Source organism: Streptomyces sp. NPDC048297 (genome assembly GCF_043201585.1).
In the GTDB taxonomy this organism is placed as follows: Bacteria; Actinomycetota; Actinomycetes; order Streptomycetales; family Streptomycetaceae; genus Streptomyces.
The window spans coordinates 161,722-217,885 of record NZ_JBICZA010000001.1 but is presented as its reverse complement, the minus strand read 5'-3'; the positions used below and the strand labels follow the sequence as shown (position 1 = coordinate 217,885).

The 56,164-nt window shown below is 72.9% G+C and carries 51 protein-coding genes and 2 pseudogenes (1 of these 53 cut by a window edge); 19 read left to right on the top strand and 34 right to left on the bottom strand.

What is annotated here, in order from left to right:
- Positions 1-67: 67 nt before the first annotated feature.
- The 8 genes and pseudogenes from ACGFYV_RS00960 (at position 68) to ACGFYV_RS00925 (ending at position 8,363) form a co-directional block, all read left to right on the top strand.
- The gene (locus ACGFYV_RS00960; protein ID WP_393876193.1) at positions 68-1,432 is read left to right on the top strand and encodes a ferric reductase-like transmembrane domain-containing protein; all 1,365 of its coding nucleotides are present in this window, start codon (positions 68-70) and stop codon (positions 1,430-1,432) included.
- An 8-nt stretch (positions 1,433-1,440) separates the two neighbouring features.
- Positions 1,441-2,073 carry an FMN-binding protein gene (locus tag ACGFYV_RS00955; protein ID WP_393876192.1) on the top strand — a complete coding sequence of 211 codons (633 nt, stop codon included), beginning with the start codon at positions 1,441-1,443 and terminating at the stop codon, positions 2,071-2,073.
- A gap of 67 nt (positions 2,074-2,140) precedes the next feature.
- Positions 2,141-3,523: a ferric reductase-like transmembrane domain-containing protein gene (locus ACGFYV_RS00950; protein WP_393876191.1), complete on the top strand. Its 1,383-nt coding sequence runs from the start codon at positions 2,141-2,143 to the stop codon at positions 3,521-3,523.
- Between the two features lie 35 nt (positions 3,524-3,558).
- Positions 3,559-4,023 (top strand): annotated as a pseudogene (locus ACGFYV_RS00945) (FMN-binding protein); the annotation flags it as partial.
- Between the two features lie 109 nt (positions 4,024-4,132).
- Positions 4,133-4,873 (top strand): FAD:protein FMN transferase, encoded by a 741-nt coding sequence (locus ACGFYV_RS00940; RefSeq protein WP_393876379.1) that lies wholly within the window; start codon positions 4,133-4,135, stop codon positions 4,871-4,873.
- A 170-nt stretch (positions 4,874-5,043) separates the two neighbouring features.
- Positions 5,044-5,253, top strand: coding sequence for a hypothetical protein (locus ACGFYV_RS00935; protein WP_393876190.1), 210 nt, complete (start codon positions 5,044-5,046; stop codon positions 5,251-5,253).
- A 159-nt stretch (positions 5,254-5,412) separates the two neighbouring features.
- Complete coding sequence (locus ACGFYV_RS00930) at positions 5,413-7,467, top strand: ABC transporter ATP-binding protein (RefSeq protein WP_393876189.1); 2,055 nt, start codon at positions 5,413-5,415, stop codon at positions 7,465-7,467.
- The gene (locus ACGFYV_RS00925) at positions 7,464-8,363 is read left to right on the top strand and encodes a serine/threonine-protein kinase (RefSeq protein ID WP_393876188.1); all 900 of its coding nucleotides are present in this window, start codon (positions 7,464-7,466) and stop codon (positions 8,361-8,363) included. The genes ACGFYV_RS00930 and ACGFYV_RS00925 overlap by 4 nt, the downstream gene beginning before the upstream one ends.
- 43 nt (positions 8,364-8,406) lie before the next feature.
- Here the strand turns inward: ACGFYV_RS00925 and ACGFYV_RS00920 are convergent, their stop codons facing one another.
- The 10 genes from ACGFYV_RS00920 to ACGFYV_RS00875 form a co-directional block, all read right to left on the bottom strand.
- Positions 8,407-9,165: a hypothetical protein gene (locus ACGFYV_RS00920; protein ID WP_393876187.1), complete on the bottom strand. Its 759-nt coding sequence runs from the start codon at positions 9,163-9,165 to the stop codon at positions 8,407-8,409.
- Between the two features lie 82 nt (positions 9,166-9,247).
- Positions 9,248-9,835, bottom strand: coding sequence for an RNA polymerase sigma factor (locus tag ACGFYV_RS00915; RefSeq protein WP_393876186.1), 588 nt, complete (start codon positions 9,833-9,835; stop codon positions 9,248-9,250).
- A gap of 134 nt (positions 9,836-9,969) precedes the next feature.
- Entirely contained in the window at positions 9,970-10,515 is a 546-nt protein-coding gene (locus ACGFYV_RS00910) for an arginine repressor (RefSeq protein ID WP_393876185.1), read from the bottom strand.
- A gap of 7 nt (positions 10,516-10,522) precedes the next feature.
- Positions 10,523-11,716, bottom strand: coding sequence for an acetylornithine transaminase (locus ACGFYV_RS00905; RefSeq protein WP_393876184.1), 1,194 nt, complete (start codon positions 11,714-11,716; stop codon positions 10,523-10,525).
- A complete protein-coding gene (gene argB / locus ACGFYV_RS00900) occupies positions 11,713-12,630 on the bottom strand; it encodes an acetylglutamate kinase (RefSeq protein WP_393876183.1) in 918 nt (305 codons plus the stop codon). Before argB ends, ACGFYV_RS00905 begins: the two co-directional genes overlap by 4 nt.
- A complete protein-coding gene (gene argJ / locus ACGFYV_RS00895; RefSeq protein ID WP_393876182.1) occupies positions 12,627-13,805 on the bottom strand; it encodes a bifunctional glutamate N-acetyltransferase/amino-acid acetyltransferase ArgJ in 1,179 nt (392 codons plus the stop codon). The genes argB and argJ overlap by 4 nt, the downstream gene beginning before the upstream one ends.
- Complete coding sequence (gene argC, locus ACGFYV_RS00890) at positions 13,802-14,830, bottom strand: N-acetyl-gamma-glutamyl-phosphate reductase (protein WP_393876181.1); 1,029 nt, start codon at positions 14,828-14,830, stop codon at positions 13,802-13,804. The genes argJ and argC overlap by 4 nt, the downstream gene beginning before the upstream one ends.
- 45 nt (positions 14,831-14,875) lie before the next feature.
- Positions 14,876-15,295: a GtrA family protein gene (locus ACGFYV_RS00885; RefSeq protein WP_393876180.1), complete on the bottom strand. Its 420-nt coding sequence runs from the start codon at positions 15,293-15,295 to the stop codon at positions 14,876-14,878.
- A complete protein-coding gene (locus ACGFYV_RS00880; RefSeq protein WP_393876179.1) occupies positions 15,295-16,305 on the bottom strand; it encodes a glycosyltransferase family 2 protein in 1,011 nt (336 codons plus the stop codon). The genes ACGFYV_RS00885 and ACGFYV_RS00880 overlap by 1 nt, the downstream gene beginning before the upstream one ends.
- A gap of 42 nt (positions 16,306-16,347) precedes the next feature.
- Positions 16,348-18,945 carry a YfhO family protein gene (locus ACGFYV_RS00875; RefSeq protein WP_393876178.1) on the bottom strand — a complete coding sequence of 866 codons (2,598 nt, stop codon included), beginning with the start codon at positions 18,943-18,945 and terminating at the stop codon, positions 16,348-16,350.
- A gap of 232 nt (positions 18,946-19,177) precedes the next feature.
- On the opposite strand from ACGFYV_RS00875, the gene ACGFYV_RS00870 reads away from it, so the two are divergent.
- Positions 19,178-19,636 carry a DUF6314 family protein gene (locus tag ACGFYV_RS00870; RefSeq protein ID WP_393876177.1) on the top strand — a complete coding sequence of 153 codons (459 nt, stop codon included), beginning with the start codon at positions 19,178-19,180 and terminating at the stop codon, positions 19,634-19,636.
- A gap of 113 nt (positions 19,637-19,749) precedes the next feature.
- Here ACGFYV_RS00870 and ACGFYV_RS00865 read toward each other — a convergent pair whose 3' ends face one another.
- The 3 genes from ACGFYV_RS00865 to ACGFYV_RS00855 form a co-directional block, all read right to left on the bottom strand.
- Positions 19,750-20,343, bottom strand: a complete 594-nt coding sequence (locus tag ACGFYV_RS00865; protein ID WP_393876176.1) for a histidine phosphatase family protein — start codon at positions 20,341-20,343, stop codon at positions 19,750-19,752.
- A 73-nt stretch (positions 20,344-20,416) separates the two neighbouring features.
- Positions 20,417-20,854: a GNAT family N-acetyltransferase gene (locus ACGFYV_RS00860; protein WP_393876378.1), complete on the bottom strand. Its 438-nt coding sequence runs from the start codon at positions 20,852-20,854 to the stop codon at positions 20,417-20,419.
- A 282-nt stretch (positions 20,855-21,136) separates the two neighbouring features.
- The gene (locus ACGFYV_RS00855) at positions 21,137-22,600 is read right to left on the bottom strand and encodes a PLP-dependent aminotransferase family protein (RefSeq protein ID WP_393876175.1); all 1,464 of its coding nucleotides are present in this window, start codon (positions 22,598-22,600) and stop codon (positions 21,137-21,139) included.
- On the opposite strand from ACGFYV_RS00855, the gene ACGFYV_RS00850 reads away from it, so the two are divergent.
- Complete coding sequence (locus tag ACGFYV_RS00850; RefSeq protein WP_393876174.1) at positions 22,599-23,510, top strand: DMT family transporter; 912 nt, start codon at positions 22,599-22,601, stop codon at positions 23,508-23,510. The genes ACGFYV_RS00855 and ACGFYV_RS00850 overlap by 2 nt on opposite strands.
- Before the next feature lie 17 nt (positions 23,511-23,527).
- Positions 23,528-23,725: a DUF1918 domain-containing protein gene (locus ACGFYV_RS00845; RefSeq protein WP_393876173.1), complete on the top strand. Its 198-nt coding sequence runs from the start codon at positions 23,528-23,530 to the stop codon at positions 23,723-23,725.
- A 1-nt stretch (position 23,726) separates the two neighbouring features.
- Here the strand turns inward: ACGFYV_RS00845 and ACGFYV_RS00840 are convergent, their stop codons facing one another.
- Entirely contained in the window at positions 23,727-25,049 is a 1,323-nt protein-coding gene (locus ACGFYV_RS00840; RefSeq protein WP_393876172.1) for a glycoside hydrolase family 10 protein, read from the bottom strand.
- A 171-nt stretch (positions 25,050-25,220) separates the two neighbouring features.
- On the opposite strand from ACGFYV_RS00840, the gene ACGFYV_RS00835 reads away from it, so the two are divergent.
- Positions 25,221-26,096 (top strand): 3-hydroxybutyryl-CoA dehydrogenase, encoded by an 876-nt coding sequence (locus ACGFYV_RS00835; RefSeq protein WP_393876171.1) that lies wholly within the window; start codon positions 25,221-25,223, stop codon positions 26,094-26,096.
- Between the two features lie 195 nt (positions 26,097-26,291).
- On the top strand, positions 26,292-26,549 hold the full coding sequence (locus ACGFYV_RS00830) for a hypothetical protein (protein WP_393876170.1): 258 nt from the start codon (positions 26,292-26,294) through the stop codon (positions 26,547-26,549).
- Here the strand turns inward: ACGFYV_RS00830 and ACGFYV_RS00825 are convergent.
- From ACGFYV_RS00825 to infC, 10 genes are all read right to left on the bottom strand, one after another.
- On the bottom strand, positions 26,546-27,130 hold the full coding sequence (locus ACGFYV_RS00825) for an NUDIX hydrolase (protein WP_393876169.1): 585 nt from the start codon (positions 27,128-27,130) through the stop codon (positions 26,546-26,548). The two genes, ACGFYV_RS00830 and ACGFYV_RS00825, sit on opposite strands and share 4 nt — an antisense overlap.
- 65 nt (positions 27,131-27,195) lie before the next feature.
- Entirely contained in the window at positions 27,196-28,536 is a 1,341-nt protein-coding gene (locus tag ACGFYV_RS00820) for a transcriptional regulator (RefSeq protein WP_393876168.1), read from the bottom strand.
- Positions 28,537-28,737: 201 nt separating this feature from the next.
- A complete protein-coding gene (locus ACGFYV_RS00815) occupies positions 28,738-29,808 on the bottom strand; it encodes a PP2C family protein-serine/threonine phosphatase (protein ID WP_393876167.1) in 1,071 nt (356 codons plus the stop codon).
- A gap of 356 nt (positions 29,809-30,164) precedes the next feature.
- Positions 30,165-32,687: a phenylalanine--tRNA ligase subunit beta gene (pheT, locus tag ACGFYV_RS00810; protein ID WP_393876166.1), complete on the bottom strand. Its 2,523-nt coding sequence runs from the start codon at positions 32,685-32,687 to the stop codon at positions 30,165-30,167.
- Entirely contained in the window at positions 32,687-33,808 is a 1,122-nt protein-coding gene (gene pheS / locus ACGFYV_RS00805) for a phenylalanine--tRNA ligase subunit alpha (protein ID WP_393876165.1), read from the bottom strand. The genes pheT and pheS overlap by 1 nt, the downstream gene beginning before the upstream one ends.
- A gap of 176 nt (positions 33,809-33,984) precedes the next feature.
- Positions 33,985-35,259, bottom strand: coding sequence for an ATP-binding protein (locus tag ACGFYV_RS00800; protein ID WP_393876164.1), 1,275 nt, complete (start codon positions 35,257-35,259; stop codon positions 33,985-33,987).
- Positions 35,260-35,309: 50 nt separating this feature from the next.
- The gene (locus ACGFYV_RS00795; protein ID WP_393876163.1) at positions 35,310-36,170 is read right to left on the bottom strand and encodes a TrmH family RNA methyltransferase; all 861 of its coding nucleotides are present in this window, start codon (positions 36,168-36,170) and stop codon (positions 35,310-35,312) included.
- A 248-nt stretch (positions 36,171-36,418) separates the two neighbouring features.
- Positions 36,419-36,802, bottom strand: coding sequence for a 50S ribosomal protein L20 (rplT, locus tag ACGFYV_RS00790; RefSeq protein WP_100825257.1), 384 nt, complete (start codon positions 36,800-36,802; stop codon positions 36,419-36,421).
- A gap of 111 nt (positions 36,803-36,913) precedes the next feature.
- Entirely contained in the window at positions 36,914-37,108 is a 195-nt protein-coding gene (rpmI, locus tag ACGFYV_RS00785) for a 50S ribosomal protein L35 (protein ID WP_004933563.1), read from the bottom strand.
- Positions 37,109-37,220: 112 nt separating this feature from the next.
- Entirely contained in the window at positions 37,221-37,910 is a 690-nt protein-coding gene (gene infC / locus ACGFYV_RS00780) for a translation initiation factor IF-3 (protein WP_393876162.1), read from the bottom strand.
- 360 nt (positions 37,911-38,270) lie between these two features.
- Between infC and ACGFYV_RS00775 the strand changes: the two genes are divergently transcribed.
- A complete protein-coding gene (locus tag ACGFYV_RS00775) occupies positions 38,271-38,627 on the top strand; it encodes a DUF1844 domain-containing protein (RefSeq protein ID WP_393876161.1) in 357 nt (118 codons plus the stop codon).
- A gap of 77 nt (positions 38,628-38,704) precedes the next feature.
- On the opposite strand, the gene ACGFYV_RS00770 is transcribed toward ACGFYV_RS00775, so the two are convergent.
- The gene (locus ACGFYV_RS00770; protein ID WP_393876377.1) at positions 38,705-39,436 is read right to left on the bottom strand and encodes an SseB family protein; all 732 of its coding nucleotides are present in this window, start codon (positions 39,434-39,436) and stop codon (positions 38,705-38,707) included.
- A 54-nt stretch (positions 39,437-39,490) separates the two neighbouring features.
- Here ACGFYV_RS00770 and ACGFYV_RS00765 point away from each other — a divergent pair.
- Positions 39,491-40,331, top strand: a pseudogene (locus tag ACGFYV_RS00765) (serine hydrolase); the annotation flags it as partial.
- A gap of 305 nt (positions 40,332-40,636) precedes the next feature.
- On the opposite strand, the gene mycP reads toward ACGFYV_RS00765, so the two are convergent.
- Positions 40,637-41,824, bottom strand: a complete 1,188-nt coding sequence (gene mycP / locus ACGFYV_RS00760) for a type VII secretion-associated serine protease mycosin (protein ID WP_393876160.1) — start codon at positions 41,822-41,824, stop codon at positions 40,637-40,639.
- A complete protein-coding gene (locus ACGFYV_RS00755) occupies positions 41,821-43,503 on the bottom strand; it encodes a hypothetical protein (protein WP_393876159.1) in 1,683 nt (560 codons plus the stop codon). Before ACGFYV_RS00755 ends, mycP begins: the two co-directional genes overlap by 4 nt.
- A 272-nt stretch (positions 43,504-43,775) precedes the next feature.
- Here ACGFYV_RS00755 and ACGFYV_RS00750 point away from each other — a divergent pair, with 272 nt between their 5' ends.
- Positions 43,776-44,978, top strand: coding sequence for an amino acid deaminase/aldolase (locus ACGFYV_RS00750; RefSeq protein ID WP_393876158.1), 1,203 nt, complete (start codon positions 43,776-43,778; stop codon positions 44,976-44,978).
- Between the two features lie 45 nt (positions 44,979-45,023).
- On the opposite strand, the gene ACGFYV_RS00745 is transcribed toward ACGFYV_RS00750, so the two are convergent.
- Genes ACGFYV_RS00745 through ACGFYV_RS00735 form a run of 3 tightly spaced genes read right to left on the bottom strand, consistent with a single transcriptional unit; the run spans position 45,024 to position 48,584 of the window.
- Positions 45,024-45,806: a 3-oxoacyl-ACP reductase gene (locus ACGFYV_RS00745; RefSeq protein ID WP_393876157.1), complete on the bottom strand. Its 783-nt coding sequence runs from the start codon at positions 45,804-45,806 to the stop codon at positions 45,024-45,026.
- Positions 45,803-47,176, bottom strand: a complete 1,374-nt coding sequence (locus ACGFYV_RS00740; RefSeq protein ID WP_393876156.1) for an aldehyde dehydrogenase family protein — start codon at positions 47,174-47,176, stop codon at positions 45,803-45,805. The genes ACGFYV_RS00745 and ACGFYV_RS00740 overlap by 4 nt, the downstream gene beginning before the upstream one ends.
- Before the next feature lie 37 nt (positions 47,177-47,213).
- Positions 47,214-48,584, bottom strand: a complete 1,371-nt coding sequence (locus ACGFYV_RS00735; RefSeq protein ID WP_393876155.1) for a glutamine synthetase family protein — start codon at positions 48,582-48,584, stop codon at positions 47,214-47,216.
- A 95-nt stretch (positions 48,585-48,679) separates the two neighbouring features.
- On the opposite strand from ACGFYV_RS00735, the gene ACGFYV_RS00730 reads away from it, so the two are divergent.
- Both ACGFYV_RS00730 and ACGFYV_RS00725 read left to right on the top strand, forming a co-directional pair.
- Entirely contained in the window at positions 48,680-49,486 is an 807-nt protein-coding gene (locus ACGFYV_RS00730; RefSeq protein WP_393876154.1) for a FadR/GntR family transcriptional regulator, read from the top strand.
- A gap of 52 nt (positions 49,487-49,538) precedes the next feature.
- The gene (locus tag ACGFYV_RS00725; RefSeq protein ID WP_393876153.1) at positions 49,539-50,228 is read left to right on the top strand and encodes a gamma-glutamyl-gamma-aminobutyrate hydrolase family protein; all 690 of its coding nucleotides are present in this window, start codon (positions 49,539-49,541) and stop codon (positions 50,226-50,228) included.
- Between the two features lie 516 nt (positions 50,229-50,744).
- Here the strand turns inward: ACGFYV_RS00725 and ACGFYV_RS00720 are convergent.
- Complete coding sequence (locus ACGFYV_RS00720; RefSeq protein ID WP_393876152.1) at positions 50,745-51,674, bottom strand: LysR family transcriptional regulator; 930 nt, start codon at positions 51,672-51,674, stop codon at positions 50,745-50,747.
- A 70-nt stretch (positions 51,675-51,744) separates the two neighbouring features.
- Between ACGFYV_RS00720 and ACGFYV_RS00715 the strand changes: the two genes are divergently transcribed.
- Entirely contained in the window at positions 51,745-52,887 is a 1,143-nt protein-coding gene (locus ACGFYV_RS00715) for a TDT family transporter (protein ID WP_393876151.1), read from the top strand.
- On the opposite strand, the gene ACGFYV_RS00710 is transcribed toward ACGFYV_RS00715, so the two are convergent.
- The 3 genes from ACGFYV_RS00710 to ACGFYV_RS00700 all read right to left on the bottom strand — a co-directional run.
- Positions 52,814-53,533: a helical backbone metal receptor gene (locus tag ACGFYV_RS00710; protein WP_393876150.1), complete on the bottom strand. Its 720-nt coding sequence runs from the start codon at positions 53,531-53,533 to the stop codon at positions 52,814-52,816. The two genes, ACGFYV_RS00715 and ACGFYV_RS00710, sit on opposite strands and share 74 nt — an antisense overlap.
- Before the next feature lie 12 nt (positions 53,534-53,545).
- Positions 53,546-54,118: a helix-turn-helix domain-containing protein gene (locus ACGFYV_RS00705; protein ID WP_393876149.1), complete on the bottom strand. Its 573-nt coding sequence runs from the start codon at positions 54,116-54,118 to the stop codon at positions 53,546-53,548.
- 371 nt (positions 54,119-54,489) lie between these two features.
- Positions 54,490-56,164, bottom strand: the 3' portion of a protein-coding gene (locus ACGFYV_RS00700) for an ABC transporter permease/substrate binding protein (RefSeq protein WP_393876148.1). The gene runs 170 nt beyond the window's last position; only the last 1,675 of its 1,845 coding nucleotides appear in the window; the start codon falls outside the window, past its right edge; it ends in the stop codon at positions 54,490-54,492.

Here is a 56,164-nt window from a genome sequence, read left to right as displayed (position 1 = left end):
CTGCGGCTCGCACGGATACCGGCCGACGCGGAAGCGACAGGCGAACGTGGGAACGAGGCGAGGACTGATGACCACCGTGGACGCGGGGCGGGCCGCCCCGCCCCGGACCCGGAACCGGGCCCGGACCAGGCGCCCCTCCGTGGCCGGGCCGGTGCTGACCGTGCTGTGGGCGGGGGCGGCGGCCGTGGTCTGGCTGTGGTGGGCGGACACGCGGTCCGTGGTCGGTACGGCGGGCTGGCTGACCGGCGCCGGGCGGATCGCCGGGCTGCTGTGCGGGTACGCCTGTGCGGTGCTGGTCGCCCTGATGGCGCGGGTGCCGCTGCTGGAGGAGCGGATCGGCTCGGACCGGGTGGCGCGCTGGCACGCGATGGCCGGCCGGTACACGGTGTGTCTGCTGCTCGCGCACGTCGTGCTGATCCTCACCGGGTACGCCGCCCAGGACGGTGAGGCGGTGTGGCACGAGACGGTCACCGTCGTCCTCGACTACCCGGACATGCTCAAGGCCACCGCCGGCACGGTGATCCTCCTCGTGGTCGGCGTCACCTCGGCGCGGGCGGTGCGCGGCCGGACCACCCACGAGTTCTGGTACTACGTCCACCTGCTCACGTACGCGGCCGTCTTCCTCGCCTTCTGGCACCAGCTGACGCTGGGCGAGCAGTTCAGCGGCGACCGGGCGGCCACCGCCCTGTGGTACGCGCTGTACGTCGGTGTGGCGGCCCTGGTGGTGTGGTTCCGGATCCTCTCCCCGGTCCGGCTCAACCGGCGCCACCGGCTGCGTGTGGACTCGGTTCACAAGGAGGCTCCGGGGGTCTACTCGGTCGTCGTGCGCGGACGGCACCTGGAGGAGCTGAGGGCGCGGCCGGGTCAGTTCTTCCGCTGGCGGTTCCTCGGCGAGGGCCTGGGCTGGGCGTCGACGCCGTACTCCCTGTCCGCGCCCCCGCGCCCGGACCGGCTGCGGATCACCGTCAAGGCGCTCGGCGACCACAGCGCGGCCGTCCCGCTGCTGCGTCCGGGCACCCGGGTGTGGGCGGAGGGCCCCTACGGCTCCCTGACCGCCGACCGTGCCACCGGGCACCGCACCCTGCTGATCGCGGCCGGGGTCGGGATCACCCCGCTGCGCGCGCTGTTCGAGACGCTGCCCGGCGAGGTCACCCTGCTCTACCGGGCGCGCACCGCGGCCGACCTGGCGCTGGGCGGCGAACTGGAGGCGATCGCCCGGTGGCGCGGCGGGCGCGTGCTGTACCTGCTCAACGGGCAGCGGGAGGAGCGGCCGGGCATCACGGCCGACTCGCTGCGCGCGGCGTGCCCGGCCGTGGCCGACCACGACGTGTACGTCTGCGGCCCGCACGGCTTCGCCCAGGACGTGTACCGCGCGCTGCGGGCGGCCGGGGTGCCGGACCGCCGTATCCACCACGAGTCGTTCGATCTGTGAGGCCCCGCGTGCACGCGTTGAACAAGAACCGCCCCCTGCGCCGCGTCGTGCTGGCGAGTGCGGCCACGGTCTCGGGGATGGTCCTGCTGCTCTCACTGAAGCCGCACACGAGCCCGGCCCTGACGGTGGGCAGCGCCTCGCCCGCACCGGGCAGCAGCGCCGGCGCGTCCGGCGCGGCAGGCACATCGGGCGCGGCAGGCGCGTCCGGCGCGGCAGGCGCGTCCGGCACGGCAGGCACGTCCGGCACGGCAGGCACGTCCGGCACGGCAGGCACGTCCGGCACGGCAGGCACGTCCGGCACATCCGGCACGTCCCCCGCGCCCTCCGCGTCCCCGGGGAAGAGCGGCGGAACGCCGAACACCGGCACCCGGACCGTCACCGGCGACACCGTGCAGACCCAGTGGGGGCCGGTCCAGGTGCGGGTCACGATCAAGAACGGCCGGCTCACCGACGTCACCGCCCTCGTCTACCCGACGGACACCCCGCGCGACCAGGAGATCAGCGGCTACGCCCTGCCGCAGTTGCGGCGCGAGGCCCTGTCGGCGCAGAGCGCGCGGATCGACGCGGTCTCCGGGGCCACGTACACCAGTGAGGGCTACCGGCAGTCGCTCCAGTCGGCGCTGGACGCGTCGGGGCGCTGAACACCCGACGCATGCGGCGCGTATCTCTGGGCCAAGGGTCAAGGGCCGAGCCCCCCACGGAGGAACCGTGACCACCACGCTCGCAGGCGGTCGTGCCGCCCGCCGCCAGACGATGCGCCGCATCCGCCCGCGTCGCTCCCCGGCCGTCCCGCTGCTGCTCGCGGTGTGGGCGGGCGCGGCGGCCGTGCTGTGGCTGTGGTGGCACGACACCCCGTCCATCGCCGACGACCACGGCCGGATCCTCAACGCGGGCCGCATCACCGGTCTGCTCGCCGGTTACCTGATGGCGCTCGTCGTGCTCCAAATGGCGCGCGTCCCGGCGCTGGAGCGCCGCGTCGGCTCCGACCGGGTGGCCCGCTGGCACGCGATGAGCGGCCGTTACACGCTCTGTCTGGTCGCCGCGCACGCGTTCCTCACCATGTGGGGGTACGCGCTCCAGGCGGGCAGGTCGCTCGGCGACATCGTCCGGCAGACCGCCGACTCCGTCGAGCAGCTGCCGGACATGGGCAAGGCCGCCGTCGGCACGGGCCTGTTCGTGCTCATCGGGGTGACGTCGATCGGCGGGATCCGCCGCCGGCTGCCGTACGACACCTGGTACCACGTGCATGTGCTGACGTACGCGGCGGTGTTCCTGACGTTCTGGCACCAGATCGGCACCGGCAACGACTTCGCGGTGGAACCCGCCGCCAGGACCTTCTGGTACGTGCTCTACGGCTCGGTCACCGCGCTGGTCCTCCGGTACCGGATCCTCGCGCCGATCCGGCTGAACCTGCGTCACCGGATGCGGGTGGAGGCGGTGATCGAGGAGACGCCGGGCATCGTGTCGGTACTGATCGGCGGGCGGAAGCTGCACCGGATGGGCGCGGAGGCGGGCCAGTTCTTCCGGTGGCGGTTCCTCGCACGCGGGATGCGGTTCAGCTCGCATCCGTACTCCCTGTCGGCGGCGCCCCGACCCGGCATGCTCCGGATCACGGTGAAGGCGCTCGGCGACCACAGCACCCGGCTGCGGGATCTCACGCCCGGCACCCGGGTGTGGGCGGAGGGTCCGTACGGCGCGCTCACCGCACAGCGGCGCAGCCGGGGCAAGGTGCTGCTGGTCGCGGGCGGGGTCGGCATCACGCCGATGCGGGCACTGTTCGAGACGCTGCCCGGGGCGTCCGGTGACATCACCCTGCTGTACCGGGCCGACACCACCCAGGACCTGGCACTGTGGGACGAACTGGCCGCGATCGCCGACGAGCGGGGCGCCCGGCTGATGTACGCGGTCAACAGCCCGGACGGCGAGCGTCCGGACATCTCGGCGCAGAACCTGGAGAAGAAGATCCCGGACATCGACCGGCACGACGTCTTCCTGTGCGGCCCGCCCGGGTTCACGCGGACGGTGTACGAGGCACTGCGCGGCGCGGGGGTTCCCGCCCGCCGCATCCATCACGAGTCGTTCGAGATGTGAGCGGAGCTACGGAGAGTGGAAGCGATGTGGGAGCGATGAGGAAGAGCCACCCCGTCCGGCGCGTCGTGCTGGCCACCGCCGCCACCGTGTCCGGTGTCGTGCTGCTGCTGTCCCTGAAGCCCGCGACGGATCCGGCGGCCTCCACGGCACCGGGCCCGGACCCGCGGGGAACGGCGGGAGCGCGGGCCGCCGACGGCACCGGCACGGTGACGGGGGCGGCGGCCACCACGCAGTACGGGGTCGTGCAGGTACGGCTGACCGTCGCCGGCGGAAGGATCACCAGGGCCGAGGCGGTACAGGCGCCGAGGGGCGGGACCAGCGACCAGAAGTCCGCGCTCGCCGTGCCGAGGCTCAACCGAGAGGCCGTGGACGCGCAGAGCGCGCGGATCGACTCCGTCTCGGGGGCGACGTACACGAGCGCGGGATACAAGCGGTCGCTGCAGTCGGCGCTGGACAAGGTGAGGGCGTCCCCGTCCGCCGCCACGCCCTCCGGCACCGGCTACGAGCCGTCGCCGCAGTCGCCGCAGTCCACGCCGGACCGGGCCGGTGGCTGACGCGGTGGCCGGGTCGGCCGGGGCTCCCGCCGGGGTACGGCACGCGGAGGAGGTCATGGGGACCGTCTTCTCCTTCGACGTGCGCGGCGGGGAACCGGACGCGGTGCGCGAGGCGCTGGCACAGGCGGTCGCGGGCCTGCACCGTGTCGACGCGCTGTTCAGCACCTACCGCGAGGACAGCGAGGTGTCGCGGCTGGCCCGGGGCGAGCTGACGGCTGACCGGTGCGCTCCCGAAGTGGCCGAGGTGCTGGCGCTGGCGGCCGAGGCGGAGCGGGTCAGCGAGGGGTGGTTCAGCCCCCGGTACCGGGGCCCCCTGGACCCGACCGGGATCGTCAAGGGCTGGTCGGCCGAGCGGGCGGCGCGGCTGCTGGCGTCGGTCGACGGGGTGTGCGGGGTGAGCGTGAACGGGGGCGGTGACGTCCAGTTGCTGGGCGCGCCGGAGCCGCGGCGGCCGTGGCGGGTGGGGGTGTCCGATCCGCTGCGCCCGGGTGGGCTGGCGGCGGTGGTCTCGACGGCCGGGGTGACGGAGCTGTCGGTGGCGACGTCGGGCACGGCGGAGCGCGGTGACCACATCGTGGACCCGCGGACCGGCTGGCCGGCGGTCACGGACCTGGTGGCGGTGACCGTGGTGGGGCCGCGGCTGACCTGGGTGGACTGCTGGGCCACGGCGGCGTTCGCGATGGGGTCGAGGGCGGGGCTCGGGTGGCTGGAGTCCCTGCCGGACGTGGAGGCGTTGCTGATCACGGCCGGGGACGAGGTGCGCTGCACCGGGGGGCTGGCGGCACGGCTGGGCTGAGCCTCCCCCGCCCGCCTGCCCCGTGCCCGCCTGCTCGCCCGCCCCGTGCCCTCGCCCCTCCCTCCCCCTCCGCCCCACTTCAGATGAAAGATGAACTTTTTTCCCAGAAGGCCATCCAAGTCCCGCCCTGAGCCGTATCCCCTGTAGTCCAGGATTCGGGAGGAACGAACATGGCCATCTTCAGCAGTCTCCTGCCCGCCAGGGGCTGGGACTACGGCGACGACTCGTCTCGTCACGACGACGATCGTCACGGGAACCGTCACGACCACGGTGACCACGGCGACCACGGCGGCCACGGAAACGGTGGCCACGGCGACCACGGCGGTCATGGGCACGACGGCGGCCACGGTGGTGGCCACGGCGGCCACGGCGGCTACTGACCGCATCCGAGGCCGGGCGGACCGGAAGCCCGGAGGACCGGTCCGCCCGGCCGTCACTGCTCAAGGCATCCGCCACTGCTCACGGCATCCTTCGCCACTCAAGACATCCATCACTGCTCACGGCATCCGTCACCGCTCACGACATGAGGAACGCACGCCATGGCGCAGGTCCTTCGGCGTCTGCTGGCGGTGGGCGCGGACTCCGACGTCGTCGCGGCCGCTCCCCCGGTACCCCCGCGTGAGGTGTTCCGCCGGTTCTGGCCGTACACGCGCGGTGGCCGGCGCTGGCTCGTGCCCGTCGCCCTGTTCAGCCTGATCGGCCCCGTCATCGACGCCGCGGAGATCTGGCTCTTCAAGGTCGTCGTGGACGACGTGCTCGTCCCCCGGGATCTGCGTCCGTTCCTGTGGATCGCACCGGCCTACCTGGGCCTCATCGTCGGCTCGGGACTGGTCGGGGTCACCGACGACCTGCTGTCGACCTGGGTCGGCGAACGCTTCCTGCTCTCGCTGCGCTCCGACGTGTTCCGGCACGTCCAGGGGCTCTCGCTCGGCTTCTTCGAACGCCGGCGGCTCGGCGACCTGCTGTCCCGGGTCACCGGTGACGTCGACGCGGTCGAGACGTTCCTGCTCTCCGGGGTGGCGGACGCGCTGTACTACGTGATCCGCCTCAGCGTCTTCCTCGGCCTGCTGTTCTACCTGAGCTGGGACCTCACCCTGCTCGCGCTCGTCATCGTGCCGCTGTTCTGGGGAGCCGCCCGGCACTTCTCACGGCTGTTCAAGGAGGCCTCGCGCGAGCGCAGACGGCTGAGCGGCTCGATCAGCGCGATCGCCGAGGAGACGCTGGGCAATGTCGCCCTGGTGCAGGCCTACAACCGGCAGGGGTGGGAGCAGCGCCGGTTCGACAAGGAGAACGCCGGCAGGTTCCGGGCGGCCATGGCCTCGGCCCGGATCCGTGCCGTCTACGGGCCCGTCGTCGAGATCATCGAGGTGGCGGGCGGTCTCGCGGTGATGGGCCTGGGCACCTGGAAACTGACGCAGGGGCAGCTCACGCTGGGCGGGCTGCTGGTCTTCGTGGCGCTGATCGGCAATCTCTACGGCCCGGTCCGCGACCTGTCCCACCTCGGGACCACCTTCTACACGGCCTCCGCCTCGGCCGAGCGGATCATCGAACTGCTCGACCAGCGCCCTGAGGTCACCGAGGCCCCCCGAGCCCTGCGGGTCGGCCGGGCGCGCGGTGACGTGCGGTTCGAGGGCGTGTGGTTCTCCTATCCGGGCACGTCGTCTCCGGGCACGTCGCCTTCGGGCACGTCGTCTCCGGGCACGTCGCCTTCGGGCACGTCGTCCTGGGCGCTGTCGGACGTCTCGTTCCATGTGGCACCCGGCGAGACGCTGGCCCTGGTCGGGGCGAGCGGGGCCGGCAAGTCGACGGTAGCGAAGCTCCAGTCGCGCTTCTACGACCCGGGCCGGGGGGCGATCCTCCTGGACGGGACCGACCTGCGGGACCTGTGCCTGGCCGACGTGCGCGAGAGCGTCGCGGTGGTGCTGCAGGAGACGCTCGTCTTCCACGGCACCGTGCGGGACAACATCGCCTACGGCCGCCCGGAGGCGACGCAGGCGCAGATCGTGGCGGCGGCGCGTGCGGCGGACGCGCACGAGTTCATCGAGCGGCTGCCGGAGGGCTACGACACGCTGGTCGGCCAGCGCGGCCGGACGCTGTCCGGCGGACAGTGCCAGCGGCTGGCGATCGCCCGCGCGATGATCAGGGACGCGCCGGTGCTCCTGCTGGACGAGCCGACCACGGGTCTCGACATCCGTTCGGGCCGGCGGATCATGGAGCCGCTTCGCCGGCTGATGGCCGGGCGGACGACGATCGTGATCTCGCACAACCTGCTGACCGTCCGGGACGCCACGCGCATCGTGGTCCTCGACCGCGGCCGGGTCGTCGAGCAGGGCGCCCACGACGACCTGCTCACCCGCGACGGCACGTACGCCCGTCTGCACCGGCTGAACAGCACAGGCGGCACGGATGGCACGAGCGGCACCGGCGACACCGGCGACACGGGCGACACGGGTGACACAGACGGCACGGGCGGCACGGGTGACACAGACGGCACGGGCGGCACGAGCGCCGTAGGCAGGACGAGCAGCGCGAACGGTATGAACGACATGAAGGGTACGAACGGGGCGAAGCCCCCGGGTAAGGTGCTGTCATGACGGCCCTCGCCCCCGAGGAGGCCCCGCCCCTGGCACCGGGCACCCGACCGGTCCGGGGCTACGAGGTGCTGACCCATCTCACGCGGACCGGCTGGCTCGACGTCTACGACGCGTGGAGCGCCGAGCGCGACTGCCGGTGCGTGATCAAGATGGTGCGGCCCGGTCGCCGCGACCAGCGGCGGCTGGGCGAACGGCTGCTGCGCGAGGGCCGCCTGCTGCGGGACTTCACCCATCCGCACCTGGTCCGCGCCTACGAGACCGTCGCCTCCCCCGAGCCGCTCGTCGTCCTGGAGACGCTGACCGGCGAGACGCTGTCCCACCTCGTGCACCGGCTGCGACGCCGACCGGCCGCCGCCGACGTGGCCCTGCTCGGGACGCAGCTGTGTTCCGCGGCGCACTACCTGCACGGCCGGGGCCTGCTGCACCTGGATCTCAAGCCGTCCAACGTGGTGGTGGACCGCGGCCACGCGAAGGTGCTGGACCTGAGCGTGGCGCGCCCGCCGGGGCCCGCTCCCGCGGGACTCGGCACATGCTGCTACCTCTCCCCGGAGCAGGCCCGCGGCGGACCGCTCACGGCCGCCGCGGACGTGTGGGGCATCGGCATCACCTTGTTCGAGGTCGCCTGCGGTGACCTGCCGTTCGAGTGCGGTGGGAGCGAGGACGAGCCGGGCACGGCGGCCGAGGCGGACGAGGGCACGGGCGGGCCGGACGACTGGTATCCGCAACTGGAGCAGAACGCCCCGCCGTTGGCGTCCCGGCGACGCCTGCCCCTCCTCCTCGCGGGCGCGGTGGACGCCTGCCTCCGGGCCGACCCGGCGGCCCGGCCCACGGTCGGGGAACTGGCCGCCGCCCTGGCGGCGACGCTGCCCGGCGGATACCGCGCGCCCCACGCCTGAGGCCCCGGCCGCCCCACGTCCGAGGCCCCGGCGGGGACCGGGCTCAGGTCTCCGGGGCCTGCACCTGGCCGACCTCCAGCTGGGCCCTCGCGAGGACGGTGTCGTCAGAGGACGTCAGGCGGACCCCGGTGACCTTCCCGGGGTCCACCTTGGCCGTCACGCCCCAGCTGCCGTGTCCGTCGCGCAGGGAGAAGTGGCCGACCTGGACGGTCGTACCGTCCTTGTGCTCCAGGAGACAGCCGACCTTCCCGGTGTACGAGGCGCGGGGGCCGGTGAGGGCGAGGGTCACGAACATCCAGCCGGGGGCGCCGGGGTGGGCGTAGATCTCGCCGACCGGCTTCCCGCCGTCCGTGACCGAGGTGAAGTCCCCGACCAGCACCGGTTCGGTCGCGATGGCGGGGGCGGGCGAGGCGGTGACCGCCTCGACGGCGTTGCTGATCCCCCAGCCGGCGAGCCCGCAGACGACGGCGAACGCGGCCACGCCGGAGGCGAGCCGCAGCCGGGCCCGGTGGACGCGGCCACGCAGGTCCTGGAGCGCGGGGCCGGACGCGCGGGTGTGCGTGTCCTCGGGCTCGGGCGCCTGCTGGGCCAGCCGGCGCGCGACCCGGGTCTCGAATCCGTTCGGAGGCTGGGCGTCCGGGAGCAGCCCGACGAGCCGGTCGCCGACGAGGGTCAGCTGCTCGACGTACTCCCGGCACTCCGCGCAGTGGTCCAGATGGGCGACGGCCTCGGCCCGCTCGCGGCCGGACAGCACGCCCAGCGCCAGCTCGGCGCCTGCCTCCCGCAGCTTCTCGCAGGTCATCTCATCGGACCCATGGGACCCACGGGACCCACAGGACTCATGGGACCCACGGGACTCATGGGACTTGTCGGAGCCATCGAACTCATCGGACATGGTGGCCTCGGTTCGGGGACGCGAGGGTGGTGCGCAGCTTTGCCATCGCTGCCCTGATCCGCGTCTTCGCGGTGCCCAGCGGGATGTTCTCCAGGTCGGCGATCTGCTGGGCCGTCATTCCGTAGATACCCGCCATCACCAGGGCACGGGCCTGTTCCCGCGGCAGCCGCGCCACGGCGGCCCGCAGCTGGGCGGAGGCCTCGTCGGCCAGCGCCCACTGCTCCGGGCTCTCCGTGACGGCGCCGAGCAGCGCTTCGAGGTCCTCGGGTGCCACCGGCTGCGCCCTGCGGGCGCGGACGGCGTCGATCGCGAGGTTGTGCGCGATGGTCGTCAGCCAGGTGGTGACCGACCCGCGGCGCGAGTCGTACATCTGCGCGTGACGCCAGGCGCGCTCGAACGTCTGCTGGGCGATGTCCTCGGCGAGCTGCGGATCCCCGGTGACGGCCATGGCCACCCCGAAGATCCTGTGCTGGAACCTCCGTACGAAGGCGACGGCGATCTCCGGGTCGCCCTCGGACAGCCCTGAGAGCAGGGCCTCGTCCGGGAGACGGTCCGCGGGAAACCCGAATCCCGACACACCCCTGTATACGGCCGACCGCCGCCAGGGGATTGCCCCCCGGCCTCGGAAGATCACCTGTCCATTGTCCGCCGCCGGGCCGGGGCCCGCACGCGGGTCGGGGCGTGTCCAGGCGTGCGGTGCCCGGGGATCGTTCAGTGCCCGTTCTGGGCCAGGTTCAGCATGTGGTCCGCCAGTGCCTGCCCGCCGTCCGGGTTGCGGCTGATCAGCATCAGGGTGTCGTCGCCGGCGATCGTGCCCAGGATGTCGTGCAGTTCCGCCTGGTCGATGGCGGAGGCCAGGAACTGGGCGGCACCGGGAGGGGTGCGCAGGACCACGAGGTTGGCCGAGGCCTCGGCGGAGATCAGCAGCTCCTGGGACAGGCGCCGCATCCGCTCCTCCTTCGCCGACTCGCCCAGCGGGGCGCGCGGGGTGCGGAACCCGCCCTCGCTCGGCACCGCGTAGATGAGGTCGCCGTCGTTGTTGCGGATCTTCACCGCGTTCAGCTCGTCGAGGTCGCGGGAGAGCGTCGCCTGGGTGACGCTCAGCCCGTCGTCGGCGAGCAGCTTGGCCAGCTGGCTCTGCGAGCGCACCGGCTGCCGGTTGAGGATGTCCACGATCCGGCGGTGGCGGGCGGTGCGGGTCTGCGGCACGGCGGGCCCGGCACCCGCCGCCTGCTCGTGGTCCTGCGCCTGGCTCATCGTCGTCTCATTCCCCGGCTCGTCCGTCCCCACTGGCGTCGAGGATGCCGGGAAGCGCCTGGAGGAAGGCGCCGGCCTCGTCGTCGCGGAGGTTGAGCGGCGGCATGAGCCGTACGACGTCGGGGGCGGGCGCGTTCACCAGGAACCCGGCCTCCTGGGCCGCCTGCTGCACCTGCTGCGCGTGCGGCCCGGTGAGCACGATACCCAGCAGCAGCCCGGCGCCCCTGACATGGTCGATCAACGGGTGGTTCAGCGCCTCGACACCGGCGCGCAACGTCTCGCTCTGCCGCTTGACGTTGTCCAGCAGTCCGTCGTCCGCGATGGTGTCGAGGACGGCGAGGCCGGCGGCGCAGGCGACCGGGTTGCCGCCGAAGGTGGTGCCGTGCTGGCCGGGCCTGAGCAGCTCGGCGGCGCGCCCGAAGGCGACGGTGGCGCCGAGCGGCAGGCCTCCGCCGAGGCCCTTGGCGAGGGTGACGACGTCGGGCAGGACGCCCTCGTGGGCCTGGTACTCGAACCAGCTGCCGGTGCGGCCGACGCCGGTCTGCACCTCGTCCAGGACCAGCAGGGCACCGGTGGCCGCGGTGATCGCGCGGGCCGCCTTGAGGTAGCCGGCCGGGGGCACCACGACGCCGTTCTCGCCCTGGACCGGTTCGATGATCACCAGGGCGGTGTCCTCGGTGACCGCGGCGGCGAGGGCCTGCGCGTCGCCGTAGGGGACGTGGGTGACGTCGCCGGGCAGGGGCAGGAAGGGGGTCTGCTTGCCGGGCTGGCCGGTGAGGGCGAGGGCGCCCATGGTCCGGCCGTGGAAGCCGCCCGTGGTCGCCACCATGTGGCCGCGCCCGGTCAGCCGGCCGATCTTGAAGGCGCCCTCGTTGGCCTCGGCGCCGGAGTTGCAGAAGTAGACCTTGCCGTCCCGGCCGAACAGCTGGAGCAGCCGCTCGGCGAGGGCGACGGGCGGTTCGGCGATGAACAGGTTGGAGACGTGGCCGAGGGAGGCGATCTGCCGGCTCACGGCCTCGACGACGGCCGGGTGGGCGTGGCCGAGGGCGTTGACGGCGATGCCGCCGACGAAGTCGAGGTACTGCTTGCCGTCGGCGTCCCAGAGCCTCGCGCCCTCGCCGCGCACGAGGGCCAGGCGCGGGGTGCCGTAGTTGTCCATGAGCGCGCCCTGCCACCGCGCGGTCAGTTCCTCGTTGCTCATGACTCCCCCTCGGTGTCCGGCTCGTCGGGCACGACCATGGTGCCGATGCCCTCGTCGGTGAAGATCTCCAGCAGGATGGAGTGCTGGACGCGCCCGTCGATGACGCGGGCGGTGTGGACGCCGTTGCGTACGGCGTGCAGGCAGCCCTCCATCTTCGGCACCATCCCGGAGGACAGTTCCGGCAGCAGCTTCTCCAACTGGGACGCGGTGAGGCGGCTGATCACCTCGTCCGAGTCCGGCCAGTCCTCGTAGAGGCCCTCGACGTCGGTGAGGACCATGAGGGTCTCGGCGCCCAGTGCAGCAGCGAGTGCCGCAGCCGCCGTATCAGCATTGACGTTGTAGACATGTCCGTCGTCCTGACTGCGGGCGATCGAGGAGACGACCGGGATGCGGCCGTCGGCGAGCAGGGCCTCGATGGCACCGGTGTCGATCGCGGTGATCTCGCCGACCCGGCCGATGTCGACCCGTTCGCCGTCGATCTCGGGCTGGTGCTTGGTCGCCGTGATGGTGTGCGCGTCCTCGCCGGTCAGGCCGACGGCCAGCGGGCCGTGCTGGTTGAGCAGGCCGACGAGTTCGCGCTGCACCTGTCCGGCGAGCACCATCCGGACGACGTCCATGGCGTCCTCGGTGGTGACGCGCAGCCCGGCCTTGAACTCGCTGACGATGCCGTGCTTGTCGAGGGCGGCGCTGATCTGCGGGCCGCCGCCGTGCACCACGACCGGCTTGAGGCCGGCGTGACGCAGGAAGACGACGTCCTGGGCGAAGGCGGCCTTCAGGTCCTCGTTCACCATCGCGTTGCCGCCGAACTTGATGACGACGGTCTTGCCGTGGTGACGGGTCAGCCAGGGCAGGGCCTCGATGAGGATCTGCGCCTTGGGCAGGGCGGTGTGCTTGCGTGTGGTCGCGGCGTTCATGACGAGTACGCGCTGTTCTCGTGGACGTAGTCCGCGGTCAGGTCGTTGGTCCAGATCGTGGCCGTCTCGCCGCCGGCGGCGAGGTCGGCGACGATGTGCACCTCGCGGTAGCGCATGTCGACCTTGTCGCGGTCCTCGCCGACGCCGCCGTTCTTGCACACCCAGACGCCGTTGATGGCGACGTTCAGACGGTCGGGCTCGAAGGCGGCCTTCGTCGTGCCGATCGCGGACAGGACGCGGCCCCAGTTGGGGTCCTCGCCGGTGATCGCGCACTTGAACAGGTTGTTGCGGGCGATGGAACGGCCGACCTCGACGGCGTCCTCCTCGGTCGCGGCGTTGATCACCTCGACCTGGATGTCCTTGCTGGCGCCCTCCGCGTCGCCGATCAGCTGCCGGCCGAGGTCGTCGCAGACCTCGCGCACGGCGGCGGCGAACGCGTCGTACTCGGGGGTGATGCCGGCGGCGCCGGAGGCGAGGAGCAGGACGGTGTCGTTGGTGGACATGCAGCCGTCGGAGTCGACGCGGTCGAAGGTGACCTTGGTGGCGGCGCGCAGGGCGCGGTCCAGGGTCGCGCTGTCGAGGTCGGCGTCGGTGGTGAGGACGACCAGCATGGTGGCGAGGCCGGGCGCGAGCATGCCGGCGCCCTTGGCCATGCCGCCGACGGTCCAGCCGTCCTTGGTCACCACGGACGTCTTGTGGACGCTGTCGGTGGTCTTGATGGCGATGGCGGCCTTCTCGCCGCCGTGCTCGCTGAGCTGGGCGACGGCCCGGTCGACACCGGGCAGCAGCTTGTCCATCGGCAGCAGGACGCCGATCAGGCCGGTGGAGCAGACGGCCACCTGGCCGGGGGCGTGACCGCCCGTCTCGTCGTGGCCCGCGGTGTTGAGGGACTCGGCGACCTTCTCGGCGGTGGCGTGGGTGTCCTGGAAGCCCTTGGGACCCGTACAGGCGTTGGCGCCACCGGAGTTGAGGACGACCGCGGTCACCTCGCCGGCCTTGAGGACCTGCTCGGACCACTGGACCGGCGCGGCCTTCACACGGTTGGAGGTGAAGACACCGGCGGCGGCACGGCGGGGCCCGTCGTTGACCACGAGGGCCAGGTCCGGGTTGCCGTTCGCCTTGATCCCCGCGGCGATGCCCGCCGCCGTGAATCCCTTGGCTGCCGTGACGCTCACGGTGCGACTCCGATCGTCGAAAGACCCGTGGTCTCGTCGAGACCCAGGGCGAGGTTCATGCTCTGGACGGCACCGCCCGCGGTGCCCTTGGTCAGGTTGTCGATGGCGCTGATCGCGATGATGCGGCCCACGGCCTCGTCGTACGCGACCTGCACCTGAACGGCGTTGGAACCGTGGACGGACGCCGTGGCGGGCCACTGGCCCTCGGGGAGCAGGTGGACGAACGGCTCGTCGGCGTACGCCTTCTCGTAGGCGGCGCGGACGGACGCGGCGGTGACCCCCGGCTTCGCGGCGGCGCTGCACGTGGCGAGGATGCCGCGGGGCATCGGGGCGAGGGTCGGCGTGAAGGAGACGGCGATCCGCTCCCCCGCGGCGGCGCTGAGGTTCTGGATCATCTCGGGGGTGTGCCGGTGGCCGCCGCCGACGCCGTAGGGCGACATGGATCCCATGACCTCGCTGCCCAGCAGGTGGGGCTTGGGCGCCTTGCCCGCGCCTGAGGTGCCGGACGCGGCGACGATCACGGCCTCGGGCTCGGCGAGGTGGGCGGCGTAGGCCGGGAACAGGGCGAGCGTGACGGCCGTGGGGTAGCAACCGGGCACCGCGATGCGCTTGGACCCCTCCAGCGCGGCGCGGGCACCCGGAAGTTCGGGAAGGCCGTAGGGCCAGGTGCCGGCGTGCGGGGAGCCGTAGAACCGCTCCCAGTCGGCCGGGTCCGTGAGCCGGAAGTCGGCGCCCATGTCGACGACCAGGACGTCCGGGCCGAGCCGCTCGGCGACGGCGGCGGACTGCCCGTGCGGCAGTGCCAGGAACACGACGTCGTGCCCGGCCAGTGCCTCGGGCGTGGTCTCGGCCAGCACGCGGTCGGCCAGGGGCAGCAGGTGTGGTTGCAGCGCACCGAGCCGCTGGCCGGCATTCGAGTTGCCGGTCAGGGTCCCGATCTCGACCTCGGGGTGCATAAGGAGCAGGCGCAGAACCTCTCCGCCCGCGTATCCGCTCGCTCCGGCCACTGCCGCTCGTACCGCCATGTCCACCCTCCTCTGGATGGCATGACTATACGTAGTCATGCACGTTTATGCAACGGTCTCCCGTTGGGGAAGATCCCCTCGACCACCGCGATCCCGGCGATCCTGGCCGGGCAGCATGATCCGGCGTGAGACGACGAACGTCACGGGGATCGCCGCCGCGGAGGCGAGAAGGGGAGCGAAGCGGCTTCCGGCCTGCAGGACGTCGACGATCACGTACACCCCGGTGGTGGTGATCAGGAAATTGGTGACGTTGGTCAGCGGGAACAACAGGAATTTCCGCCAGGTCGGACGCGTCCGGTAGGTGAATCGCGCGTTCAGGAAAAAGGACCCGATCATACTCAGCAGGAATGCCAGAATATGCGCACCGAGATACGGAAGCCAAGTGAGCAACAGCAGATAGAGGCCGTAGTAGACGGCCGTGTTGATCACACCCACCACGGCGAAGGTGACCATCTGTCTCGACATCAGGGGATGAGGTCCTTCGTCCGTTCCGCGTCGGTGTCCACGCCGGTCTCCACACCGGTCTCCGTGTCGGTCTTCGTGCCGGTCTCCACGTTGGTCGCCTGCACCAGGAAGTGCGGGCGCCTCTTCACCTCGTAGTAGATGCGCCCCGTGTACTCCCCGATGACCCCCAGCATCACCATCTGCACGCCGGCGAGTGCGGTGACCGCGGTGATGATGGTGACATACCCGGGTGTCCGGACCCCGTCGGCCATCGCGGCGCCGACGATCCACGCGGTGTACAGGCTCGCGCACAGCAGCAGGCTCACGCCGAGCCAGAGGGCGGCGCGCAGCGGCCGGTTGTTGAAGGAGAGCAGGCCGTCGAGCCCGTACTCGAGCAGGCCCCGCAGGGACCAGGAGCTGCGGCCGGCCCCGCGGGCGGCGTTCTCGTACCCGAAGGTGGTGCTGGGGAAGCCGACCCAGGCGAACAGGCCCTTGGAGAAGCGGTTGTACTCGCTGAGGTTCAGGACCGCGTCCACCACGCGGCGCGACATCAGGCGGAAGTCGCCGACGCCGTCGACGAGTTCGACGTCGACCAGGCGGTTGACGAGCCGGTAGTACAGGCGGGCGGCCAGGGTGCGGGCGAGGCCGTCGCCGGTGCGGGTGCGCTTGGCGATGACCTGGTCGTGGCCCGTGCCGTGCAGCCGGACCATCCGCTCGATCAGTTCGGGCGGGTGCTGGAGGTCGGCGTCCATGACGACCACCGCGTCGCCCGAGGCGTTCCGCAGGCCGGCGAGCAGGGCCGCCTCCTTGCCGAAGTTGCGGCTGAAGGAGACGTAGCGCACCCGTGCGTCGGTGTCGGCGAGGCGCTGGAGGATGTCGAGGGTGCGGTCGCGGCTGCCGTCGTCGACGTAGACGAACTCCATGGCGTGGCCGAGCCGCAGCAGGTCCTCGGCGGCCTTCTGGACCTCCGTGTGGAAGCGGGCCAGGACGGCTTCCTCGTTGTAGCAGGGCGCGACGATCGATATCAGCATGGCGGGTCCCCCAGGACGCGGTCAGGCGCGGTCAGGACGCGGTCACAGAGCGGTGGTCACGCGCTCGCGCGTCGGTGTGGTCGTGGACGGTGGCCGGGTGCGCCGGCGGCGGACGGCGCCCCGGACACCGGGCAGGGCGAGCAGGGCGAGCAGGGCGAGCGCCAGCAGCGAGGCGGCGCCGACGGTGGTGCCCAGCCGCAGCCCTGGCGGGTGGAAGGTGCAGGTCAGGGTGGTCGAGGTGCCGTCGAGGGGTACGGCGATCAGCCCGTGGTAGGACCCGGCGGGGCGGGCCGGTGCGCCGCCCGTGGCGCACCGCCAGCCGGCGATCCGGGGCGCCGCGACGACGGCGGTCCCCGTGCTGCCGGCGGGCAGTTCGGCCCGCAGGGTGCCGTCGGAGACGGTGACCTTCGTGGCGCCGGTGGCCTTCAGACGGGCGGCGGCCGTGTGCAGCCGGGCGGTGTCCAGGCAGCCGACCGCACCGGCGGGAACGCTGCCGGGCCGGTCCGGGGTCAGCTCGATGCGCAGCCGCCCGGACGCCGGGGCCGTGCCGAGCGGCTCCATCGCCGCGCGGTTGCGCGGGAACTCGTACCGGAACAAGGTGCCCCTCGGGCCCCCGGCGAGTCGTGCGGTGCCGGAGAAGTGCGGTGCCCACAGGTACACCTGCCGGCCGGCCGGGCAGCGGGCCGTGACGCTCGCGCCGGACGCGGCGGCGCCGCGCCCCACCCGGCGGTCCGAGATCGCCTTCCCGTCGGCGTCCAGGACGGTGACCGGCGGCAGGGTGTAGACGCGGCTGCCGAGCAGCAGTTCCTGGTTGCGGTACGGCGACGGGCCGAAGGGAGCGTCGTCGGGTGTGGTCCGCACGGTCACGAGGGGTGGTACGTCCTGCCGGCGGGACACGGTGACCGGGCTCCCGTCCTGGGGCGGCCACTTCTGGTGCGGGTCCGGCGGGGAGTGCACACGGGCGCCGACCGAGAAGACGACGTCGGTGACCGGGTTGTCCAGGCTCTGTACGCTCCGGCCCCGCGAGGTCCAGCCGCCGCCGAGCGCGGTGAGGGTGCGGCTGAGGACGTCCGAGGTCAGGCTGCTGTAGTACTGGGCGCCCTGGCCGCCCACCAGCATCGGGTCGTTGCCGACGGTCTGTTCGCGGCCGGGGTCGGTGCGGTAGCGGGGCCAGCCGTCGGCCTCGGCGATCAGCGCCGCCTGCCGCTCCTGCCGCTGCCCCCAGGGCGCGTAGTCGTCCAGGTGCGAGATCCTGAGCCGGATGGCCACGGCGGAGGTCGCGGCGCTCTCGCCGAGCTGCGTACCGATCAGCAGGACGACGGCGAGGCCCGCCATCCGGGCCCGGCCCTGGGCGCGGGCGAGCCCCAGCAGGGCCAGTCCCAGGAGGGCGCCGGCGACGGCGAGCAGGAGCACCGGCCAGGTCCACCCCCGCATGAGGGAGCTGCGGCTCGCGACGGCGACGACCAGGGCGAGCAGGGCGGCCCCGGCGCCGAGCGCGCGCCGGTCGGGCAGCCCGTACGACAGCGCGTGCCAGGCGGAGATCACCAGCAGCCCGCACAGCACGAAGGTCTGGCGGTAGGGGCTGCCCTGCGGGGTGACGAAGGCGTGCCAGAGCAGATGGGTCGGCGTCCACTGGAGCGAGAGGGCCACCGCGAGCACGAGCACCGTCCAACCCGCGCGCACCCGTGCGGGCACGGCCCGGTGGAAGGGCAGGGCGAGGGCGAGCAGCAGCGCCGTGACGCCCACGTACGAGGCGGGCGAACCCCAGCCGTAGGTCCCCGGCAGCATCCGGGCCAGCACGTCCTTGCCGGGCACCGGCACGAACGGGCTCGCGCGGCCCGGGTAGGCGTGCCGGGTGCCGAAGTAGACGACCGTGACGAGCGGGGCGGCGAGGCCGATGCCGAGGGCGGTGGTGAGGACCGCGCGGCCCGCGGCGGCGAGCGCCCGCCGGCGCGGCAGCCCGGACAGCAGGAGACGGAGCAGCAGGACCAGGGCGGCGCCGAGGGTGGCCATGTAGGCGGTGTAGAAGTTGGCGGTCCAGGCGAGCGCGACGATCAGGACGCCGGGGACGCGGTGGCGTCCGGCGAGGGTCCACTCGCCTGCCAGGCAGAGCAGCGGCAGGGCGATGAGGCCGTCGAGCCACATCGGGTTGTAGGAGGCGTCGGCCACGCTCCAGCCGCACAGGGCGTAGGAGGCGCCGAGCAGGCCCGCCGCCCACCAGCGGCCGGGGCGCAGGGTGAGCAGCAGCCAGGCCATGGCGGCTGCGGCGGACGCGGTCTTCAGGGCGGTGACGGCGTACACCGCGAGGTCGATCTCGTCCCGGGGGAAGAGGGCGACGAGCGGCGCGAACGGGCTGCTGAGGTAGGTGCCGAAGTCGGGCAGGAAGCTGGAGCCGTACCCCGACTGCCAGTTGACGAACAGGCCGCCGTCGGCTCTGCCGTGCAGCAGGTCCCACAGGTGGGCGTGCAAGGGCACGTACTGGTTGCCGAGGTCGTTGACGCTGCGGGTGCGGGGGCCGAAAGGGTACGTGCGCGCGAGCAGATCGGCGGCGCAGAACGCGGCCGCGGCCAGGGCCGCGGCGAGCAGCGCGGCGGCACGCACGGCCGAGCGGGGTACACCGGGCGGGGTCGAGCGGTCCATTTTTCGGCAGGCCCCCAGCGAATTCTTTTCGGTGATTTCGCGGGGTTAGACGGACCGAATTCGCGCATGGTTGTGCGCGCATCGAAAAAGAGGGTTGCGCGCGCCGAGCGGGGGAAGCGAATGATGAATTTTTGAACGGCGGGGGAAACTGTGGATTCCCCTGAGGTGATGCCGAGGTGAACCGGCTTGCCTGTCCGCCGCCGTAGGCTCGGCCCCCTGGACGCGATGACGGGTGAGTGATGTGGTGACGGGTGAGTCCTGGCCGGTTCCGGACGTCCTGACCCATCTGTCCGGACGTTGGCGGGTGACACGCGAGGTGCGGGACCTGGCGGGCGGCGACGAGGGACGCTTCGAGGGCGTCACGGTCTTCGCCCCTCTCCCGGACGGCGGTCTGCTGCACGAGGAGTCCGGCACCTTCACCTGGCGGGGGGTGGCGCGGCCCGCGACCCGGACCCTGCGGTTCCTGCCGGGGCGGGTGCCGGGCACGGCGGACGTACGGTTCGCCGACGGGCGGCCCTTCCACGACCTGGACCTGACGACGGGGCGGTACGTCGCCGGCCATCCGTGCGCGGCCGACTTCTACCGGGGCGAGTTCACCGTCCGGGACGCCGACCACTGGCGTACGGTCTGGCGGGTCGGCGGCCCGGCGAAGGACCTCGTGCTCACGACGGACTACGTGCGCGAGGACTGACAGCTCCGTGCGCGAGGACTGACAGCTCCGTGCGTGAGGACTGACGGCTTCGTACGTGAAGACTGACGGCTTCGTACGTGAAGACTGGCGGTTATGCGCGCGAAGACCGACGGCTATGCGCGGGAGGGCTGGGCGGAGACCCCGTCGAGGCGGAGGTTCCAGCGGCCCGCGCGGCCGGTCACGGTGGTCGTCGACAACGGGCGCACGTCGATGTTCCAGTAGCTGGCGGGCGGCGCCTTCAGGGCGTACACCAGGGCGGCCCGTATCACCGAGGGCTCGGCGACGGCGACGATCTGGCCGCTGTCCCCGGCGGGCCGGGTGTCGAGCCAGCCGCCGACCCGGGAGATGAAGGCCAGCAGGGATTCGCCGCCGTGCGGGGTGGAGCGCGGGTCGGCGAGCCAGGCGTCCACCGCCGCGGGCTCGCGGGCCATCGCCTCGCCCAGCGTCAGCCCGCGCCAGCGGCCCATGTCGCAGTCACGCAGGGCGAGCTGAACCAGCGGCGCGTAGCCGAGGGCGTCGCCGGTGGCGCGGCTGCGCGCGGTCGGGGAGCAGTAGCGCAGGTCGGCGGCGGCCAGCGGCACCAGGAACCCGGCGAGGTGCAGCACCTCGTCCCAGCCCGCCTGGTCCAGCGGCCGGTCGTCCTCGAAGCGCTCGGCGAGCAACGGGGAGCTGCGTGCGGCCGCCACGAAAGTCACCCGAAGTGGCATGCGGTGATGGTGTGCCGCGGATCTACGCGGGTCAAGAGCTGCTCCCTGTGAGCTACCCAGGGTGAGCGATCGTTCACTCGAAGACGTGCGCCATCCACTGCTCGGGCCGCTCCAGCGGGCGGAAACCGAGCTTCGCGTACACGCCGTGGGCGTCGTCCGTGGCCAGCACGAGGCGTCGTAGCCCGTAGGGCCGCAGGTGGTCGCGGATCCGGCCGACGAACGCGGTGCCGACGCCCTTGCCGCGCACCGAGGGGTCCACGTACACGTCGGCGAGCCAGGCGAACAGCGCCCGGTCGGTCACCACGCGCGCGTACGCCACCTGCTCCCCCGCGGTGCTCTCGTACACGCCGAAGTTGATCGAGGACTCCATCGCGCGTTCGTGCGTGTCGCGGGGGCGGTCGACCGCCCAGTAGGCGTCGGTCGACAGCCAGCGGTGGACGCGGTCGACGTCGACGCGGGCGGTGTCGGCGGAGAACTCGTAGCCGTCGGGGAGGGCGGGTGCGTCGCTCATGCCGGGTGCGTCGGGGAGGGCGGGCGCGTCGCTCATGCCGGGCGCGTCGGGGAGGGCGGGTGCGTCGCTCATGCCGGGTGCGTCGGGGAGGGCGGGCGCATCGCTCATGCCGGGTGCGTCACTCAGGCCGGGATCCTCGTTCATGCCGGGATCCTCGCAGGCGGCAGGACGGGGGTCGAGCGGATTCCGGCCGGGAGCGGCGGGGCCGCCTGTGGGGCGGTTCGCGCAGTTCCCCCCGCCCCGCTCGGGGCCCCGTTGCGCACCGGACTTCACCGATCCGGCTCAGAACACTTCGTCGTACGCCGTGCGCAGCCGCCGTACCCCCTCCGCGATCTCCCCGGTGCCGGCGACCGCCGCGAAGCTCAGGCGCAGGTGGGCGGCGGGGGGTTCAGCGCTGAAGTAGGGGCGGCCCGGGGTGAGGGCGACGCCCGCGCGCAGGCCCGCCGCGGTCAGGGCCGCCTCTCCCCCGGAGCCGAAGGCCTCGGTGGTGCCGCCGGCGCCGTCGGGGAGGCGGACCCACAGGTGGTAGCCGCCGGACGGGACGTAGGGGAGGGCGAGTTCGGGCAGGTGCAGGGCGAGCGCGGCGGTCATGGCGTCGCGCCGCTCCTTCAGTTCGGCGGACAGGGACCGCAGATGGCGGGGCCAGGCCGGGGAGCCGACGAGTTCGAGGGCGGCCTCCTGCAGCGGGCGCGGGACGAAGAAGCTGTCCACGATCTGGATGGCGCGCAGGCGTTCCAGCACCGGTCCGCGCGCGGCGAGCGCGCTCACCCGGAAGCTGGGCGAGGTCGCCTTGGTCAGCGAGCCGACGTGGACGACGACGCCGTCCGGGTCGTCGGCGGCCAGCGGGCGGGGCAGCGGGCCCGCGTCGGCGTGCACGAGCCGGCGTACGAAGTCGTCCTCGACCACGAACGCGCCCGCGGCCCGCGCGATGCGCAGCACCTCGGCGCGCCGGTCGGGGGCCAGTACGGCGCCGGTCGGGTTCTGGAACAGGGGCTGGCAGACGAACACCCGGGCACCGCTGGCCCGGAAGGCGTCGGCGAGGAGATCGGGGCGGACGCCGTCGGGGTCGACCGGCACCGGGACGGGGCGCAGCCCGGCGGCGCGGGCCAGGGCCAGCATGCCCGGGTAGGTGGGCGACTCGACGAGGACCGGCGCACCGGGCGGGGCCAGCGCCCGCAGCGCCGTGGCCAGGGCGGCCTGGCCACCGGCGGCGATCAGCACTTCCGCCGCCGTGACGGCCCCTCCGATGCCGCGCGCGAACCACTCCCGCAGTTCCGGCAGTCCGTCCAAGGGTGGTCTCCCCCAGGCGCCGGGGCGGCGTCCGGCGCGGGCGAGGGCCGCGGCCATGGCCCGCTCGGGCTGCAGGGAGGGGTGCAGATAGCCGCCGTTGAACTCCAGCACGCCCGGGGGCGGGGTGGTGAGCGAGACGGTGACTCCGGACGCGTCCACCGAGCGGGGTACGAGGTCGGCCGTGCCGTCGGCGCTCAGCGCGACCTCCTGCCAGGAGGTGTCCCCGGCGGGCGCGGCGGTGGCGTGCGGCCGTGCGCGGAAGGCGCCGGCGCCGGGCCGGGTGACCACCAGCCCCTCGGCGGCCAGCTGGGCGAGGGCGCGGGAGACGGTCACCGGGCTCACCCGGAACCGCTCGACCAGGGCCCTGCTCGACGGGAGTTTTCCACCGACCGAGTAGCGGTTCAGCTCTCGTCGCAGCTGTTCTGCCAGATCAGTGACACTGCTACGCTCGTGCATGAGAGCACAGAGTAGCGCTACTACCGCGACGGCGATAACGGTCCCCGCTCCCCGCGAGCACCGGAGCCTCGGCACCGGGCTGGCCGCCCTCGGCGTGATCGCCTTCTCCCTCACGTTCCCGTCCACCGCCTGGGGTCTGGAGAGTTTCGGCCCGTGGTCGCTGGTGGCCGCGCGCAGCGTCCTCGCCGCGCTCGTGGCCGGAGGGTTTCTGCTGATCCTGCGGGTGCCGCTGCCGGAGCGCCGGCATCTGCCGGGGCTGGCCGTCGTCGCGGCGGGGGTGGTGCTCGGTTTCCCGCTGCTGACCACGCTCGCGCTGCGGACCTCCTCCACCGCGCACGCCGCCGTCGTGGTGGGTCTGCTCCCGTTGACCACGGCCGTCGTCTCGGCGCTGCGCATGGGGCACCGGCCCTCACGCCGGTTCTGGGCGGCGGCACTGGCGGGCGCGGCGGCCGTGCTCGCCTTCACCGTCGGGCAGAGCGGCGGCGCCCTCACCGCCGCCGACGTGTATCTGTTCGCGGCGCTGCTGGTGTGCGCGGCCGGTTACACGGAGGGCGGCCGGCTGGCCGGGATCATGCCGGGCTGGCAGGTCATCGGCTGGGCGCTGGTGCTGTGCCTGCCGCTGACCGCGGCGGGTGCCGTGCTGGCGCTGGCGTACGAGCCGGTGCACCTCACCTGGCACGGGGTGACGGGTCTGGTGTGGGTCGCGATGGTCTCGCAGTTCCTCGGACTGGTCGTCTGGTACCGGGGGATGGCGGCCGTCGGGATCCCGAGGGCGAGCCAGTTGCAGTTGGCCCAGCCGCTGCTCACACTGGTGTGGTCGGCACTGCTATTGGGCGAGCACCTCACGGCAGCCGCGCCGCTGACCGCCGTCGCCGTGCTCGTGTGCATCGCCGTCACCCAGAGGTCGTGACCATGAGGAGGGCCCAGATGCGCGCATCCAAGGGCGACAAGGTCGTCCAGCACGGCCGGGTGGTCGGACAGCACGACAAGATCGGCGAGATCGTCGAGGTGATGGGCCCCGAGGGCAACCCGCCGTTCCGTGTCCGCTTCGACGACGGGCACGAGGGCATCTGCTCCCCCGGGCCCGACACCGAGATCCGGCACAAGGAAACCCGGCCGTCGTAGCTCACAGCGGTGGCTTCGCCGGCTGCCGGTAGTGGTCGGCGGTCACCCGTGCCATCGCCCCGACGGGATCCCTCGCCATGTCCCCGGCGGCGAAGAACATGTGCCCGCGCACCTGTGGGTGGCGGGCGGCGAGCGTGAGGTGCCGGGACAGCTCGGCCGGGTCCTGCCAGGCCGCCGGCTGCCCGGCAGCCCCCGCCTTGTACAGCGCCTCGCCGATGTACAGGCGGGTGGCGGTGCCCTGGGCGACGCCCGCCCACCAGTCGACGAGCTTCGCGTAGTCGGCAAGGGCGAAGCCGATGTTCCAGTACTGCTGAGGGGCGAGGTAGTCGATCCAGTGCTCGCGGACCCAGGTGCGGGTGTCCGCGTGGAGGTCGTCGTACGTCTGCACGCCCGCCTGCGTGTCGGAGCCGCGCGGGTCGGTGGCGGCGTTGCGCCACACCCCGAAGGGGCTGACCCCGAACAAGGTGCCGGGCCGGACCTTCTTGACGGCCGCCGCCATCTCCTTGACCAGTTTGTCGATGTTGTCGCGGCGCCAGGCGGCCCGGGTGGCGAACGCCGAGCCGTACCTGTCGTAGGCAAAGTCGTCGTCGAAGCTCTGTCCGGCGACCGGGTAGGGGTAGAAGTAGTCGTCGAAGTGGACGGCGTCGACCGGGTAGCGGGCGACGGCGTCGAGCATGGCCTGCTGCACGAAGGCACGGACGTCCGGCAGGCCGGGGTTGTAGTAGAGCCTGCCGCCGTACGGCACCACCCAGTCCGGGTGCGTGCGCGCGGGGTGCGAGGGGGTCAGCAGGCTCGGGTCGGCGTGGTTCGCGATCCGGTACGGGTTGAACCAGGCGTGCAATTGCAGACCGCGGGCGTGGGCCTCCCGTACGGCGGTGCCCAGCGGGTCCCAGCCGGGATCCTGGCCCTGGGTGCCGGTGAGGTACTGGGACCAGGGCTCGTAGGGCGAGGGCCACAGCGCGTCCGCCGTGGGCCGCACCTGGAAGACCACCGTGTTGAGCCCGTGGCGCACCGCCGTGTCGAGGTGGGCCGTGAGCTCCCCGCGCTGCTCGGCGGCGGTGAGGCCGGGACGCGAGGGCCAGTCACGGTTGGAGACGGTGGCCAGCCACACGCCCCGCATCGCGGCGTCCGCCGCAGACGCCGTACCTGGGGCCGAGGCCGTCACCGAGGCGGCACCCGAGGCCTTTGCTGACGCCGCGCCCGACGCCGCGCCTGACACCGCACCCGAGGCCGCTGCCGACACCGCGCCCGAGGCCGCACCCGACGCCGTTGCCAGTGTCGACAGCGCCGCCAGTGTGAACGTCCTGCGTGAGATCCGCCCCATCCCGCACCCCCCCATACGCTCCGGAATCGATCCGTCACGGATCGTATCGCGCACCGTGACCCCTCCCACCCGGACGATCGATCATCGATACTTCGCGGTAACGTGCACGTGCGGAGCAGGAGCCGGACCAGGTCGGCCTGCCGGAGCCGGAGAACCAGCGAAGGGGACGATGTGACAGGCATCCCAGGGGGAGACATCACGCGCGTCGGCGTCGTGGGCTGCGGCCAGATGGGCGCGGGCATCGCCGAGGTGTGCGCCCGCGCGGGACTGGACGTGCGGGTCGCCGAGACCACTGGCGAGGCCCTGGAGATCGGCCGCACCCGGCTGTTCAACTCCCTGGCCAAGGCCGCCGAGCGCGGCAAGATCAGCGAGGAGGAGCGGGACTCCACGCTGGCGCGGCTGAGCTTCACCACCGACCTCGGCGAGTTCGCGGACCGCGATCTGGTCATCGAGGCCGTCGTGGAGAACGAGCAGGTCAAGACCGAGATCTTCCAGGTCCTCGACCAGGTGGTGACCCGCCCGGACGCGATCCTGGCCTCCAACACCTCCTCCATCCCGCTGGTCAAGCTCGCGGTCACCACCTCGCGGCCCGACCACGTCGTCGGCATCCACTTCTTCAACCCGGCCCCGGTGCAGGACCTGGTCGAGCTGATCCCGGCGCTCACCACCTCCGAGGGCACCCTGAGCCGCGCGCAGCTGTTCGCCGAGAAGGTGCTCGGCAAGCACGCCATCCGCGCCCAGGACCGCTCGGGCTTCGTCGTCAACGCGCTGCTGGTGCCCTACCTGCTCTCCGCGATCCGCATGTTCGAGTCGGGCATCGCGAGCCGCGAGGACATCGACAACGGCATGGAGATGGGCTGCGCCCACCCGATGGGCCCGCTGCGGCTGTCCGACCTGATCGGCCTGGACACCATCGTCTCGATCGCCAACTCGATGTACGCCGAGTACAAGGAGCCGCTGTACGCCGCTCCCCCGCTGCTCCAGCGCATGGTCGAGGCGGGCCGGCTCGGACGGAAGACCGGGTCGGGCTTCTACACCTACAGCTGACCACGCAGAGCGACGCCCCATGGGCCCGGCACCGGATTCCGGTGCCGGGCCCATCTGTTTCACACACCGTGTGCGCCCCGGGCTCGCATATGCCGCTCGCACACGCTCCCCTCGTGCCCACCAGGCGAGTTGACTCTCCATGCGCATGCAACGGACGCGGAACCACCGCGTCCGACTACGGAAAGGAGTGAACCCGTGACCGCCGATCGGGAGCATCCCGTGGTTCACGAAGAACTCGCAGAGTTACGTCGCCGCCTCGACGTCGCCTATGTGCGGGTCGAGGGGGGACTGGCGCTGCTCAGCCATCGCACCGAGGAGACCGTCAAGGAACTCGACGAGCTGAACTCCCGCATGATCTCCCTGGAGCACACACGCTGGCCGCTGCCCTCGGTCGCCGCGCTCACGGCCCTGGGAGCCCTCGTCGCGACGCTCTGGCAGGCACTGGGTCGCTAGCGCCGGCCCTTGGCGCACCTCGTCTCGCGGCGAGCTTCGACTCGCCGGCCCTCGGCGAGCCTCATGTGGTGCAGAAGGAGTAACCCGGCTGCCATGTTGGCGGCCGGGACCTCCCCTCGGGCGATCAGGTCGGGGACGACTTTGAGCGGGACCCATTCACGGCGGTCCGACTCGAAGTCGTCCACGGGGTGGCCGACGTACTCGCCCCGGTCGGACCAGTAGATGTGGTGCCGGGCGTCGGTGAGACCGTTGGACGGCTCGACGCTCATCAGGTGGTGCAGGGGTCCCGGCCGCCATCCGGTCTCCTCCTCCAGCTCTCTGGCGGCAGCGCTCGCGATGTCCTCGCCGTCCTCCACGACTCCGGCGGCCAGTTCCCAGCCCCAGCTGTCGGTGATGAAACGGTGGCGCCACAACAGGAGTACCTCGTCGGCCTCGTTGACCACCGTGGCGACGGCCACGGGCCGCAGCCGGATCACGAAGTGGTCGAGGTGCCGGCCGTCCGGCAGTTCGACGTCCGCGAGATTGACGCTGAACCAGCGGTTTGCATACACAGTTTGTTCGTTCTGTTTCGTCCACTGCACGGTTCTGCCACCTTCCGCCGAGTAAGTGGCAATATCGCAGCAGGGACTGTGTACCCGCAGTGGGTCTACAGGGGTACGCGCAGTGCCCCGTCGATGAGTTCCGCGGCCTCGGCGGTCCCGGCCGAGCCGCACCGCACCAGGTACTCGCGCACCGCACGGAGTCTGTCGCGCAGCCGCCGCGACTCCATTCCGCGGGCCTGCTCGGCCATCTGCACGGCCGTGACCACCGCTTTGTCGGCGTTGCCCTGACGCAGTTCGATGGTGCTGAGCATGGCGAGCCGGTGCACCCGGCCCCGGTCGTGCGCGGGGTTGTCGACGGCGGCCGCCGCGTGGTCCCGGGCCGCGGCGAGTTCTCCGAGGCTCAGCAGCGCCTCGGCCACCTGCACGTTGACCAGACCCGGCTGGACGTAGCCCGTCTCGTCCGGCTCGTACCCGCGCCGGATGTGTTCGGCGGCCGTCTCCGCGCGCCGGATGCACGACAACGCGCTGCTGGAATCGCCGAGGTGGGCGTACGCCTTGGCCTGCATGGCGTACAGGTCGGAGGCGAGCGCCGGGGTGATGTGCTTGCCGGCGGCGCGCAGCGCGGCCTCGGCGAAGGCGACGGCCTGCCGGTACTCCCGCATGAACAGCGACTGGTTGACCAGCAGCGCGATGACGTACGCCCCAAGTCCCCGGTCGCCGCTGGCCTTTGCCAGCCGCAGCGCCTGGTGGAAGTAGCGCTGGGCGAGTCCGTGCGCGTCGGAGTCGTAGGCGCAGATGCCCGCGATCGCCACCAACCCGCCGGTCGCGCGGTGCAGTTGACGGCCGGTGGCGTCGGCGTAGCTGCCGCGCAGCAGCGGGGCCGCCTCCGCGTTCAGGAAGCCGACGATCCGGATGCGGGTCGCGATGCCGCCGGTCTTGCGGTACATCTGCTCGTAGTGGGTGCGGGCGGAGCGCAGCATCTCGATGTCGGCCGTGGTGACCCGGTGCCGGCCGCCACGCGAGACGTCCACGTCCTCGGGCGGGTTCTCCCACTCCCACACCGGCATGACGGCGGGGGTGCCGGTGACCGTCGGAGCGCCGAGGACATGCGGGCGCTGCTGCTCGTCGGAGCGCCACAGCGCGGTGGCCCGCTCCACGAAGCCGGACAGCGAGCCGGCGTGCGGGCTGCTCGGCTCGCCGGGCACCCCGAGGCCGATGTCGTCCAGGGTGACCGGCCGGTGCAGCCGGGCCGCGAGCACCTCGCAGATCAGGTCGGGCACCTGGCCGCGTGGCCGCTGGCCCTTCAGCCACCGCGCCACGGCGGTGTGTTCGTACCGCAGCGCGAGGCCCCGCCGACGGCCCGCCTGGTTGACGTGGGCGGCGAGACCGGCGTGCGAGATCCCCGCCTCGTCCAGGATCGCGTCGAGCAGTGTGTTGGGCTGCATGAGGTGCCCCCGAAGTCGCCTGGTCCCGACAGCGTAGTGTGTCCGCTTTCACACGGGGTGTGAACGGAGTGCGCGCATCCGCACCGTGTGCGCACTGTCGCGCACAGTGGCGGGGCCGGTTGACTGAGGTGCCTCCCAAGAGGACGGCCAGGCCGCCGGCTCCCCCTCAGAAAGCGGCGGCTTGGCCCGGGCGGACAGGCCCTAGCAGTGCGTCGTCGGCTGCGGGTCCGTGGGGACCTGGAGTGCGGTTCCCGGTGCTCCTGGGGGGTTGGTGTGGGACCTGCCGCGGTCGTTGCGCAGGACGAGTAGTGCGATGTCGTCCGTCGGCCTGCCTGAGGTGTGGTGCAGGAGGGCCGTGAAGACCGTGCGCAGGATCGACTGCGGCGAGACCGGCAGGTCCCGTACGGCCGCGCTCAGTACTCCGGGCAGGGAGAAGAACCGGCCGTGGGCGTCCCTCGCCTCCTCCGCTCCGTCCGTGAAGAGGACCAGGCACTCGCCCGGGAGCAGTTGTCCGTGCGCTGTGGGCTCGAGTTCGGCGGGGAGCGGGAAGAGGCCCAGGGGCGGGAGCGGGTCGTCGCGGCTGAGGGACGCCACGCTTGCGCCGCTGAGCAGGTACGGCCACGGGTGACCGCAGTTGAGGGCGCGCACCTCGCCGTCCCGGGCGATCTCCAGCAGCAGGAGGGTAACGAACTCCTCGGCGACCGGCGGGCCGGGGTCCTGTCCGCTCGCCGGATGGTCGGCGCGCGAGCGCTCCCGCAGATGGCGGGCGTGGGACCGTTCCAACCGCCTTAGTACACCGGCGAGTTCGGGTTCGTCGTGGGCGGCCTCGCGGAAGCTGCCGAGGAGGGCGGCGACGGTGCCGAAGGCGGCGAGGCCGTGGCCGCGCACATCGCCCATGACGACGCGGACACCGTGTTCGGTGGCGACCGCCTCGTACAGATCGCCGCCGACGACCGCGCCACGCTCGGCCGACACCTGGGCCGCCGCCACGTTCAGCCACTCCAGCCGGGGCGGCAGGGGGCGCAGCAGCACGCTCTGGGCGGCGCCCGCGACCCGCCGGGCCTGGCGCAGTTCACGCAGCAGGGCGCGCCGGGCGTGGCACACGAGTCCCGTGCCGACCGCGAAGAACACGGCGCTGGTGGCGACGCGCGCGCCGAACCCGTTCTGCTGGGCGAGCGGGCAGCCGACCTTGTAGCCGACCGCCACGGCCCCCCAGAGCAGGGGCAGTACGGCGCCCCGCGCGGTGGGTGTCCGTGCCTTGATGCGGATCATGCCTGTGGTCCCCCATCCGGGCCCTGACAGAGCAGACGGACCGACCCCGAAAGGCCGGTCCGATTCTGTCGACAGGCACGGCCCGGAAGGCCCGGATCACCAGGGTTTCCCACCCGATCGAGTGAGCCGTCCCGAGCCGCCCCGCATTTATGCAGCTGAGAGCGTGTCCAACACCGCGTCCACACCGGGTCCAACCCGTGCCCGGCACCGCGTCCACACCGGGTCCACACCGTGCCGGGCACCGCGTCCGACGCCCCTGGGGCGCGGGGGCTGTGTTCCATGTGCGGCTCCGCCACATGGGCGCGGCCGGCCGCGGAAGACCCGCAGCCGGCCGCAGCCAGAACCCCGAACGGCGATCAGCCCCTCAGGACCGCACCCGTCCGCTCGCCCGCCAGGGCGACCGCCGCGTCCCGAGCGGCCGAAGCCTCGTCGACGGTCAGCGTCCGGTCCCCCGCGCGGAAGCGCAACGCGTACGCCAGCGACTTCTTCCCCTCGCCGAGCTGCGCGGCGTTCTCGTACACGTCGAACAGCCTGATGGACTCCAGCAGTTCACCGGCGCCCTCGCGCAGCGCCGCCTCCACCCGCGCCGCCGGGACGGCCCCGTCCACGACGAGGGCGACGTCCTGCGTGGCGACCGGGAACGTGGAGATGCTCGGCGCCTGCGGGACACCGTCGCCGACGGCCGAGACGGCGTCCAGGTCCAGCTCCATCGCGCAGGTGCGCGCGGGCAGGCTCAGCGCCTTGACGACCCGCGGGTGCAGTTCGCCCGCGTGGCCGACGACCTTCTCGGTCCCGTCGGCGACGACGACCAGCTCGGCGCAGCGGCCGGGGTGCCAGGGGCCGTACTGGCCCTTGCGCACGACCAGTTCGGCGCCGGCCTCGCGTGCGACGACCCGGGCGGCCTCGACCGCGTCGGACCAGTCGGCCGGGCGGCCCGCGCCCCACCAGCCGGCCTGCTCGCGGGCGCCCGTGAGGACGACGGCGACGTGGCGCGGCTGCTCGGGCAGCGCGGCGTTCAGCTCGGCGAGCTGCTCGTCGGTGGGACGGCCGACGACGGACAGGTGCCCGGCGACGCGCCGCTCCTCGCCCGGCTGGAAGACCAGACCGGTCTCGAACAGGGCCAGGTCGTGCGAGCCCCGGCCGTCGTTGCGGCGCAGGGCGCCCAGCAGGCCCGGCAGCAGGGTCGTACGGAGCGCGGGCTCCTCGTCGCTCAGCGGGTTGGTCAGCTTGACGACACGGCGGGCCGGGTCGTCGGCCTCCAGGACGAGCTGGTCGAAGACCTGCTCGGCGACGAACGGGTAGTTCAGCGCCTCGACGTAGCCCTCGCCGGCCAGGGCCCGGCCGACGCGGCGGTGCAGCCGCTGGCGGTGGGTCAGGCCGCGGCCGGAGGGCGGCTTGGGCAGCGTGGAGGGCAGGTTCTCGTAGCCCTCCAGACGGATGACCTCTTCGGCGAGGTCGTTCGCCTCCAGGAGGTCGGGGCGCCACGACGGGACGGTGACGATCAGCTCGTCCTGCCCGTAGACGTCGCAGCCGATCTCCTGCAGCCGGCGGACGACGGTCTCGCGGCCGTAGACCACGCCCGCGACCTTGTCCGGGTGGTTCGCCGGGACGGTGATCGTGTGCGGCGTGGCGGGGGCGCTGACCTCGGTGACACCGGCCTCGGCCGTGCCACCCGCGAGCAGGACCAGCAGGTCCACGGTGCGCTGCGCGGCGGCAGCGGCGGCCTGCGGGTCGACGCCCCGCTCGAAGCGGCGGGAGGCCTCGGAGGACAGCTTGTGCCGGCGGGCCGTGCGGGCGATCGCGACCTCGTCGAAGTGGGCGGCCTCGATGACCACGCCGGTCGTGGCGTTCGCCCCGTTCCCGGTGTCGTCGTGGTCGGCGATCTCCGTGTTGGCACCGCCCATCACGCCGGCGAGGCCGATGGGGCCGCGCTCGTCGGTGATGACCAGGTCCTCGGCGTGCAGCTTCCGCTCCACGCCGTCGAGGGTGACGAGCTTCTCGCCCTCCTCGGCCCGGCGCACGCCGATGGTGCCCTGGACCAGGCTCCGGTCGTAGGCGTGCAGGGGCTGGCCCAGCTCCATCATCACGTAGTTCGTGACGTCGACGGCGAGCGAGATCGGGCGCATGCCGACCTTCTGCAGCCGGCGCTGCAGCCAGATCGGGGAGCGCGCCTCGGGGCTCAGGCCGGTGACGGTGCGCGCGGTGAAGCGGTCGCAGCCGGCCGGGTCGAAGACCTGGACCGGGTAGCCGAAGGCGTTCGGGGCGGGCACGTCGAGCAGGGCCGGGTCGCGCAGCGGCAGGCCGTAGCCGATGGCGGTCTCGCGGGCGACGCCGCGGATGGACAGGCAGTCGCCGCGGTTGGCGGTGACGGCGATGTCCAGGACCTCGTCGACCAGCTCCAGCAGCTCGATGGCGTCCTTGCCGACCTCGGTCTCCGGCGGCAGCACGATGATGCCGTGGGTGCCGTCGTCGCCCATGCCCAGCTCGTCGGTCGAGCAGATCATGCCGTGGGACGTCTTGCCGTAGGTCTTGCGGGCGGCGATGGAGAAGCCGCCGGGGAGGGTGGCGCCGGGCAGGACGACGACGACCTTGTCGCCGACCGCGAAGTTGCGGGCGCCGCAGACGATCTCCTGGGGCTCACCGGTGCCGTTGGCCTCGCCAACGTCGACGGTGCAGAAGCGGATCGGCTTCTTGAAGCCCTCCAGCTCCTCGATGGTCAGCACCTGGCCGACGACCAGCGGGCCCTTGAGGTCGGCGCCGAGCTGCTCGACGGTCTCGACCTCCAGGCCTGCCGAAATGAGCTTGGCCTGGACGTCGCGGCCGGTCTCCGTCGCCGACAGGTCGACGTACTCCCGCAGCCAAGAAAGCGGGACCCGCATCAGATCTCCATCCCGAACGGCCGGGTGAACCGGACGTCACCCTCGACCATGTCTCGCATGTCTTCGACGTTGTGGCGGAACATCAGCATCCGCTCGATGCCGAACCCGAAGGCGAAGCCGCTGTACTTCTCCGGGTCGACGCCGCAGGAGGCCAGCACCCGCGGGTTGACCATGCCGCAGCCGCCCAGCTCGATCCAGCCCTCGCTGGAGCAGGTGCGGCAGGGCCGGTCGGGGTTGCCGACGGACTCGCCACGGCAGACGTAGCAGACCATGTCCATCTCGGCGGACGGCTCGGTGAAGGGGAAGAAGTTCGGGCGCAGCCGGGTCTTCATGCCCTCGCCGAACAGCGACTGGACCATGTGGTCCAGGGTGCCCTTGAGGTCGGCCATGGTCAGGCCCTCGTCCACCGCGAGCAGCTCGACCTGGTGGAAGACCGGGGTGTGCGTGGCGTCCAGCTCGTCCGTGCGGTACACACGGCCGGGGCAGATCACGTAGACCGGCAGCTCACGGTCGAACAGAGAGCGGATCTGGACCGGCGACGTGTGCGTGCGCAGGACGACACCGGACTCGGTGCCGCCCTCGGGGCCCTGCACGAAGAACGTGTCGGCCTCGCCGCGGGCCGGGTGGTCCGGGCCGATGTTGAGGGCGTCGAAGTTGAACCACTCGGCCTCGACCTCGGGGCCCTCGGCGACCTCGTAGCCCATGGCCACGAAGACGTCCTCGATGCGCTCCGAGAGCGTGGTCAGCGGGTGGCGGGCGCCGGCCGGTACGCGGTCGAACGGGAGCGTGACGTCCACGTCCTCCTCGACCAGCACGCGGGCGTCCCGCTCGGCCTCCAGCTCGCCCTGGCGGGCGGCGAGGCCCTTGTTCACGGCGCCGCGCGCCATGCCGACGCGCTTGCCGGCGTCGGCCTTGGCGTGCGGGGGCAGGGCGCCGATCTCGCGGTTGGCCAACGACAGCGGGGAGGCCGGGCCGGTGTGGGCGACCTTCGCCTCGTGGAGCGCGTCGAGGGAGTCCGCGGCGGCGAAGGCGGCGAGCGCCTCGTCCCGCATGCGCTCGATCTCTTCCGGTTTCAACGCCTCGACCTCTACAGGGTCGTACGACTTATTCGGTGCCGACATCTCTTCCCGTGCTTCCGATCTGGCTGGCTGAAGGTCCCCACCAGCGACTGTGAGACTCGCTGAGACTCCCTGCGGGCCGCGTGCAGGACACAAAGGTGCCAAAGGCCGAGTCTAACGGGGTGGAGGTGTGCGCAGAGCCCGCGGGCCGTCGGGCCCACCCGTCTCCCGCCGCCGCCCTACCCGACCCTTCGGGGCAATTCGAACTCAAACGCCGGTGCGGCCACGGGCAGCGTGAACCGGAACTCGGCGCCGCCGCCGGGGCCGCGGCCGACCGTGATGACGCCGCTGTGGGCCTCGACGATGCCCTTGACGATGTACAGCCCGAGCCCCGTGCCACCGCGCTTGCTGCCCCGCCAGAAGCGGGTGAAGACGCGGTTCATGGATTCCTCCGGGATGCCGGGCCCTTCGTCGCTCACCGTGACCGATGTGCCGGTTTCCTCGCCTTCGCGCGGGGACGCCGAGGGCGTGACGTCAATGGTGACCGTTCCCTCGCCGTGCCGCACGGCATTTTCCATGAGGTTGCTGAGCACCTGGTCGACCTTGTCGGGGTCGGCCCACAGGGCGGGCAGCGGCTGCTCGATGCGCAGCAGGAAGCGGTCGGCGGGCTGTCCGGCGGCGACGTAGGCCTGGATGTGCCGGCCGACGGCCGCGCCGATGTCGACGGGCTGGCGGCGCACCTCCAGGCGTCCGCTGTCGATGCGGGAGATGTCGAGCAGCTCGGCGATGAGCCGGGTGACGCGGTCGGCGTCGGCGTCGACGGTCTCCAGCATCAGCCGCTTCTGGTCGTCGGTGAAGCGTTCCCACTTGGCGAGGAGCGTGGCGGTGAAGCCCTTGACGGAGGTCAGCGGGGAACGCAACTCGTGGGCGACGGTGGCGATCAGCTCGGCGTGGCTGCGTTCGGTGCGGCGCCGGGCCTCGGTGTCCCGGAGCGTGACGACGACCCGGACGACCGGCCCGAGGGGTTCGGCGCGCACGTAGCGGGCGGAGACGAGCACTTCCCGGCCGCCGGGCAGCAGCAGGTTGCGCTCGGGCTGCCGTACCCGGATCGCGAGGCCGCCGTAGGGGTCGGTGAGCTGCCACCAGCGCCGGCCCTCCAGGTCCTCCAGGGGCAGGGCCTTCTCCAGGTGCTCGCCGAGGGCGTCGGCGGCGGGGACGGCGGTGATGCGTGCGGCGGCGGCGTTGAAGCAGACGACGCGGCCCTGCTCGTCGGCGACGACAAGGCCGTCGGGCAGCTGGTCGGGGTCGATGCCGAAGCCGGTATCGAGGCCGGTAGCGAAGCCGCTTCCGGGGCCGGTGCCGGGGCTGGTCTCCGGATCGGTCCCGGGGCCGGAACCGAAACCACTCCCGGGACTGCTCTCCGGGTCGGTCCCGGCGGCGTCGACGGGCCGGGGCGCGGGTGTGCGGCGCACGTCCCGTCCGTCCGGCGCGGTGCTCGTGCCGACGCCACTCATCCCCGTACCCCACCTCTCAGCCGGCGCAGGGCCCCGAGTTCGTCACCCTACTAGCTGGCGGTGACGGAGCGGCACCCTCCGGAGGCGCGCTGTGCACGGGCCGACGCGTACAGACATACGGCGGCGGCGGTAGCGAGGTTCAGGCTCTCGGCCCTGCCGTGGATGGGGACGCGTACGACGGCGTCGGCGAGGGCGCGGGTCTCCTCGGGGAGCCCCCAGGCCTCGTTGCCGAACACCCAGGCGGTCGGCCCGCCCATGGCGCCCTTGTCGAGTTCCTCGTCGAGGTCGCGGTCACCGGCGCCGTCGGCGGCGAGGATGCGCACCCCGGCGTCCTTCAGACCTTGCACGGCCCGCTCGACGGGCACGCCCACGGCGACGGGCAGATGGAACAGGGAGCCGACGGAGGCGCGGACGGCCTTGGGGTTGTACAGGTCCACGGAGGCGTCGGTGAGGATCACGGCCTCGGCGCCCGCGGCGTCGGCGCAGCGCAGCACGGTGCCGGCGTTGCCGGGGTCGCGGACGTGGGCGAGCACGGCGACCAGCCGGGGCCGGGCGGCGAGGACGTCCTCGAACGGCGTGTCCAGGAACCGGCAGACCCCGACGAGCCCCTGCGGGGTGACGGTGGTGGAGATGTCGGCGATGACCTCCTCGGAGGCGAGGTGCACACGCGCGCCCGCGCTGCGGGCCTCCCCCACGATGTCGGCGTACCGCTCCGCGGCCTCGACCGTGGCGAACAGCTCCACGAGGGTGGCGCCGTCCTCGACCCGGTGCCCGGCGGCCTCCCGCACGGCCTGCGGCCCCTCCGCGAGAAACAGCCGGTCCTTCCCCCTGAAGTTCCGCTTGGCGAGCCGCCGCGCAGCACTCACACGCGTAGACCGGGGAGAAATCAGCTCGGGGCTGACGGGGGGCATCCTCTTCTTCACCTTCAGGAGAATTTCGGTGTGCATGTCTTGGGCCGAACAACAGTTTCACTCGCCGACACCGGCGACCACAGCTCCCCAGGGGCGCGGGGCGCTGTCGATTTGCGGCTCCGCCGCGTGGGCGCGATCAGCCCCCACCGGCCCGCAGCCGAAACGAGAGCCGAGGGCCCCAACGGCAGGACCCGCAAGCCATGAAGCCTGCGGGTCCTCAATCACTTCGGCCTAAGCCCAGCGCAGCGTCACGCGGCCTTGGGCGCGTTGACGTCCGCCGGCAGCGCCTTCTGCGCGGCCTCGACCAGCGCCGCGAAGGCACCGGCGTCGTTGACGGCCAGCTCGGCCAGGATCTTGCGGTCGACCTCGATGTTCGCGGCCTTCAGACCCTGGATGAAGCGGTTGTACGTGATGCCGTTGGCGCGGGCAGCGGCGTTGATGCGCTGGATCCACAGCTGACGGAAGTCGCCCTTGCGCTTCTTGCGGTCGTTGTAGTTGTAGACCAGCGAGTGGGTGACCTGCTCCTTGGCCTTGCGGTACAGGCGCGAACGCTGACCGCGGTAGCCGGAGGCCTGCTCGAGGATCGCCCGGCGCTTCTTGTGGGCGTTCACTGCCCGCTTGACGCGTGCCACTTTTTTAACTCCTTGTAGCGGGGCCGTGGAGTGGACTCAGACTCACACGACCCGGAAACGTTATGGGTCCCGGTCCTGACGTTCGGCGCTCACGGGTGAGCACCGCTCACGTCACTTGCCGAGAAGCTTCTTGATCTTCGCGGCGTCGCCCGGGGCCATCTCGGCGTTGCCGGTCAGGCGGCGCGTCACGCGGGACGACTTGTGCTCGAGCAGGTGGCGCTTGCCGGCGCGCTCGCGGAGCACCTTGCCGGAGCCGGTGACCTTGAAGCGCTTGCTGGCACCGCTGTGCGACTTGTTCTTCGGCATAGCGCCGTTATCTCCTCGTCGGTGGCGCTCCGGTGCCCGGTCGTGAAACCGGGCACAGGGGGAGCGTCGCTCTTTTGTCGGTTACATCCTTGGGGACTCGCGTCCCTGGGGATCACGCCTCGGCGGAAGCCTCGGCAGGGGCCTCGGCGGCCTCGGGCTCCGCGGCGTAGTCGGCGTCCGCGGCGTTCTGCGAGCGGCCGGGGTTGGCCTTCGCCTCCGCCTTGCGGGCTTCCTGCGCCTGACGGGCCTCGGCCATCGCCTCGGTCTTCTTCTTGTGCGGACCGAGGACCATGATCATGTTGCGTCCGTCCTGCTTCGGGTTCGACTCCACGAAGCCGAGGTCCTGGACGTCCTCCGCGAGACGCTGCAGCAGTCGGTAGCCCAGCTCGGGGCGGGACTGCTCGCGGCCACGGAACATGATCGTGATCTTGACCTTGTCGCCCTGCTTGAGGAACCGGACGACGTGACCCTTCTTGGTGTCATAGTCGTGCGGGTCGATCTTCGGCCGGAGCTTCATCTCCTTGATGACCGTGTGCGCCTGGTTCTTGCGCGCCTCACGGGCCTTCATGGCCGACTCGTACTTGAACTTCCCGTAGTCCATGAGCTTGCACACGGGCGGACGGGCGTTCGCCGCGACCTCGACCAGGTCCAGGTCGTACTCCTGCGCAAGCTCCAGTGCCTTGGCCAGCGGGACGATGCCCACCTGCTCGCCACTGGGACCGACAAGTCGCACCTCGGGAACGCGAATCCGGTCGTTGATGCGGGGCTCGGCGCTGATGGATCCTCCTCGGTAGCACCACACGGCGGTCTGGCGGACAGCCGCGTAACGTCTGTGTTCGTGAGACCTAACCGCGCCGAAGCATGAAAAATGCCCCGGACGATCACAGGCGGGGCTCCTCGAACTACCGGAACACCGCCGCATGACGCGGGGCGTGCTTTCGGACGGACAGCCGCCGCCTGGGCGACGCATCCGTCTGACCGGTGACCTGCCGTCCCTAAGGATGGTCAGGTGGGAGTTCGAAGCCTCCACTTGTGGGCCGGAGCGCTCGCCGTGAGGCATGCTGGTCCGGCCGGTCGTCACACAAGGTTAGCAGCTCCGGGCAGGAACGGCTAACCGAGGGCAACTGGGGCACGGACGTCCCCGGCGCCTATGGTGTGCGGTATGAGTGAGACCCCTCCTGAGAACGCCGACTTCGACGCGATGACCCGGGACATCGCCGAGGTCCCCGCCGTCGAGGTGATCGTGACGGTCGCCGTCAATCTGATGAGCGCCGCCGCGGTGAAACTCGGGCTGAGCGAGGAGGGCGAGAAGTACAAGGACCTGGACGAGGCCCGCAAGCTGATCACCGCGCTCGCCGGTCTGCTGGACGCGAGCACGACCGAGATCAGCTCCTTCCACGCGGCGCCGCTGCGCGACGGTCTGAAGTCGCTGCAGCTGGCGTTCCGCGAGGCCTCGATCGTCCCGGACGAGCCGGGCCACGGCCCCGGCGAGAAGTACACGGGCCCGGTCTACGGCTAGTCCCTACGACCGGTCCCCGTGACCGGTCCCCACGACTGGTCCTACGACCGGTCCCCACGACTCAGCCGCTCCCCCGCTCACCCGCGCACGAACAAGGGCTCGCCCGGAGGCGTGGTCCCGGCCGGCAGCAGTGCCAGGTCGAGGCCGCGCACCAGGCGGGCCCTCAGTGTTTCGTCGGCGGCCAGGCGCTCGGCGACCGCGCGGGCGGCCTCGGCGGGCCGGCCGGCCGGGTCGAGGACGAGCGCGAGGATGCCGTCGGCCTCGCCGGGGCCCAGGTGGGCGCGGAGCACGGCCGGTTCGGCGGCCACCGCACGGCGGACGGCATCGGCGACGGCCGGGTCGGTCAGCGGGTCGGTGCTGGTGCGGCCCTCGGCGAGCGCGAGCAGCGCGGGGCCGGTCAGCTCGAAGGGCACCGGCCCGGCCAGGTCCAGCACCACGGTGTCCGCCTTCTCGTGCGCGGCGGCCTGCAGCGCCTGGTGCAGCGGTACGGCGACGGGCCGGGCCGCCGGGTCCCAGCGGGCCAGGGAGTCGGTGGAGGTGAAGGCGGGCAGGGCGGTGCGGCCGGCGGCCTTGAGGGTGGGGACGGCCATGTCGCTGGTCTTCTCGCGGCGCAGCCCCTTCTCGTCCTCCTCGACCTCGCCGAGCACGGCGACGACGGGGACGAGGAGCCGGGCGCCCTTCAGCGCCTCCAGGACGGGACCCAGGGCACCGCGGTCCTCGGCCCAGGCGGCGAGCGCGGCGCTCAGCCGGGGGTCCGCGGAGCCGTCGTCGTCGGAGAAGCCGGGGTCGGGAATGTTCTTGTTCGCCACGGTCACCGACCCTACCTTCACGGCGGTCTCAGGATTCCCTGACCTGGACGGGTCCGCGCGCACGCCGGTGCGTACGCCGTATCGTCGGCGGCGTCGCCGTCGGCCACCCCCCTCGGGCCGGGCGGCCGAGGAGGCATCGGTGGAACCCGTGACGGAGCCCTCGCCTTCGGCGGTGGACCGGCAGGCGCTGCTGAGTGAGGCGATGAAGGCGGTACGGGTGCCGGCGGGGGCGCGGGTGTCGGTGGCGGTGCTGGATCCGGACTCCGGGGCCGGCGCGGTCTTCGGGGACGCGGCGTTCGACACGGCGAGCATCGTCAAGGTCGACATCCTGGCCGCGCTGCTGCTGCGGGCGCAGGACGCGGGGCGGCGGCTGACGGAGGCGGAGAAGGCGTACGCCGCGAAGATGATCGAGAGCAGCGACAACGCCTCCGCCTCGGCGCTGTGGCGGGCGATCGGGCGGGCCGCGGGCCTCGACGCGGCGAACGAGCGGTTCGGGCTCACGGCGACGTCGGGGGGCGACGGTGAGCTGTGGGGGCTGACGCAGACCACGGCCGCGGACCAACTGGTTCTGCTGCGGCAGGTGTTCGGGCAGGACTCGGTCCTGGACGCGGCGTCCCGGGCGTACGTCCAGGGCTTGATGGAGCGGGTGGAGGCCGATCAGCGGTGGGGGATCTCGGCTGCGGCCGACGGGGGCTCCTGCGCGTTGAAGAACGGGTGGCTGCCGCGGAGCACGACCGGGCTGTGGGACGTGAACAGCATCGGGCGCGTGAGGGTGGACGGGACCGCGTATCTGGTGGCCGTGCTGTCCGAGGGGACGGTGAGCCAGGCGGAGGGCCGCGCGCTGGTGGAGGCCGCCGCGAGGGCGGCGGTGTCCGCGGTCGCCTCCGCGCCGTAAGGCACAGAGGCGGAGGCGGGGGCGTGCGCGGTCGCGCCGCAGGAGGCCGAGGCGGGGCGTGCGCGTGCGCACCGCAGGAGGCCGAGGCAGGGCGTGCGCGTGCGCACCGCAGGAAGCCGAGGCAGGGCATGCGCGTGCGCACCGCAGGAAGCCGAGGCAGGGCATGCGCGTGCGCACCGCAGGAAGCCGAGGCAGGGCATGCGCGTGCGCACCGCAGGAGGCCGAGGCAGGGCATGCGCGTGCGCCGGCTCGCCGTGGCTCGTCGCGCGGTCCCCCGCGCCCCTCAGCGAGTCGCCCCGCGCCCCTCAGTGAGTCGCCTTGCGGTTTCTCCAGAGGACCACTGCCGCCACGAGCAGTACGCCGCCGACGCTGCCCGCCAGGGGGCTCGCCCAGTCGGCCGTCCGGTCCGGGGCCTTGGGGGCGTCCGGGCCGCTGCCGAAGTACTTCTTGTCGTACGACGCCGGGTGGAGCCCCTCGGGCTTCAGCTTCGCCGCCGCTCTCATGGCCGCGGCCGGGTCGATCATGCCGAAGCCCCGGGAGTCGTCACGGCCGCCTGCCGGGGCGTCGCGGGCCGTGGACTCGATGAGCTTCTTGATCTGGGCCGGGGCCAGGTCGGGGTGGGCCGCCTTGATCAGGGCGGCGGCGCCGGAGACGAACGCGGAGGCGGCTGAGGTGCCCCAGCCCTCGTAGTACTTGTGATCGGGGTCGGCGATGACGACGTTCACGCCGGGCGCGCTGACCGCGGCGTACCAGCGGCGGGTGGAGAAGGCGGCGCGGGTGCCGTAGCGGTCGACGGCGGTGACGGCGATGACGCCCGGGTAGGCGGCCGGGTAGGAGACGTGGTCCCCCTTGTCGCCGCCGTTGCCCGCGGAGGCGACGACGACCACGCCCTTCTTGAGGGCGTACTGCACGGCCTCGTCCTCGCCGGGCTCGGGGTGCGCGGAGTTCGAGTCGTCGCCGAGGGAGAGGTTGATGACGTCGGCGCCGTGGTCGGCGGCCCAGCGGATGCCGTCGGCGAGGGCGTTGCCCCGGGTGGTGCGGGCCTTGGCGCGGGCGGGGTCGCCGTCCTCCAGGATGACCCGCACGGGCAGGATCTTCGCCTCCGGGGCGACGCCCATGATCCCGGAACTCCGGAGGTACCCGTGGCCGTGTCCGGCGATGATGCCGGCCATGGCGGTGCCGTGCCGCGCCCAGGTGCGGTCACCGGGCTCGGCGCCGAAGCCGATCAGGTCCTTGGTGGGCAGGACGTTGCCGGTCAGGTCCGGGTGGTCGCCCTCGACGCCGGTGTCCAGGACGGCGACGGTGACGCCCTTCCCCTTGGTGGTGTGCCAGACCTCGTCGAGATTGAGCGCGGTCAGGGCCCACTGCTGGGCACGGATGCCGTCGGCGTGGGCGGCGGTGGCGGGCAGCAGGGCGAGGGAGCCGGCGAGCAGGAGGCTCGTCGCCGCCCCGGTGACGCGCGTGCGGCGGCGGGCGCTCGTCGATCGGCTCAAGAGGATCTCCCCGTGGCCGGTCTGACGGTCGCGCGCAGCCGGCGTTCGATACGGTCCGACAGGCCCTGGGCCTCGTTGCCGAGGCCGGCCTGGGCGGGTGCGGAGGTGGCCCCGGAGTCGACGGCGCTCGCTGCGGGCTGGGGCTCGTCGACGCGGCGGCCGTCCGCCCAGCCGGAGACGGCGAAGGCGACGACGGGGGCGTCGGTGAGGACGGCGACGGTCCAGCTGGCACGCTGCTCGTTGCCGAAGCGGGCCGCGGCGGTGCCCCGGGCGGCGTACGGGCGGGGCATGAGGTCGGTGCGCAGGTCCAGGTGCTCGTCCCGGAAACGGGCGGCGAGCGCGGACATGCCGGCGGCGTCGGCCTTGGTGAACAGCAGCCCGACGGTGGTGACGTAGCTCTGGGTCGCGTCCGTGTAGGTGGCGCGCAGCAGACGCTGGCAGCCGGCGGGGGCGAGAACCTTGTGCAGCAGCGGGTCGAAGGCGTCGGCGCAGCCGCTGTCGGGGGCGACCGCGATCCGGGTCCAGGTGCGGTCGGCTCCGCCGGGTCCGGCGCCGGTGCCCTGCACGACGGGCGGGAACAGCTGGTCCACGAGGACGCTGTGCCACAGCCGGCCGGCCGCGGTGAACCCGGTTCCGGGCGGGCCGTCCCCTCCGTCGACGGTGAGCCAACTCCCGGTCACGGCACCGCCGATGAGACCGAGGCCGAGCACGAGGCAGGCGGCGGCGGCGACGGTGCCGCCGCGCACCCGCGCGCCCAGCGGCCATGCCCGCCCCCGCTCGTCGTACCCCTCCGGCTCCCCGAACGACACGACGGGCCGAGTGGCCGCGGTGGCTCCCCAGGACAGGGTGGGACCGGGCGCGACCGACGCGGGTCCGACGGCGCGGGCGGGATCGCTCGTACCCCACCCGGCACGGGTCGTGCCCAGGGCGGTCCTGGCCTGCGGCGTCGACCACGGCTGGGCCGTCGGCTGCGACGTCGGCGCGGCGGGAGCGCCGGGGCGGCGGGGCGGTACGGCCGGGACGACGGGCTGTGCTGCGGGCATGGACGGCGCCGGCCGGGTCCGGCCCGTCGTCGCCGAGGTGCGTCCGGCGGGACCATCCGGCCGCGCGCCGGACACCGGCGGGATCGGGCGGAGGGAGGCTGTCGTCTCCGACGGGGTTTCCGCCGGGGCTGCCGGGCGGCCCGGCCTAAAGGGCGGGCGCTGGTCGGGGCGTGGGGGTACGGCCGTACCGGCGTTGTCGCGGCGAGGGGCGTGGCCCGTGCTCGGCGGGGCGTCGGGGAAGCGCGCCGAGGCGCGGGGCGGGGGTGGAGTCACGGGGCCGGTGACGCCGGGCACGGCGGAACCAGAGCCGGTATCGGTACCGGCACCCGTACCGGACCGGGCGGCAGGGGGACGCGACACGGTGGAGGCAGAGGGCGTGAAGACCGAGGGTTCGTCGGCGCTGTCGGCGTAGCCGTAGCCGTCGTCCGTCGGCGCGGGGGCGGCTCCGGTGGCGGTCCCGGGGACGGCGTCGGATCCGCCGCCCGCCGGACCAGACCCGGACCCGGATCCGGTGGCCGTGGGGCCGGTCGGTTCCTCGGGGCCGGCGGGAGCGTCCTGGGGCTCGAACCGGGTGCCGTCCCGCGGCTGGGACGGGGGACGCGGCGGGATCGGGGCGCGGCGCGCTTCTGTGCTCAATGCACCCCCCGTTTCCTCGTGCCCAGGGCCGTCTCCTCGTATACGGGCCCTCTCCTCACCGACCGCGCCCGGGGCGAAAGTCCGGTCCGGGCACCATACCCATACGGCCGGACCGGCATCCCGGTTCAGGCGAACCGGCCGGACGCCCTCCGCGTACGTGCGCGTCACTCTACGGGTTGTCGGGCGGAGAAACAGAACCAGTTCGCACAGCCGGGGCATCTGCCCGGAACGTCCCCCTACCCTGCGGTAATCACGTCTGGCACGCTTCCGGCATGACTGCGCGCGCCGCCGACCGGTCCCGTTACGACCGGGCCACCGCCCATCTCGACGCCCCTCTCGCGATCGTGGACCTGGAGGCGTTCGACGCCAACGCGGACGACTTGGTCAACCGCGCCGCCGGGAAGCCGGTGCGGGTCGCCAGCAAGTCGGTCCGCTGCCGGGCCCTGCTGGAACGCGTCCTCGCCCGGGACGGTTTCCGGGGGATCATGTCGTTCACCCTGGCCGAGTCGCTGTGGCTGGCGCGCTCCGGGTTCGACGACATCCTGCTGGCGTATCCGTCCGCCGACCGGGCGGGGTTCGCGGAGCTGGCCGGCGATCCGAAGCTCGCCGGTGCGGTCACGGTGATGGTCGACGACGTCGCGCAGCTCGACCTCATCGACGCGGCCCGGGACGGTGGGCGCGAACTCGTGCGGGTCTGCCTGGAGTTGGACACCGCGCTGAAGCTGCTGGGCGGCCGGGTGCGGGTGGGGGCCCGGCGCTCCCCGCTGCACTCCCCCGCCCAACTGGCCGAGCTGGCCCGCGCCGTGGCCCGTCGGCCCGGTTTCCGGCTGGTGGGGATCATGGCGTACGAGGGGCACGTCGCCGGGGTCGGGGACGCGGTGGCCGGACGGCCGCTGCGCTCGCGGGCGATCCGGCTGATGCAGGCCGCCGCCCGCCGTGAACTGGCCGCGCGGCGCGCCGCGGTGGTGCGTGCCGTGCGGGCCGTGGCGCCGGACCTGGAGTTCGTGAACGGCGGCGGCACGGGCAGTGTGCAGCACACGGCCGCCGAGGACGCGGTGACCGAGATCGCGGCCGGTTCGGGACTGTACGTGCCTCGGCTCTTCGACAACTACACGTCCTTCAGGGGGCGTCCCGCGGCCCTGTTCGCGCTGCCCGTCGTACGGCGGCCCGGCGTCGGGGTCGTGACCGTGCTGGGCGGCGGCTATCCGGCCTCCGGTGCCGCGGGAACCGACCGGCTGCCCGTGCCGTACCTGCCGCAGGGGCTGTCGTACGACTCCCAGGAGGGGCCCGGTGAGGTGCAGACCCCGCTGCTCGGCTCGCCCGCCGACGATCTCCTCGTCGGGGACCGGGTGTGGTTCCGGCACGCGAAGGCGGGCGAGCTGTGCGAGCGGTTCGACGCCCTGCACCTGATCGAGGGGGACACGGTCACGGCGACCGTGCCCACCTACCGGGGCGAGGGACGGACCTTCCTGTGACCGGCGCCCCGGAGAGCGGTTCCGCCCGGCGCCGGCCCAAGGCGTCTACAGGGGGGTGACGTAGGCGCCGGAGATTCCGCCGTCCACAAGGAAGTCGGTGGCGTTGACGAAGGAGGAGTCGTCGCTGGCCAGGAAGGCGACGGCGGCGGCGATCTCGTCCGCCTCGGCGAACCGGCCGAGCGGGATGTGGACGAGGCGGCGGGCGGCCCGCTCCGGGTCCTTGGCGAACAGCTCCTGAAGGAGCGGGGTGTTCACGGGCCCGGGGCACAGGGCGTTGACCCGGATGCCCTCACGGGCGAACTGCACGCCCAGTTCCCGGGACATGGCCAGGACGCCGCCCTTGGAGGCGGTGTAGGAGATCTGGGAGGTGGCCGCGCCCATCCGGGCCACGAAGGACGCCGTGTTGATGATGGACCCCTTGCCCTGGCGGCGCATGTAGGGGAGGGCGGCCTTGCAGCACAGGTAGACGGAGGTGAGGTTGACCTCCTGGACGCGCTTCCAGGCCTCCAGGCCGGTCTCCAGGATGGAGTCGTCGTCGGGCGGGGAGATGCCGGCGTTGTTGAAGGCGATGTCGACGCTGCCGTAGGTGTCGTAGGCGGTCTTGAACAGCGCCTCGACCTGCTCGGGGTCGGTGACGTCGACCTTGACGAAGAGTCCGCCGACCTCGTCGGCGGCGATCTTGCCGCGGGTTTCGTCGACATCGGCGCAGACCACGTTCGCGCCTTCGGAGGCGAGCCGGCGCGCGGTGGCGAGACCGATGCCGCTGCCGGCTCCGGTGACGACGGCGGTACGGCCGACCAGGCGGCGGCAGACAAGGGATTCGGTCACTGTGCGGGGCCCTCCGTGCTGATGAAGACGTTCTTGGTCTCGGTGAAGGCGGTCAGGGCGTCGGGGCCGAGTTCGCGGCCGAGGCCGGACTGCTTGAAGCCGCCGAACGGGGTCCAATAGCGGACGCTGGAGTGGGAGTTGACGGACAGGTTGCCGGCGCGCACGGCCCCCGAGACGCGCAGGGCGCGGCCGACGTCCCGGGTCCAGATGGAGCCGGAGAGGCCATAGGGGGTGTCGTTGGCGAGCCGGACGGCGTCGGCCTCGTCGGTGAAGGGGAGGAGGACGGCGACGGGGCCGAAGATCTCCTCGCGGGCCGCCGCGCCGTCCGGCCGCTCCCCCGTGAGGACGGTCGGCGGGAACCAGAAGCCGGGCCCGTCGGGGGCGCTGCCGCGCAGGGCCTGGGCGCCTTCGGGGACGTACGACCTTACGCGCTCCAGCTGCTGACGGGAGATCAGCGGGCCCATCTGGGTCTTCTCGTCGGCCGGGTCGCCCACGACGACGGCGGCGAGCGCGTCGGCGAGGAAGGCGCGGGCCTCGTCGTACACGTCCTCGTGGACGAGGACGCGGGTGCGGGCGCAGCAGTCCTGGCCGGAGTTGTCCAGGAAGGAGAACGGGTCGAGGGCGGCCTTGAGGTCGGCGTCGGCGAAGACGATGTTGGGGCTCTTGCCGCCGAGTTCGAGGGTGACCGGCTTGACCAGGCGGGCGCAGCGCTCCATGATCTCGCGGCCGGTGCGGGTGGAGCCGGTGAACACGATCTTGGCGACGTCCGGGTGGTCGACCAGGGCGCGCCCGGTGATACGGCCGTGGCCGGGCAGTACCTGGAGGACGTGCTCGGGCAGGCCCGCTTCCAGGGCGAGTTCGGCGAGGCGGAGCGCGGTGAGCGGGGTGGTCTCGGCGGGCTTGAGGACGACCGCGTTGCCGGCCGCGAGCGCCGGGAAGGAGCCCCAGGCGGCGATCGGCATGGGGAAGTTCCAGGGGGCGATCACGCCGATGACGCCGAGGGGTTCATGGAAGGTGACGTTCCAGCCGCCGGGGGCGGGGATCTGCCGGCCGAGGAGGCGTTCGGCGCCGCCGGCCGCGTAGAGCAGCAGGTCGCGGGCGTTGCCGGCCTCCCAGCGGGCGTTGCCCACGGTGTGGCCGGCCTCGCGGACCTCCAGCTGGGCGAGTTCCTCGACATGCGCGTCGACGACGTCGGCGAACCGGCGCAGCAGGCGGGCACGGTCGGCGGGCGCGAGGGCGGCCCATCCGGTCTGGGCGCGCGCGGCCCGTACGACGGCGGCGGCCACGTCCTCCTCGCTCGCGGCGGGGACGGTGGCGACGACCTCCTCCGTGGCGGGGTTGAGGATCTTCAACTCGTCTGAGTCGGACACGAATCGGCCTTTCACGGGCGTGCGTCGGCGGCGGGGCTCACAGGCGTTCGAAGGAGCGGCGCAGTTCCCAGTCGGTGACCGCGGCGTCGAAGGCGTCGAGTTCGACGCGTGCCATGTTGCGGTAGTGGGCGACGACCTCGTCGCCGAAGGCCGCCTTGGCGATCGGGCTGGTCTCCCAGAGTTCGGCGGCCTCGCGCAGGGTGGTCGGGACGTGCGCGAAGTCGGCGGTGTAGGCGTTCCCGGGGCAGGGCTCGGGCAGTTCGAGGCGCTGCTCGACGCCGTACAGGCCGGCCGCGACGAGTCCGGCGACGGCGAGGTAGGGGTTGACGTCACCGCCGGGGAGGCGGTTCTCGAAGCGCAGGGAGCGGCCGTGGCCGACGACGCGCAGGGCGCAGGTGCGGTTGTCGTGGCCCCAGGCGACGGCGGTGGGGGCGAACGAGCCGGGCTGGAACCGCTTGTAGGAGTTGATGTTGGGGGCGTACAGGAGGGAGAAGTCGCGCAGGGCGGCGAGCTGTCCGGCGAGGAAGTGCCGCATGACGGCCGACATCCCGCCGGGGTCGTCGTGGGAGCCCGCCATGGCGTTGCGGCCGTCGGCGTCGGCGAGCGAGAGGTGGATGTGGCAGGAGTTGCCCTCGCGCTCGTTGTACTTGGCCATGAAGGTGATCGAGACGCCTTCCTGGGCGGCGATCTCCTTGGCGCCGGTCTTGTACAGGGCGTGCTGGTCGCAGGTGACGAGGGCCTCGTCGTAGCGGAAGGTGATCTCGTGCTGGCCGGGGTTGCACTCGCCCTTGGCGGACTCGACGGTGAGGCCGGCGCCGGCCATGTCGTTGCGCAGGCGGCGCAGCAGGGGCTCGATGCGGCCGGTGCCGAGGATGGAGTAGTCGATGTTGTACTGGTTGGCCGGGGTCAGGCCGCGGTAGTTCGCGTCCCAGGCCTGTTCGTAGCTGTCCTTGAAGACGATGAACTCCAGCTCGGTGCCGACCTGGGCGGTGTAGCCGAGCCCGGCGAGCCGCTCCAGCTGGCGGCGCAGGATCTGGCGCGGGGCGGCGACGACCGGGGAGCCGTCCTCCCAGGCGAGGTCGGCGACGAGCAGGGCGGTGCCGGGGTGCCAGGGGATGCGGCGCAGGGTGGCGAGGTCGGGGCGCATGGCGAAGTCGCCGTAGCCGCGGTCCCAGGAGGACATCGCGTAGCCGTCGACCGTGTTCATCTCGGTGTCGACGGCGAGCAGGTAGTTGCAGCCCTCGCTGCCGTGCCGCAGGACCTCGTCGAGGAAGAACCGGGCGGCGAACCGCTTGCCCTGGAGCCGCCCTTGCATGTCGGGGAAGGCCAGGACGACAGTGTCGATCTCACCGCCGGCGACGAGGGTGTGCAGCTCCTCGACGCTCAGCGGGGCGGTGCGCTCTGCCACGGGAGGGCCTCCTTCGGCTTCTTCGCGTGTTGCGGCCGGGCCGGGAGCCATAAGGTATTGCGGAGAACCATTGCTTGGGAAGGGGGCAGGGCCGGATGTCGCGGGACGTGGATCGGGGCGCGGATCGGAACGTGGATCGGGACGCGGATCGGGACGCGGATCCGAGGGGACCGCGCGAGCAGCGGCGGCCGGAGGACGACCGGCTCACGGCGGTCCTGCGGCCGGTGCGGGCCGGCAACGGCTTCGAGGAGGCGCTGGAGCAGATCCTTCAGGTGGTGCGCCTCGGGCTGGTGCCGGGCGGTGAACGGCTGCCCGCGGAGCGGGAGTTGGCGGAGCGGCTCGGGATCAGCCGGGTGACGCTGCGCGAGGTGCTGAAGGTGCTCCAGGACCAGGGCCTGGTCCAGGCGCGGCGCGGGCGCTACGGCGGAACGTTCGTCCTGCCGCGCGCGGACGCGGGCGGCGAGGACGAACTGCGGCGGCGGATCGCGTCGGTCGACATCGAGGACGTGCTGCGCTTCCGCGAGGTGCTGGAGGTGGGCGCGGCCGGGCTGTGCGCGGCGCACGGGCTGACCGGCGCGCAGGCGGTCCGGCTGCGGGAGGCGCTCGACCGCACCCACGAGGCCCCGCTCACCGAGTACCGGCGCCTGGACACGCTGCTCCATCTGACCCTGGCCGAGCTGTGCGGCTCGCCCTCCCTGGCCGCGCGGTACGCCGCGGTACGGGCGACCGTGAACGACCTGCTGGACTGCATCCCGCTGCTGGTGCGCAACCTGGAGCACTCGCAGCGCCAGCACACCGCGCTGGTGGAGGCGGTGCTGGACGGGGACGCGGACGGCGCGCGGGAGATGATGCGCGAGCACTGCGCGGGGACGGCGGCACTGCTGCGGGGCTTCCTGGCGTGAGCCGCTTCTGCAAAGGTACGCGACACAACCTTTGACTCTCTCGGAGGACAGCGTGACCGCACGACCGCTGATCGGTGTGAGTACGTATCTGGAGGCCGGTGTGCGCTGGGGCGTGTGGGAGCTGGCCGCGGCGCTGGTGCCGGCCGGCTATCCGCGGCTGGTGCAGCGGGCCGGAGGGCTCGCGCTCCTGCTGCCGCCGGACGCGCCCGAGCGGGCCGCCTCGGTGGTGGACCGGCTGGACGGGGTGGTGATCGCGGGCGGCCCCGACGTGGATCCGTCCCGGTACGGCGCGGAGCGCTCACCGCGCACGGGGCCGCCCGCACCCCAGCGGGACGCCTGGGAACTCGCCCTGATCCGGGCGGCGTTGGCGGCGGGCAAGCCGCTGCTGGGGATCTGCCGGGGGATGCAACTGCTGAACGTGGCGCTCGGCGGCACGCTGGTGCAGCACCTGGACGGGCACGCCGAGGTGGTCGGCGCCTTCGGGGACCACGCGGTGAAGCCGGTGCCGGGGACCCTGTACGGCGGGATCGTCCCGGAGCAGACGTCGGTGCCGACCTACCACCACCAGGCGGTGGACCGGCTCGGCGAGGGCCTGGTGGCATCGGCGTACGCCCAGGACGGAACCGTGGAGGCCATCGAAGCACCGTCGGCCACGGCGTGGGTGCTGGGCGTGCAGTGGCATCCGGAGATGGCCGAGGACCTGCGGGTGATGCGATCCTTGGTCACCGCGGCCGGTGCCTGAACCAGGCCGTCGCCACGTCGACCTGGGCCCGCTGGAAGGGGCGCAGACCGGGCGGACGCCTGCGGCGGGGCGATGTGGTGCGGTGCGGTGCGGTGCGGGTCACGCTAACCATGCGTGGCGGGCCGACGAGCTGGGCTGCCGACGAATTCCCGCGCGCCGTGAAAGCGAGCCGGTGGCAGCTCGCGTGGCGGCACCGGGTACGCGCCCCTGTGGGCGGTAGACCACGACCGCGGAACACGGCGAGCCGGCAAGCCGGAAGCGGCTCACGACAGCGCCGGACACACCCTCCACGACCAGTCGGCCTCAGCCCCGGAACGCGGCAAGGCGGCAGCGGCTCACGACAGCGCCGGACACTCCCCTCCGGGGGCGGTTGTCGTGCCGAAGGCTGGTCGGCGGCGCCTGCGGGCGGTTGGTGGCGGCCACGTGACCGAGGCACGGCACGGTGACACTGCCCCGGTCCTGACCCCGTCCCCAGCCCCGGCCCGGCCTCGTCCCCGCCCCCGGCGGGACGCCCCCTCACCCCCGTGTCAGCGACAGCAGTTCCCGTGCCGGTCCCGTGGGCCGGTGGCCGGTCGGCCAGACCGCGCGCAGGTCCCGGTGCAGGGCCACGCCCTCCACGGGGATGCTCACCAGACGGCGCATCGCGAGTTCCTCCCGCACGGCGAGTTCGCTGAGGACCGAGGGGCCGGCGCCGCTCACGGCGGAGGCCTTCACCGCGGTCGTGGAGGAGAGTTCGATGAGGGGGCGGGCGAGGCCGCCGAGGGCGGTGTCCAGGACCTGGCGGGTGCCGGATCCGCGTTCCCGCAGGATCAGGGGGGTGGCCGCGAGTTCCTCGGCGGTCACGGGGCGCCGGCGGCGGGCCCAGGGGTGGGCGGGGGCCGTGACGACGATCAGGCGGTCGTGGGCGATGACGGTCGAGTCCAGGCCCGAGGGGACCGCCACGCCCTCCACGAAACCGACGTCGGCCTCGTCGGCCAGCAGGAGTTCCGCGACCTTCGCCGAGTTGCCGGCGAGGAGGGACACGGCCGTGTCGGGGCGCTCGGCGCGCAGCGCGAGGAGCCAGCCGGGCAGCAGGTACTCGGCGATCGTCATGCTCGCGGCGACCCTCAGCCGCGAGTCCCTCCGGTCCCGCAGCGCCTGCGCACCCGCGTCGAACGCCTCCGCCGCCTCCACGACCCGGCGGGCCCAGTCGGTCACCAGGGCACCCGCGTCCGTGAGCCGGGAGCCGCGCGGCGAGCGGTCGACCAGGGCCACGCCGAGCTGCCGTTCCATGGAGCGGATACGGCTGCTGGCGGCCGGCTGCGTGATGCCGACCTCCCGCGCCGCCGCCCCGAGGCTGCCCAGCCGCGCCACGGCCAGCAGCAGCTCCAGCGCGCCGAGGTCGGGCACCCGGTGCGACAGCGAGCCGCCGGGCCGTGCGTCGTCGGTCGCAAATCCCTCGCTCATAAGACCACCTTATGCCCCCATAGAAGCGAACTCCCTGGTCAGGGGTGATCGGCCGCGCGAGGGTGGAGCCATGGTCACCGCAGTACATTCGCTTCCCGCCGTACGCGCCGCGCGCGTGCGGCACCTCGGCCCCAACTGGTACGCCGCGGTCATGGGCACGTCCGTCGTCGGCACGGCCGGCGCCACGCTCCCCGTGCACGCCGACGCACTGCGCGGGCCCTGCACGGTCGTCTGGGCGCTGGCCTCCCTGCTGCTGGCGACGCTGCTGGCCGCCCGCGCCCTGCACTGGACCCACCACCGCGACCAGGCCCGCGTCCACCTCCTCGACCCCGCCATGGCCCCCTTCTACGGCTGCCTGGCGATGGCCCTGCTCGCGGTCGGCGGCGGCACCGTGACCGTCGGACGGGACTGGATCGGCACCGGCCCTGCCGTCGCCGTCGCCACGGTCCTGTTCACCACCGGCACCGCGATCGGGCTCCTCTCCGCCATCGCCGTGCCGTACCTGATGGCGGTGCGGCACCGCGTCGCGCCCGCCGAGGCCACTCCGGTCTGGCTGCTGCCGCTCGTCGCGCCGATGGTGTCGGCCGCGGTCGGTCCGCTGCTCGTACCGCATCTGCCGCCCGGACAGCCCCGGGAGACCCTGCTGCTGGCGTGCCTCGCGCTGTTCGGGGTGAGCCTGCTGGCCACGCTCCTGATGCTGCCGCTGGTCTTCGCCCGGCTGATCACCGGCGGCCCGCTGCCGCTCGCGCTCACCCCGACCCTGTTCCTCGTCCTCGGCCCGCTCGGCCAGTCGACCACCGCGCTCGGTCTGATCGCGGACGACGCCCCCGGGGTCGTACCGGCTCCCTACGCCCGCGGCCTGGAGGTGTTCGCCGTGCTCTACGGGGTGCCGGTGATGGGGTTCGCGCTGCTGTGGCTGGCGTTCTCCGTCGCGCACGTGGTGCGGGCCCGGCGGCAGGGCATGGGGTTCGCCATGACCTGGTGGGCGTTCACCTTCCCGCTGGGCACCTGTGTCACCGGCGCGTCCGCCCTCGCCCGGCACACGGGACTCGACGTGTACGACGCCCTGGCCCTCGGCCTGTACGCCGCGCTGCTCGCCGGGTGGCTCACGGCGTCGGCCGGGACCGTGCGGGGGCTGCTCAGCGGCGAGCTGCTCCGAGGGCCCGCCCCAGCACCCGCGGCGCCTCGGCCAGCGACGGCCCGTACCAGGTGAGGTGCCGCCCGCTGACCAGGGCACAGGGCAGGCCCGGGAAGGCCTCGGGGCCGTCGTCGGCGGTGAAGCGGTAGGGCTCGTCGGGCAGGACGACGAGGTCCGGCTCCGCCGCGCGCAGCTCCTCCAGGGGCACGCGCGGATAGCGGTCGGGGTGGGCCGCGTACAGGTGGTGCACGCCGAGCCGGGCGAGGACGTCACCGGCGAAGGTGTCCCGGCCGAGAACCATCCAGGGCCGGCGCCAGATCGGCACGACCGCCGTCGTAGAACTCGCGGGCCCCGGCAGCGCCGCCCACGCCGCCTCCGCCTCCTCCAGCCAGTGGGGCCGGACCGGCGCGCCGCACGCGGTCAGCACCCGTTCCAGCTCAAAGAACGCCCCCGGCACCGTCCGCACCTCGGTGACCAGCACCTCAAGGCCCGCCGCGCGCAGCGCGTCCAGGTCGGGGGCGCGGTTCTCCTCCTCGTTGGCGATCACCAGGTCGGGCGCGAGGGCGACGATCCGGTCCACCCGGGGATTCTTGGTGCCGCCGATACGGGTGACCTCCAGGTCTACCGGATGGCCGCACCAGTCCGTCGCGCCGATGAGCCTGCCGGGCAGGCTCACCGCGACCGCCTCGGTGAGGGAGGGAACGAGCGAGACGATCCGCATCTCGCGCGACACCTAGCGGGACCGGTCCTGCACGGCCTCGATGTGTTCGGCGACCGCCACCACGATCACCCGGGTCTCCGGGACCGTGGCCCGCCAGCGGTGCCGGACCCCGCCGGTCAGGTAGAGGGTGTCACCGCGGCCGAGACGGTACGCGCGGCCCTCGGCCTCGATCTCGACGGCGCCCTCGACGACGTACATCAGCTCGTCGTTGCGGTGCTGGAACTCGCGGCCGGGGTCGTGGTCGCCGGTGAACTCGGAGGCGTGCAGCTGGTGGTGGCCGCGGACCAGGGAGCGGGTGCGCGGGTCGAAGTCGCCGTCGACGCGGGGCTCGGCGCGTACGACGTCCACGCTGCACGCGGGGTCGGCGGCGGCGAGCAGTTCCACGGCCGTGGTGCGCAGGGCGTCGGCCAGTTTCTCCAGGGAGGTGCGGCTCGGCCGGGCGCGGTCGTTCTCGACCTGGCTGAGGAAGGGCACCGAAAGGCCGGTGCGCTCGGCCACGACGGCGAGCGTGAGTTCCAGCGTGCGACGGCGCCGCCGGACGGCCGCGCCCACCCGCACGGACTGCTGCTCCTTGTGGTCGCCCATCGCTCCGGCTCCCTCCTTCACGCGTCGTGCCGTCTGCCGGGTGCCCCTGATCGGGCGCACTCCTCCTGATGAGTTCTCTGCACCCTATGCATGTTCGGCAAACCGTTTCACGCGCCTGTCACATCCCTGTCACGCCGGCGGAGCCCCGACCTCACGGTTCGCGCCAGTGCGTGGCCGCCGAGCGGAGGGCATGCCCCCTGGTTCAAGGCGCGAACGGGAGCCGGTGTTCCCGGTGGGCGAGGTTCGTGGCGCCGCGTGGTTGGTTGGATCCGGTCCGTGGCCCCGTACACCGCGAGGGGTGGGCGGCGGCCGTACGTCAACGGGACGTGCGGCGCCGCCCACCCCTCGGGTGGCGGTCGGGACGGGTCAGGTCACCCGGCCGCCCGGCTCCCGGCGTCCTTGCCGACGGCGTCCTTGCCGGCGGCGTCCTTGCCGGCGACCGGCGCCCACGTGTCGACCAGGCCCGGGTTCTGCTGCAGCCAGGTGCGCACGGCGTCCTGCTCCTTGCCCTTGCCCGCCTTCTGGATCTGCGCCTCCAGGCCGGTGAGCTGCTTCTCGGTCATCGAGAAGTTCTTCAGCCAGGTGCCGACCTCGGGGTTGTCGGCGGCGAAGCCCTTGCGGGCGAGGGTGTGCACGCCGTCGCCCTTGCCCCAGGCGCCCTTGGGGTCCTTCAGCTTCTTCAGCCCGTAGTCGCTGTACGCCCAGTGCGGCGACCAGAGGGTGACGACGACGGGCTCCTTCTTCGCGTAGGCGCGTTTCAGCTCGGCCAGCATCGCGGGCGTGGAGCCGTCGACGACGTCGTACGTGCCGTCGAGGCCGTACTCCTTGAGGACCTTGGTCTTGAGCATGCTCATCATGCCCGCGCTGGGCTCGATGCCGACGATCTTGCCGCCGAACTCGGAGGAGTGGGCCTTGAGGTCCTCCAGGGAGTTCACGTCCTTCACATAGGAGGGGACGGTCAGCTCCAGGGAGGTGGGGCCGTACCAGCTGCCGAGGTCGTCGAGCCGCTTGCCGTACTTCTTCCAGTACTCGGCGTGCGTGGTGGGCAGCCAGGAGTCGGTCTCGAAGTCGAGCTGGCCGTTCGCGAGGCCGGTGTAGAGGGGGCCGGCGGCGTAGGTGGTGGTGGTCACCTTGAAGCCGCGCCGCTCCAGCAGTTCCTTCCACAGGAAGGTGGAGGCGATGCCCTCGTCCCAGGCGATGTAGCCGAGCCTGATCTCCTTGCCCCTGCCGACGTTCGTGCCGGAGGCCACGGAGGAGCCGGCGGAGGACCCGAAGACGTTCATGCCGCCCGCGACGAGCGCGAGGACGACGATGCCGACGACCGCGACCGCCGGGCGCGGCCGGTACGACCACGCGCGGGTGCGGGCCTTGGCGGCGGCCCTGCGGCCCAGCGGGGACAGCTGGGCGCCGAGCGCGCCGGTCATGCGGTCGAGGTAGATGGCGAGGACGACGATGCCGACGCCCGCCTCGAAGCCGAAGCCGATGTCGAGCTGCCCGATGGCCTCGTTGACCGCGCCCCCGAGACCGCCGGTGCCGACCATGCCGGCGATGACGACCATGGACAGGCCCAGCATGATCACCTGGTTGACGCCGGCCATGATGGTCGGCAGGGCGAGCGGCAGCTGGACGCGGAACAGGGTGTCGCGCGGGGTGGTGCCGAACGCCTCGGCGGCCTCGACCAGTTCCGCTTCGACCTGGCGGATCCCCAGCTCGGTCATGCGGACGCCGGGGGCCAGCGCGAAGATCAGGGTCGCGATGACGCCCGCCGCCGTGCCCAGGCCGAAGAAGAGGATGGCGGGGATCAGCAGGACCATCGACGGCATGGTCTGGAGCAGGTCCAGAGCGGGCCGTACGGCGGCGCTGACGGCCTTGGAGCGGGCGGCCCAGATGCCGAGCGGGATCGAGATCACCAGGGCGATGACCGTGGCGACGAGGACGAGCGCCAGCGTGGACATGGCCCGGTCCCACAGGTCGAGCGAGTCCACGAGGGCGAACCCGGCGAAGGCCAGGACGCCCGCGACCAGGCCTCGCAGCCACCAGGCGACG

Bases quoted from the DNA above. Each gene is read 5' to 3' on its own strand.
- ACGFYV_RS00910 (WP_393876185.1), bottom strand. From the start codon at position 10,515: ATGAGCCAGGCGCAGGACCACGAGCAGGCGGCGGGTGCCGGGCCCGCC.
- ACGFYV_RS00730 (WP_393876154.1), top strand. From the start codon at position 48,680: ATGTCGCGGGACGTGGATCGGGGCGCGGATCGGAACGTGGATCGGGAC.
- argB (WP_393876183.1), bottom strand. From the start codon at position 12,630: ATGAACGCCGCGACCACACGCAAGCACACCGCCCTGCCCAAGGCGCAG.
- ACGFYV_RS00920 (WP_393876187.1), bottom strand. From the start codon at position 9,165: ATGACCTGCGAGAAGCTGCGGGAGGCAGGCGCCGAGCTGGCGCTGGGC.
- ACGFYV_RS00750 (WP_393876158.1), top strand. From the start codon at position 43,776: ATGACTGCGCGCGCCGCCGACCGGTCCCGTTACGACCGGGCCACCGCC.
- ACGFYV_RS00715 (WP_393876151.1), top strand. From the start codon at position 51,745: ATGGTCACCGCAGTACATTCGCTTCCCGCCGTACGCGCCGCGCGCGTG.
- ACGFYV_RS00820 (WP_393876168.1), bottom strand. From the start codon at position 28,536: ATGCAGCCCAACACACTGCTCGACGCGATCCTGGACGAGGCGGGGATC.
- ACGFYV_RS00885 (WP_393876180.1), bottom strand. From the start codon at position 15,295: ATGTCGAGACAGATGGTCACCTTCGCCGTGGTGGGTGTGATCAACACG.
- pheS (WP_393876165.1), bottom strand. From the start codon at position 33,808: ATGTCGGCACCGAATAAGTCGTACGACCCTGTAGAGGTCGAGGCGTTG.
- ACGFYV_RS00845 (WP_393876173.1), top strand. From the start codon at position 23,528: ATGCGCGCATCCAAGGGCGACAAGGTCGTCCAGCACGGCCGGGTGGTC.
- ACGFYV_RS00710 (WP_393876150.1), bottom strand. From the start codon at position 53,533: ATGCGGATCGTCTCGCTCGTTCCCTCCCTCACCGAGGCGGTCGCGGTG.
- argC (WP_393876181.1), bottom strand. From the start codon at position 14,830: ATGGCGGTACGAGCGGCAGTGGCCGGAGCGAGCGGATACGCGGGCGGA.
- ACGFYV_RS00935 (WP_393876190.1), top strand. From the start codon at position 5,044: ATGGCCATCTTCAGCAGTCTCCTGCCCGCCAGGGGCTGGGACTACGGC.
- ACGFYV_RS00840 (WP_393876172.1), bottom strand. From the start codon at position 25,049: ATGGGGCGGATCTCACGCAGGACGTTCACACTGGCGGCGCTGTCGACA.
- pheT (WP_393876166.1), bottom strand. From the start codon at position 32,687: ATGCGGGTCCCGCTTTCTTGGCTGCGGGAGTACGTCGACCTGTCGGCG.
- ACGFYV_RS00705 (WP_393876149.1), bottom strand. From the start codon at position 54,118: ATGGGCGACCACAAGGAGCAGCAGTCCGTGCGGGTGGGCGCGGCCGTC.
- ACGFYV_RS00875 (WP_393876178.1), bottom strand. From the start codon at position 18,945: ATGGACCGCTCGACCCCGCCCGGTGTACCCCGCTCGGCCGTGCGTGCC.
- ACGFYV_RS00905 (WP_393876184.1), bottom strand. From the start codon at position 11,716: ATGAGCAACGAGGAACTGACCGCGCGGTGGCAGGGCGCGCTCATGGAC.
- ACGFYV_RS00940 (WP_393876379.1), top strand. From the start codon at position 4,133: ATGGGGACCGTCTTCTCCTTCGACGTGCGCGGCGGGGAACCGGACGCG.
- ACGFYV_RS00865 (WP_393876176.1), bottom strand. From the start codon at position 20,343: ATGCCACTTCGGGTGACTTTCGTGGCGGCCGCACGCAGCTCCCCGTTG.
- ACGFYV_RS00960 (WP_393876193.1), top strand. From the start codon at position 68: ATGACCACCGTGGACGCGGGGCGGGCCGCCCCGCCCCGGACCCGGAAC.
- rpmI (WP_004933563.1), bottom strand. From the start codon at position 37,108: ATGCCGAAGAACAAGTCGCACAGCGGTGCCAGCAAGCGCTTCAAGGTC.
- ACGFYV_RS00720 (WP_393876152.1), bottom strand. From the start codon at position 51,674: ATGAGCGAGGGATTTGCGACCGACGACGCACGGCCCGGCGGCTCGCTG.
- ACGFYV_RS00860 (WP_393876378.1), bottom strand. From the start codon at position 20,854: ATGAGCGACGCACCCGCCCTCCCCGACGGCTACGAGTTCTCCGCCGAC.
- ACGFYV_RS00880 (WP_393876179.1), bottom strand. From the start codon at position 16,305: ATGCTGATATCGATCGTCGCGCCCTGCTACAACGAGGAAGCCGTCCTG.
- ACGFYV_RS00930 (WP_393876189.1), top strand. From the start codon at position 5,413: ATGGCGCAGGTCCTTCGGCGTCTGCTGGCGGTGGGCGCGGACTCCGAC.
- ACGFYV_RS00925 (WP_393876188.1), top strand. From the start codon at position 7,464: ATGACGGCCCTCGCCCCCGAGGAGGCCCCGCCCCTGGCACCGGGCACC.
- ACGFYV_RS00855 (WP_393876175.1), bottom strand. From the start codon at position 22,600: ATGCACGAGCGTAGCAGTGTCACTGATCTGGCAGAACAGCTGCGACGA.
- ACGFYV_RS00800 (WP_393876164.1), bottom strand. From the start codon at position 35,259: ATGAGTGGCGTCGGCACGAGCACCGCGCCGGACGGACGGGACGTGCGC.
- ACGFYV_RS00795 (WP_393876163.1), bottom strand. From the start codon at position 36,170: ATGCCCCCCGTCAGCCCCGAGCTGATTTCTCCCCGGTCTACGCGTGTG.
- ACGFYV_RS00815 (WP_393876167.1), bottom strand. From the start codon at position 29,808: ATGATCCGCATCAAGGCACGGACACCCACCGCGCGGGGCGCCGTACTG.
- ACGFYV_RS00775 (WP_393876161.1), top strand. From the start codon at position 38,271: ATGAGTGAGACCCCTCCTGAGAACGCCGACTTCGACGCGATGACCCGG.
- ACGFYV_RS00850 (WP_393876174.1), top strand. From the start codon at position 22,599: ATGAGAGCACAGAGTAGCGCTACTACCGCGACGGCGATAACGGTCCCC.